The organism is Streptomyces sp. NBC_00568 (assembly GCF_026341855.1).
GTDB lineage: Bacteria > Actinomycetota > Actinomycetes > Streptomycetales > Streptomycetaceae > Streptomyces.
The window spans coordinates 5005998-5063414 of sequence record NZ_JAPENW010000001.1; the positions used below are offsets into that span (position 1 = coordinate 5005998).

Genomic DNA, 57417 nt, shown 5'->3' on the forward strand with positions numbered 1-57417 from the left:
GTCGCCTTGTGCGGGGCGTTGTCCAGGCCGGTGACGGTCAGGACGGCGCCGTTCAGGGCGGCCGGCGCGGAAGCCGTCTTCGACGGCGCCCGGTAAGTCTTCTTGCCCTTGGCGTAGTTGTGCAGCTGCGTGCCGAACGCCTTCTCGGCGGCGGCCACGTCGCCGGTCACGGAGACGTAGTGCTGCGTCGTCCCGGTGACCGTCAGACCCGCCGACTTCAGCCACGAGGTCACGGCCGTGACCTGGGCCTTGGTGGCGCCGAAACGTGCCTGCGCCTTCTTGGCGCTCAGGTACTTCCCGTACGAAGCCGAGTGCGGGTCGGAGACGGAGCTGGCGTACGCGGCCAGTCCCTTGGCGTCCCGTCCGGCGAGGTACACCCGGGCCGAGACCTGGGAGCTGTCGGACGCCGCTCCCTTGTCCGCCTTGGCCGTCGCCCACGCGGGCCTGGTGCCCGCGAGGGTGTCCCGGCTCGGGCCGTCCGCGGCGTGGGCCGCGGGTATGCCGAGCGCCAGCGCGCCGGCGAGCAGAGGCAGTGTCGCCGCCATGCTCACTCCGGCGCGCGCGGTGGCGCGGTTGGATCTCATAGAACCCCCTGCGATGCGGTTCGTCGCATGTAGTGGTTGGTCGGTGATCCACGCGAGACCTCGCGCCCCACCAGGGCGGGAGGAATGGATCACCGATGGGGGCCACTCTTTCGATGAACCGTTCATGCCAGGGGAATGAACAAGCCAAGGAAAGCCCAAGTGGCCGCGATTGGCGGCTGTTTGGGGTGATTTGGAGCGGGTTCTTGACCACAATCGAGGGTTTTCCCTCTATCTCGTCCCGAGCTCTGTAAAGAGGTGCCCGTCCGCTGTAAGCGGATCGAGTCCTGGAGCGGGGAACAGCGCTCAACACCCGTGTCTCGTGGCGGCGTCGGCGCCGGCACGACGTCGGTGACCGGCTACGACCGGGCGGCCGTGCCCGCCCGCACCCAGCTCTTCATCGGCTGCCTGAACCGGGCCCAGCTCGCCGTCACCCAGGGACGGCCCGGCTCGGTGGAGCGGCTCGTACCGACCGGCGTCCACCTGACATGCGGTACGGACTGGCGCGGCTGACCACACGGCGGCGCAGGGGGCGGGGGTGAACGGTCCGGGCGGTGCCCCGACCGTTCCACGCATCCGGCCGCCGCGCCCCCGGCACACGCTAGTCGCGCGCCTTCGCGCCCCGTTCCTTCAGCATGTCGGCCATCAGCCTGATCTCCGACTGCTGCGCGTCGACCATGCCCTGCGCGAGCCGCTTCTCCACGCCGACGGTGCACTGGGCGACACAGCCCTCGGCCATGTGGATGCCGCCCTTGTGGTGGGCGGTCATCAGCTGGAGGTAGAAGACCTCGGCCTGCTTCCCGTCGAGCGTGCCGAGCCGCTTCATCTCGCTGTTGGTGGCCATGCCCGGCATCAGCGCGCCGTCCTTGCCGGAGGCGATGTCCCCCATGCCCATCCAGGTCATCGGCGCGTCCGAGGACACCTTCGGCAGCTCCCACAGGTCGAGCCAGCCGAGCAGCATGCCGCGCTGATTGGCCTGCGTCTGCGCGATGTCGTACGCGAGACGCCGTACCTCCACGTCCTTGGTGCGGTCCCGCACGATGTACGACATCTCGACGGCCTGCTGGTGGTGGACCGCCATGTCCCGCGCGAATCCCGCGTCCGCCGAGTCGGCGGCGGGCGCCCGCGTCCCGGAGTCGTCGCCGTCGGCGACCGCGTAGGTGATCGCCCCGGCCGCGACGAGCACGGTCGCCGCGGCGCCCGCGATCCAGCCGACCTGCCTCACTGGGCCAGACCGTTGGTGCAGGCCGCGCCCGGTTCGGGCGTCTGCTTGCCCTGCACGAACTGCGAGAGGAACGCGTCGACGTTCTTGTCGCTCGCGCCGGTCACCGCGCGCTGCTTGCCCCAGGCGCTCAGCATGATCGGGTCCTTCTGGTCCTCGACCGGGCTCATCAGCGTGTACGGGGTCTTCTTGACCTTCGCCGCGAGCGCCTTCACATCGGCTTCGGGCGCCTTGCTGTTGTACGTGACCCAGACCGCGCCGTGCTCCAGCGAGTGCACGGCGTTCATGTTGTCGACCGCCTTGGCGTAGACGTCGCCGTTGCAGTTCATCCAGACCTGGTTGTGGTCACCGCCGACCGGCGGCTCCATCGGGTAGCTCACGGTCTTCGTGACGTGGTTGCGCGCCAGGCTGCCCTTCCAGGTCTTCACACCGTCGGTGCCCGTGACGAAGTGCCCCGACGTCGCCTTCGAGTCGCTCGCCGTGTCCTTCTTGTCCGACTGGGACTTGACGAGCACGACTCCACCGGCGACGAGACCGGCGACGACGACCGTGCTCGCCGCTATCACGAGGATTCGGTTGCGCCGCTCACGATTGCGCTCGGCGCGGCGCAACTCTTCGATGCGCGCCTGGCGCGAGGCGGTGCTGGTGTTCTTGGCGGAACCCATGGTGAGTCCTTATGAGGATGGGACGGTCGGGTTCGCCGATCGTAATCGGGAAGGGAGGGGCGTCGGCAGGGAGGGCACGGGATTGGCCGAAGAAAGGGCGGACCGGGAGGGGAGCGGGGGAGCGGGCGCGCCGTGATGGCCGTGATGGCGGAGGGGCGCGGGACGGGGGGCGGAGGAAAATTTGAACCGAAGATGCGCATTACCTACGCTGTCGGGCATGCGGTTGTTGCGATCCACCGACCTGGCCCTGCGCGTCCTGATGCGACTGGCCGTCGTCGGCGACTCGACGCCCACCACGCGCGAGGTCGCGGCCGACATGCACGTCCCCTACACGCACGCCGCCAAGGTCGTCGCGGAGCTCCAGCACCTCGGGCTGCTCGATGCCCGGCGCGGCAGGGGCGGCGGTCTCACGCTCACCGAGAAGGGGCGCGGCGCGTCCGTCGGCGCGATCGTGCGTGTCTTCGAGGGGGACGGCGAGGTCGTCGAGTGCGAGGGGGACACGCCGTGCCCGCTCGTCTCCGCGTGCCGGCTGCGGGGTGCCCTGCGGCGGGCCCAGGAGGCCTTCTACGTCTCACTGGACCCGCTGACCATCGCCGACGTGGTCGCCGAGCCGACGGGGCCCCTGCTGCTCGGCATCAGCCGGAGGCCGTAGCCTCGGCCCGGTGGCCCGGTGGCCCGGTGGCCCGGTGGCCCGGTGGCCCGGTGGCCCGGTGGCCCGGTGGCCCGGTGGCCCGGTGGCCGGTGGCCCAGTGCCCTGCCCCGGCCGCTCTCGCGCTTCGGCCGTTTCCCGCGACCTGGCCGTTTCCGCCACCCGGCCGTTTCCTGTGACCTGGCCGTTCCCGCCACCCGGCGGCCCCCGCCGGCCCCCGCCGGGCTCCGCCTCCGTGCCCGGCCGGGCTCAGGGCCTGGCCGGGTTCCGTGCTCTGCCGTACCGGTCTCCGACGACCTGCGGGGGTGTTGCCGGCCCCCGCATCCGCGGCTGGATCCGCCGGATAGGGACAGCCGGATCGGGACGGGTGGACAGCCCCTAGTCCTGGGCCAGCCAGAGGTCCGGACCGAAGACCTCGTAGTGGATGTCGGCGGCGGGCATGCCCTTCCCGAGGAGCTGGGTCCGTACCGCGCGCATGAAGGGCAGCGGACCGCACAGGTAGGCCCGCGTGCCCGGCCGCACCGTCACTCCGGAGAGGTCGACCAGGCCGGTCCGGTCGGCGGGGTGGCCCGGCTCCGGGTGCTCGTACCAGAAGTGGGTCTCCGCGTCGGCGAGTTTGCCCGCGAACGCCTCGTGGTCGGCGCGCAGCGCGTGCTCGGCGGGGGAGCGGTCGGCGTGCACGACGGTGACGGGGGCCTTGTGGCCGGTGACCCCCAGCTGCTCCAGCATGGCGATCATCGGGGTGACGCCGATGCCCGCGGAGGCGAGGAGCACGGGGGCGTCCGTGTCGTCGAGGACCAGATCGCCGTACGGCGCGGAGACCTCGAGGACGCTGCCCTCGCGGACGTGCGCGTGCAGATGGTTGGAGACCTCGCCCTCGGGGCTCGTCGCGCCGCCGCGGTTCTCCTCCGCGCGCACCCGCTTGACGCTGATCTGGCGCACCGGTGAACCGGGCGCGCTGGAGAGGCTGTACTGACGTATCTGGCGGGCGCCGTCCGGGAGCCGGACGCCGACCGAGACGTACTGGCCCGCCCGGAAGTCCGGCAGGGTGCCGCCGTCGGCCGGACGGATCCGGAAGGTGGCGACGTCGGCGGTCTCCTCGACGCGCTCGGTGACCACCCAGGGGCGCAGGGCCCCGTCGTCCGCCTGCTCGTCGTACAGGCGCTTCTCGATGGCGATCAGGGCGTTCGCCATGAGCCAGTAGACCTCGTCCCAGGCGGCGGCGACCTCCGCGGTGACCGCGTCGCCCAGCACCTCGACGATGGCGGCGAAGAGGTGCTCGTGCACGACCTTGTACTGATCGGGCGCGACGCCCAGGGAGGCGTGCTTGTGCGCGATGCGGTTCAGCATCGCGTCGGGCCGCTCGTCGGGGTGCTCGACCAGGTAGGTGGCGAAGGCGGCGATGGATCCCGCCAGGGCCTGACGCTGGGTGCCGGCGGCCTGGTTGCCGCGGTTGAACAGGTCACGGAGCAGCTCGGGGTGGGCGGTGAACAGCCCGGCGTAGAAGCGCTCGGTGATCTCGCCGATGGCGGCGCCGACGACGGGGAGTGTGGCGCGCACGGTTGAGGCGGACGGTTCGGACAGCATCAGGACTCCTCAAAGCCAGGGCGGACGCGGTGGGTTGCGGCCCCCTTGTACGCACGGCACAGTAGTAAAACTTGCATCTGAGATGCAAATTAAAGCCCGTAGGGCGAGAGAGTGAGGGGCGGCTATTACGGGGGCGCGCGTGAGCAGGCAGTATGTGCAGGAGAGCAGGACACCTGCCGTACGCGAGGCGTTCAGACCGAGGTCGCCCGGCCGATCAAGGTCCGCAACGCGCATGAAATGGTGTTGTGGTGGGATGCTCAGGTGCGCCGATCGTCTTCGAGGCGTGGGAGCAGGCGGCCTGACCAGCAAGGATGGGTGGAAGCGGAAGATGGACAAGCAGCAGGAGTTCGTGCTCCGGACGCTGGAGGAGCGTGACATCCGGTTCGTACGTCTGTGGTTCACGGACGTACTCGGCTTCCTCAAGTCGGTGGCCGTGGCCCCGGCAGAGCTGGAACAGGCCTTCGACGAGGGCATCGGCTTCGACGGCTCGGCCATCGAGGGCTTCGCCCGCGTATACGAGTCGGACATGATCGCCAAGCCGGACCCGTCGACCTTCCAGGTGCTGCCCTGGCGCGCCGAGGCCCCCGGCACGGCCCGTATGTTCTGCGACATCCTCATGCCGGACGGCTCGCCGTCCTTCGCGGACCCGCGCTATGTCCTCAAGCGCGCCCTCGCCAAGACCTCGGACCTGGGCTTCACCTTCTACACCCACCCCGAGATCGAGTTCTTCCTGCTGAAGGACCGCCCGCTGGACGGCTCGCGACCCACCCCCGCCGACAACTCCGGCTACTTCGACCACACCCCGCAGAACGTCGGCCAGGACTTCCGGCGCCAGGCCATCACGATGCTGGAGTCGATGGGCATCTCGGTCGAGTTCAGCCACCACGAGGGCGCCCCCGGCCAGCAGGAGATCGACCTGCGCTACGCCGACGCGCTCTCCACGGCCGACAACATCATGACCTTCCGGCTGATCATGAAGCAGGTCGCGCTGGAGCAGGGCGTGCAGGCCACCTTCATGCCGAAGCCGTTCTCGGAGTACCCGGGCAGCGGTATGCACACACACCTGTCCCTCTTCGAGGGCGACCGCAACGCGTTCTACGAGTCCGGCTCGGAGTACCAGCTCTCCAAGGTCGGCCGCTCCTTCATCGCCGGCCTCCTGAAGCACGCCGCGGAGATCTCCGCCGTCACCAACCAGTGGGTCAACTCCTACAAGCGCATCTGGGGCGGCTCGGAGCGCACCGCGGGCGCCGGCGGCGAGGCCCCCTCGTACATCTGCTGGGGCCACAACAACCGCTCCGCCCTCGTCCGTGTGCCGATGTACAAGCCCGGCAAGACCGGCTCGGCGCGGGTCGAGGTCCGCTCGATCGACTCGGGCGCGAACCCCTACCTGGCGTACGCGCTGCTCCTGGCCGCGGGCCTGAAGGGCATCGAGGAGGGCTACGAGCTCCCGCCGGGCGCCGACGACGACGTCTGGGCCCTCTCCGACGCCGAACGCCGCGCCATGGGCATCGAGCCCCTCCCGCAGAACCTCGGCGAGGCGCTGGCCCTCATGCAGCGCAGCGAACTCGTCGCCGAGACCCTCGGCGAGCACGTCTTCGACTTCTTCCTCCGCAACAAGAAGTCGGAATGGGAGGAGTACCGCTCCGAGGTCACCGCCTTCGAGCTGCGGAAGAACCTGCCGGTGCTGTAGGGGCAGGTCAGAGCGGTTTCTACTGTCTTTGGAGAGAGGGCCCACGGTCGACGACCGTGGGCCCTCTCGGCAGTGCGGCTACGGCTGGGCCGTCTGTGGGCCGTCGGGCGCTGAACCGGTGCGCTGGAACACGGAGTCCACTGCCTTGCGGCTGCGGCCCTCGCTGCTGGGCAGCAGGTGCGTGTACACCCGGAGCGTGAAGCCGGGGTCGGTATGCCCCAGGTACGTACTCAGCGCCTTGATGTTCTCGCCCGCGTCCAGGAGCACGGACGCGTAGAAGTGCCTCAGGGCGTGCATGCCGTGCTCGCGGGCGGACTGGTGACGTTCGCCCGGCACGGGCTTAGGAATAACTCCGGCCGCCACGAGTGCTGGCTTCCAGAAGTGCGTGTTGAAGTCCGTACGGCGCAAGGCGCCACGGCCGTCGGGACGTACGAACAGGAGCTGCTTGGTGACTGGGCGGCCGTCAGGACGCTGCCACGGCAACGTCACCGCTACGGGCGGGTGAGCGGCCATGTGTTCCTTGAGAGCGCGTGCGACAGAGTCGGCGAGCGGCACGTCGCGTTCCTTCTCCCGCTTCGGAGGAGCGAACACGAGTTTTCCGGCGGACACCTTCACCTGGTAGGCGACGTGCAGCCAGCCACTAACGAACTTGATCTCATCGGCCGGTAGCCCGAAGATCTCGCCCTGTCGCAGACCGCAGCCGGCCCCCAGGTCGACGATGGCACGGTGCTGCGCCGGGAGGGCGGTGCGCACGGCGAACGTGCGTTCGGTAGTCCACGGGACTACACGGCGATTGCTCGGCCCAGGGGCGCGGACCGTGCTGGACTTGCATGGGTTCCGGTGCAAGTGGTCGTCCTCAACCGCCGCGGCAAAGACTCCAGAGACGCTCGCAAAGATCACGCGCCGATAGCTGGACGCGGGAATCGCCCGCTCTAACTCCGCCAGCCAGTCGCGGATGTGCTCCGGCTTGAACGTGCCAAGGGGACGAGATCCCAGGTAGGGGATGGCGTGGCGCCGGATCTGGACGCCGACCGGTTCCCTCGTGGTGGGGTCCGTTGTCTGCGACTGAAGCCACTTCTCCGCGTACTGACGGAACGTGATGCGCCCGGCCTTGGGGTCGATGTAGCGGCCGCCGTCCATGTCGGCCTTTGTCTTCGTCAGCCACTGCTCAGCCCTGCGCTTCTGCCCATCGGGGAAGCTCTGCGACCTCTCAGTGCCATCGGGGCCGATGTAGCGGGCCCGATAGCGGAGGCCGGTGCCGTGGCGGTCGGACTTCGTGCGGATGCTCTTGCCGTCGGCATCGTTCTCGGTCTTGAACCAACGGTCCTGGATGTGGCCGGCCATGTGGTGTCTGTGTCTCCTCATGCAGAGGGAGGGCCACCCGACGTGGCCCTCCCAGGGACAGCGATGGGGGTCTACGCCGCGTCAGCCTCGGCGCGCTGCTGCTGAACGACGAAGGCCTGAACGTCGGCGGGGTCGTAGCGCAGGTGCTTGCCGATGCGGAAGCCGACCGGTCCGGTCCGCTTCTTGCGCCACTGGTAGACGGTTTCGAGGGGGACGCCGAAGATCTCGGCGATGTCGCCCGGGGTGAGGTACCGATCGGGCAAGCCGCCGCGAATGGCGGCGCGGGGGTCGGGGTGAGCGGAACGGGCTCGGCTCATGGGGTGTCCTCAGAAGTTGAGTCACGTTGGCTTCGGGGCTTCGGACTCCGTGTGTGTCCGAGGTTCGGATTTCTGCGTCACCGCGTCATCAGCGTCACTTGCGGCTCTGACCTGCGGGTTTGGTTGACGCGGCGGATCGGCCCTGCGTCACCGGTGCGTCATCGGCTGCGTCATCGGGTGACGCAGGTGACGCAGGATGACGCAGAGCTGGCCGTCTGCGTCATCGCTGTTGGTGCAGGTCAGCGGCCGTTTTTCGGCCCGGGTGACGCAGGTGACGCAGCGTCTTCCTACTTAGGACAAAGAAGGGGCGCCCTGTAGTACTTGGGTACGCCTTACAGAGCGATGAGGGAGCCGCTGCGCGGCGCGACCTTGGGGCGGCGTTCCGCCGAACAGCAAGAGGAGCACGTGCTCTTCTTGCTGTTCGCTTGAGCGAGCGGGGTCGCGGGTCAGAACGCCCGCGTCTGCTCGTGCGGAGGCAGGGTCAGGGCGGCCGTGCGGGTCATTTCGAGATAGCGGCCCGCCTTGGTGCGGCCCGATTCGATGAGCACGCCCCGGGCCGCCAAGGTGGGCTGGAGGCGCTTGAGACGGTCGGAGAGGACTTTGCCGGTCGTCGGCCACCCCTTGGGCAGGGGACGGCACTCGTCCGCGCTATAGACGCTGCTGAGGCAGGACAGCCACTCGGTGGACGTCATCTGCTGCGCGCCGCCCGGCTCGATGGTCTCGGCGTGCCTGAGGACGGTCTGCGCGAGGAGATCGCCCTCGATCACGTCGTCGTTCAGGTCGTCCAGACTCGCCCGGTACGAGGGCAGCGCCCCGAGACCGGTTGCCGCGTCGAACTGCGCACACAGGTGGGCGAAGTCCGCCATCCGCAGGTCGGTTGGAGTCTCCGCCTGCACGGCGCGCACCTTGACCGTGAGGTCTAGGAGCGAGCCGAGGACCACGGGCAGCACTTCCGCGTAGTCCGCCCACAGTTCGGCCTCGGTGCGCCTGATCCGGGGCCGTTCGAGGCGGAGCGGCAGGAGCCGTTCGGCGAGGTCGGGTCGGATGACGCCGACGTCGATGCCGGTCAGGAGCAGGGGCCGGCGGTAGCCGACGCGGAACACGTCCCCGTCGGTGAACAGGGCGCGCTTCACGCTCTCGGCGCCGGTCACGATGCAGCACATCGCGTCCGACAGGTCTGGCGTCATGTGGGAGAGGTTGTCGAGCGCGGTGACCCATCCAGCCGCCACCGCCGCGATCAGGTTCTCCTCATCCTTCGGCGCCCGGCGCAGGTCACCGCTCATGCCCTCGATGATCCGCACGAGCATCCGGCCACCCGTTGACTTCCCCGCGCCCTGCGGCCCGGTGAGGAACGGCGCAGGTACGGGCACGGACGGACCGAGGCAGCCGATCAGCCAGGCGATGGCCAGGCATTCGGTTTCCGCGGTGGCGAAGTTGCACAGCCGCATGAGCAGGTCGATTCCCTTGCCGTCGGTGTCCTTGGCCGGCAGCGGCAGTTCCCCGGTGAGCTGGGTCCGCCGCCAGCACACCTCGCGCGGGTCGGGAGTCAGGATGTCCCAACCCGACGGGTGGATACGGACGGACTGCCCGTCGTCGCGGCCCAGGTCCAGCCACGTCGCCCCGTCGAACCCGGGGGCCACGCGGATGTGCACGGGCTGCACGTCCTCGGTCAGCGCGAGCGCTTCAATCAAGTCCAACGCCTCCTTGAGCGCGGACCCGTTGAAGACGCCGATGCCGTCCTTGAACAGGCCGACCATGAGTTCCTGCCTGTGGCTGCCGGTGGTGCCCTGCGAGCGGATCGGACGGGCCACCGGGTGGCCCATCTTCTGCGCGTACACGGTCCCGTCAGCGGTGCGGAAGTACCGGAAGTGCTCCTGCGCGTAGTCCGCGATGACCTCGCGGCCGGGAGTCTTGTCGTCCTCAGACATGGCTCAGTCCCAACGTGGTCAGGGCGTTGGTCCACGCCTCGGTGCAGTGCCGGGCCGATTCGCCCTTGGCCTGAGCTGCGGTGAACAGGCGCGCCGTGTGCGCCTCGGTGAGACAGCCGCACCGACCGTGCGTGGACAGCACCGCAAGAAACGTCCGGTAGACGGTCGCGTGCACCGCCTCACGGGTCTCCGTGATGCGCTGCTCCGCCATGGCAATGCCGCGGTCCAGGTAGGTCAGCGTCCGGTGCGGGCACTCCCCGCCACCGACCGGTGCGGGCACCGTGAGGGACGCCGGATGGACCGGGATCGGCTCCTTCATGGTCAGGGCGCGCACGGTATCCGGCAGGGCCGCGATGGTGCCGGTGCCAGGACCGAGCCATCGGGCGTAGGCCATGGTCGACTTGATGTCCATGCCAGGCTGTACGCCGTTGGCGCCCTGCATGGCGCCCCGGTAGATCCAGTGCTCCCCACGGGTCGTCGGCACGGTTCGGGTGACGGGCAGGCTCGTCCGGGCCCACGCGATGGCCTCGGCGTTGTCGAGGTCCACGACGGTGAGGCCCGCGCCGCCGGGGTGGTAGGCCACGCCCGCGGCTTCCCGCCACGCCCGTGCCCATGGTGTCGAGTTGATGACGCCGGGGTCGGTGGTGGCGGCGGCCCAGCCGTGGCACGGCGCGGGGCAGGTACAGGGGCCGGGGGTTTTCATGTTTGGCCGGCCACCGCAGGCGTTCTTGGCGCAGGCCGGGCAGTTCCCGAACGGCACCTTGCCCTCGCGCAGCGGCAGGGCGGGCACGCCGTGAGCGGCGAGCTTCAGTGCCGTCTCCAGATGGTTGATGGTGGCAGTCATGCCGCGGTCCTCCCCTCGATGGTGAGGAACTGTTCGGCGATCCACTGGCCGTAGGCCGGAGGTACGGCTTTGCGGGCTTCGAGGTTGGTCATCCAGGTGCAGCCCATGGCGTCCGCGTAGGCGCGCTCGCCCTTGTGCTCGAAGGGGAGCAGGTCTTTGCGGTGCCAGCACGGCGCGACCAGGTCCCCGCCCCCGCCCCAGGAGGTCTCGAAGACGCGGTGACGGCGGACGGAGAGGCCGAACGCGGTGCCGCACAGCAGGTAGTCCGGTCGCAGCAGGCCCGCGGCCGCGGTCTCGGGAACGTTCTCGATGACCCACGGTCGGCCGGTGGCCTGCATGACCTGGCGGCCGGGGCCGATCAGGTCCGGATGGCTCTCCGGGTTGCCGCGCCATTTGGTGACGGTGGCGTAGCGCTCGCAGGGCCAGGAGCCGTGGACCAGGTCGTACCCCTGACCGTGGTCGGCGCAGTAGTCCAGGCCGTCGGCCTGGATGAACGGGAACGGGTAGTTCGGCATGGGCGCGATGTCCACGCCGACGACGTCGAACCCGGCGAGGTAGTAGCCCATGGACAGACCGCCCGCACCCGAGCACAGGTCGAGCAGACGCAGACCGTTCGGGCGCCGCAGGGGCAGGACGCGGGCGTTCACGCGGCCACCCCCAGGACCGGGGCGAGGGAGGTCAGGGCGGCCTGTCCGATGTGCTCGGCGTAGGCGGGCGGGATGCACTCGCGGATGCCATCGCGGTTCATCCACGGCACCCCGAGCACGTCGCGGGCGAGGGGGACTCCGGAGAAGTTGCCGACGAACTGGCCGTAGTGGCCGGGCGGGACGGGGCGGCCCATCTTCGCCTGCGGCACCGCATGCACGGCATGGGCGGGCTGTTCGAGGGTGAAGCCGCCGCCGGTCTCGAAGAACCGGTGCCGGTAGTTGGCCAGTCCGAACATCGTCGCGCACAGCATCACCGGGGCGTTCAGTTTCCGGACCGCGCCCCGGACGTTCTCCAGCACCCACGGCCGTCCGGTCGCTTCCAGGGCGGCGCGGGTCGGGGCGATCAGGTCGGGGTGGGTGTTGCCCTGGATGCGCTGGCATTCGCTGTCGTGCTGGCACGGCGGTGAGCCGTGGATGAAGTCGAACTCCGCGCCGTGCGCCAGGACGTAGGCGATGGCGTCCGCCTGGATGAACCGGAACGGGTAACGCGGCTGAGGGGCGATGTCGACGCCGGTCACGTCGAAGCCGGCGTCTGCGTAGCCTTTGGAGGCTCCGCCCTGGCAGCAGAACAGGTCGAGCAGGCGTGGGTGTAAGCCGTGTGCTCGCCGGATGTCAGTGGGTTGCGTCATGCTGGGTTGTCTCCGGTTCGGTATCAGCGGGCTGGTGGACGCAGGGCAGCCGCGGTCTTTGGCGAGAGGGCGGCTGCCCTGGCATGTGGGCTCGGGAGGGGCGCTGTGACGACTGCTTGGCTGGTGCTGGCCGTGGGTGACAACCGGCAGCACGGCGGGAACGACGGCTACGACGACAACCCGCGGTACCACTACAGCTGGGACAGCACGGTGCCCAACCACGCGCAGCTTGCGGTGGGGGATGTGATCGCGCTGTGGGACAAGAAAGAGCTGATCGGCGTTTCGGTGATCCACGGGATCGACACGGGAACCGCTGAGAAGTTGGTCTACTTCTGCCCGGCTTGCGGCCGCGCTGACTTCAAGCGTCGCTCGCGTCTGACACCGGCATGCCGCTGCAATCAGTGCGGGGCACTGTTCGACACCCCCGGTGAGAAGACGAAGACCGTGACGACCTACCGCTCACGGCACGGCATCAGCTGGATCAACGGCCGGGGCCTGCTGACCGGCGCGGAACTCCGGGCCATGTGTGACTCGCCCGGCTCGCAGCTGAGCATGCGGCCCGCGCGTTGGGAGATGCTGCGCGATGCGCTCCTCGAAATGGCGGGCGAGGAACTGCCGTTGGAGCTGGAGAACGAGGCTCAGGCACCCATCCCCGGAGGCCACAAGGTCGCCAAAGTACGAGTGCGGGTGGGCCAGAGCGCGTTCCGCAGCCGCCTCCTGCGCGAACAGGGCGACCTGTGCGCGGTGACCGGCGCTGCACCTGAAGCTGTTCTTGAGGCAGCTCACCTGTACAGCTTCGCTGAGTCTGGCGAACACCACGACTACGGAGGCTTGCTGCTCAGGCGGGACATCCACAGGCTCTTCGATCTCGGCCAGATCGCAGTAGACCCCGGCTCCGGCCTGGTCGACATAGCCCCAGCTCTTCGCAGATTCCCGCTCTATGGCCAGCTGCACGGCCAGCCCTTGGCCGTACAGCTGAGGCCGGAGCACCGGATCTGGCTTGAGGCCCACTGGCTCAGCAAGCGCACCGCCAGGTAGTGGAGTTAGCCGTGGAAGTGGTTGCGCTTGATCACGGCCTTGCGGATGTTGACCGTGGTCCCGCTCTTAGGGCTGCTCGCGCCGAAGATCTGTACGGCGATCCAGCCGCCGAAGATGACGGCGGCGAGGGTGATCAGTTGGGTGATGAGCGCGGTGAGTGCGGCGATGAACGTCGTCAGCAGCAGCAGACCGCCGCACACCGCGACGAACCCGACTCCGCCGAGGGCGATGTTCACCGCCGTGCGGGAGACGGTCGGCTTGGCCGCGACGGGTTCGGGGTGTACGGGGTTGATCGCATAGCCGGTGACGACCCGGCCGTCGGGAAGCACGATGCTCGCCACCGCCGGAACACTGCCCGGCTGCACCGGTATGAGTGGCGTCGGGGCCGCGACGGCCGGGGCGAGCGGAACGGGCTGGTGGACTTCCACAGCGGTCGCGGGGTGGCTGTGGGTGGGGTGTTCGGGGTACATGCGGAATCCCTTCCGGTGCTCGGGCAGGGAGGCGGAGCCACTCCCCTTGCGGGGTGACTGTGGAGGGGGTTTTCGGGGTCTGACCTGGGGTGCCTCCCTAACTCCCTGAGCGATCATTTGTGCAGCTCAGGGCCAGGGAGGCGGGTCAGGGAGGCGGTCAGGGAGTTCTCCCTGCCTCCCTGACTAGGGAGGGGTCGGTTCCCTGTCATACGTCGACGGAAGCGGAACCATCGCTATCTCGGTCGGCGAGGGCTCGGATGACGCGGTCGCGGCTGACGACCATGACCCCGTCGGACTTGTGGGGCTCCGCGCCGGCGGCGTCCAGCACGCGCTTGAGGTCCAGGAACGACCAGCCGCCGTAGGCGTCCTCGTTCAGCGTGGCGAGCCGCTTGAGCACATCCTTCGTGCGCACCCGCGATGCATCCCCGACCACCTTGGCGATGTCCGCGAGCGGGTCCCGCTGCTCACCGCGGTCGATGACGGTGAGGGTGGTGACTCCGTCGCGCAGGGCCTTGGCGCGGTCGATGATGGCTTCGGCGGCGGCGTCATCGACGTAGTGCGTGCGGACCGTGATGGACGACTGTCCCTTGGGGATGTCGATGCCGGACGAGGCGACCACGAGGGTTCCCTGATCCAGGCCCGGACGGAGCAGGTTCGGCGCGGCGCCGCCGTCAACGGCCTTGTCACCCAGCGCCATGCGGGCCTGTGACTCGGTACCCAGCGCGAGCGAGGCGCGGGTGTGGGCGCCCTCGCGGACCAGCTTGGGCAGGTTCTGATCGGTCGGGTCCTGGGTGCCCTGCCACATCAGGACGTTGACGGCGCGGCCCTGGTTGTGGATCTTCCGGACGGCCATGAAGTACCGGGAGGTGGCCTTGGAGCCGCCGTAGAAACGGCCGTCCTCGTCCTTGAGCGGGCACATGAACGCGACCTGCGCCTCATCGACCAGCACGATCAGGGCGGGGAACTGCGTTCCGGGCGGGGCCATCAGACGGCGGTTCATCTCAGCGACGGCACCTTCGACCATCTCGGTCACCTGGATCACGTGCTCATCCGTCGGGCCCTGGATCAGGGTGGTGGCAAGACCGTAGAACATGGCCCAGTCGCCCACGCCCTTGAGGTCACCCATGACGAACTGCACCGACTTGTCCAGGGCGAGCCACAGCGCCAGGGAACGCAGAGCGACGGTCTTGCCCTGGTTCGACAGGCCCGTGATCAACAGGTGCCGCTGGTACAGCGACAGGGCGGCGGCATCACCACGCAGGTCCTGACCCCACGGGGCGCGGCCCTTGGCGTAGTCGGCGGTCATCGTTTCGTCGGTGACCAGTGGAGAGGGGCCGATCGGCTCGTCCAGTGCCCCGGAGTCGGCGACCCACAGACGGACCGTGCGGGCGGCCTGCGGGATGGTGATGAACACCTCGTGTTCGTGCCGGGTCAGGTTCTCCGCGAGCTTCCGCCGGCGGTTCTGCACCTCGATCGTCGATACCCCGGAGGGGAGGGTGACGTCGACCTCGACGCCGCATCCGGCGATCCGGATCGGTCCGAGCATCGAGGCGCCGGCGTCCCCCATCTCTTTGATGGCGTTGCGCAGGGCGGGTACTCCTAGGTCGCGCAGAGCCTTGACCACGATCGACGGGGTGATGGGCTCGCCCTCGCTGTTGCGGACGTTGTCGGGCAGGGCCCATGCCGGTGCGGCGTGCTGCTTGCTGCCGATCGCCCACAGGGCGAGCAAGGCGAGGAACGGCCCGACCGTGAGCGCGGGACCCCACACCACCTGGACGATGGTTATGAGCAGGTTGATGAAGTCGATCGTGGCCATTAACGGGGTAACGACCTGCGTGACGTCCTTCGTCGCGATCGCCATCACGATCCCGAGGGCGACCAGCGACCCGACACCCATGCCAGCGCTCACGGCCACGCCCTTGGCCGCGTCTACGGGCGAGTGGAGTAGGTCCATGCGGCGGCGGTGGCGGGCCTCGCGGAAGTGCTGCCCGCGCTCCTCCCACTCCGAAGCCATCTCGTGATTCCCGACGGCTTCGGCGGCGCGGAACATCCGCTCGTACCGGGAGGCGGTCCGCCCGTCCCACGTCCGCCTCGCCGCAATCTTTGCCCCGCCGGCGACGTACAGGGTGTGCCGGGCGACGGCGCGAGCGGTGGTCTTGGTCGTCTCGTGCGTGACCGCTGTGTGGATGGCGCGTCCGGAGCGGATCCACAGTGGGACGGGTGCGGCGGGGGCCGGTTCGGGGACCACGGCCAGCGTGGTCACGGTGGCCGACTCGGGAGCTGTTTCGGTGTTCTTGTGCAGGTGAACGACGTTGTCACTCATGGTTCAGGACACTCCTGACTGCCCCGTGTCCGGGGTGAGGGTGAAAGGGGGAGGGCTGTGCGGGGGGAGTGGCGGCGCGGGTCGCGTCACCACCAGCCGGAGGACTTCTTGGCGGCCTTGGCCTTCGCCGCTTCCGTCACGAGTCGCTGCCGTTCAACCTGCAACGCGGTGATCTCAGCGATGAGCCGTGTTTCGGCGGAGGTGGAGACGGAGTCGATCCGGCTGTCGGCGCGGCTGGTGCTCTTGCCGCGCATGACCCGGTAGGAGCCGCCGGCGAGCGCGGCGAGCATCTGGCGCCGCTCCGATCCGGTCAGCGGCCACAGCTCGCCCTTACGGACGGCATCGAGCTTGCGGTTCGTCTCGCGGATCGCCTGGTCAAGGCGGCGGGTGTTGGGCTTGGACATGGTCGATCCCTCCGGTCAGACGCGCGGGGCGAGGATGAGATGAATGTCAGCGAGCTGGACGACCGAGCCCTGCGCTCGCAGCCATGCGGCGACTTCGCGGGTGACGCGGTCCCAGCAGAAGGAGGTGGGGACGGTGACGGTTCCGTGAGCGAACGCCCGGCTCCCGCCCGGCATGGTCACGTGGGCGTACCACGCGTAGCCGATGGTGTTCGGAGCAAGGTTGGTGCTGGTCACAGCGGAACTCCAAAGGAAGTTGGGAGAGATCAAGCGGCGCGTTCGTCGAGCAGGGTGTCCCGCAGCGTGCGGGCGTTCGCCGGTGACGTGCGGACCGTGCGGCGGATGCCTTCCGCCGTGATCTGCGCGTCCGGCCAATCGGCTGTCGCGGTGCGGGCCTCATCGAGCAGTTGAGCCGCCGTCCGGCGCGGCTGTGCCGATCGGGCGGCGTCGGGAACGCGTCCCGTCGCCCGGCGCGGTCGGGTCGACTCAGCGGCCACCGGACGGCGCTCGATCGCCGCGACCGGAGCAGGCGCTGGGACCGGGATCGGCTTGGCCAGTTGGGTCGACTTCAGGAAGTCGACGGTCACCGGATCGGGCATCATCAGCGGCACCACGGGGGCGGGTGCCGGGGTCGATACCGCGAGGTCAGCCGTAGACCGATTCCTTACTGTCTCGGTGGTTTTCTCCATATTCGCCTCCGGCTCGGGAATCGAGTCGGGGCGGTGGTGGAGAACCTTGGCGACCAGGTCGGAACCGAAGTAGATCGACCCGACCGGAAGCGACGTCGCGAGCAGGACCAGGGCCCAGTTCGCGGGGTCCCAGTCGGCGAGGCGAGTCCAGTCGAGTTGCGCGTCATGCAGCTTCGGCACGAGGCCGTGCACGTAGTTGAGGACCAGCGAGGCGAGCGTGTAGGTGCCCAGGACCCGCAGCGCGAACGTCCGGTCCCTGCCCGCGAGGACGAGCGTGGCGACCAGTGCCAGGGCCATCAGGCCGTCGACCACGAACGGGTAGAGCGTCGCGGCCGTGTTGTCCGCACCGACCGCGTTCGCGATGTCCCGCAACGCGTTCCACGAGACCCGGAACGCCATGGCGACCACGGCGACCAGGGCCAGCACGAGAGTGGCCCTGCCTTTGCGGTGAAGGTTCATGCCACGCCGCCCGTCGCGCTCGCCCCGGCTCGGTTGGCCTGGTCGCGTTCGGTGGCCAGCACCCGGCGGTAGGCCCGGCGGATGCGGCGCACGTCCAGCTCGGTGGGCGTGCGGTCGAGGGTGGTGATCTGTGCGTCGAGCAGGTCGACGTCCGCGAGGATCGCGGGCATCTCCAGGTCGATCGCGTCCAGCTCCGCACTCGTCGGCTCCATGAAGTCGGCGAACGCGGTAACAACGTCCTGAACAGTGACGATGGGACTCATTGGGTCGTGTTCCTCTCACAGGTGGAACGGCCCGAACAGCGGCCCCGGTGTTCCAGCACCGGGGCCGCGCGCCGTTGAAGTCGGTAGCTCCGGCTTCCCTCAGCGCTGCTCGGACAAGACGAGCAGTGGAGGCAACCGGCCGCAGATGCCCTGCGGAAGGATCGAATGGCGCTGTACTCGCACTCGGGGCAGAACCCGTGTACGCCGCCCTCTTGGTCGTGGAGGTGGGGCGGTCTTCCTCAGGCGCACTGTTGAGTTCTCAAGGAACGACCAGCAGGGGGCCTCCGTTGGGAGAGCTATCCCGAACCGACCAGGCATCGAAGCAGCCCAAAGAAGGCCCTTCCGGGCCGCTGTCCTAGGACTGCGACCGGCCTGAGATGAGGATGCACCGCAGTCCCAGGACTGTCAACAGTCCTAGGACTGTGCTTCACTGGACACGTCGAGAGGAGTTCTGCAGTGGCACCGAAGTGGCGGGAACTGGCGGACAAGCTCGCCGAGCAGATCAAGAGCGGTGAGTACGCTCCGGGCGTCCAGTTGCCCCAGATCAGGGACCTTGTGGCGGCCGGCGAGGGCTCAAAGGACACTGTCCACAAGGCCTACAAGGCGCTCGAAGTGCAGGGACTAGTGACCTCTTCACGAGGCCACGGCACCGTGGTGCGGCAGCAGACGCCTCTCAAGCGGCTCGGTATCGCGCGGTACGACAAGGCAAAGTGGCGCGACGGTGACGAGGTGGCGTTCATCGCCGACCGCGTGGCATCCGGCCGCGCATACCGCCGCAACGAGCAGACACAGAGAGTCAGCCGTGTGCCGGCGCCGCCACTCGTGGCGGAGGCGCACGGTCTGCATGAGGGGGCAGAGGTCTATGCGCGGGCGAGGCTCGTAAAAGAGGGCTCGCAGCCGACGCACACCCTGACCAGCTACTACAGGCCCGAACACGTCGAGGGCACACGAATTGTGGACCCAACTCCGGGGCCCGCCGGCCGTGGCGGTGGCTTCCGTGTCCTCTATGACGCCGGGTACGAGATCGACCACATGAAGGAGGACCTGTTCGCGCGGGTCCCTACGGACGAGGAATCCCAGCTCTTGCAGCTCTCGCCGGGGGAGTGGGTAGTCGAGTTGCACCGCACCACCTACACCGCCGACGGAACCGTGGTGGAGTTCGCGATCGGTGTACACGCAGCCACACGGTTCTCGTGGTCCTACGACTTCAAGGTGCCCGACTCGGCGAAGACGGAAGGCGAGCGCAAGTGATTTCGACGCAGGCATGGGCCGATGCACAACTGCTCTGGGACTTCCAACAGATGGGCCACGAACCGCACCCCTGCTCGGTGGCAATCGGCCTCGGTAGCCATGACCTGGGCGTGGCTGACACCACGGCCGATCTGTTCCTCAAGGGCATGGCACCGGTCATCGTCTTCACAGGAGCGACCAGTCGTACTACCCGTGAGCGGATGCCTCGAGGCGAGGCCGAACACTACCGGGATCGGGCTGTGGAGCTGGGCGTCCCTGCGGACGCCATCATCATCGAGCCGAAGGCTCGAAACACGGGTGAGAACATCCGTTTCTCCAGGGCTCTGCTTGAGGCGGGGCGTGTCTCCGTGTCCTCAGTTCTCCTGGTCAGCAAGCCGTATGAGGAGCGGCGGGCGTACGCGACTGCCCGGAAGCTTTGGCCGGAGGTCGAGTGGGTGAGCGCTTCGACCCCCATGTCCCTCGCCGAGTACGTGGATTCGATCCAGGATGCGAGGCTCGTCATCGACATGTTGGTTGGAGCCCAACAGCGGCTCGTCGTGTATCCCCAACAAGGATTCATGATCGAGCAACAGGTTCCTCGTGAGGTATCGGTGGCGTACGAGCGGTTGCGGAGCGAGGGGTTCACGAGCCGGCTCGTTTCCGAAGCGGTGCGATAGAGCTTCTTTGCACCATCAACGCGGATCGCTCTGCTTCCGTCCTCGGCTGGGCTTGCGCGCCTGTCTGCCCCCGTTGCAGCGGTCAAGAGGCAAGCGAAGAACCACGAAGCGCCCTTCACTGCAACTATGGGCCCGTAGGCTTTGGGCCATGGTGAGTGTGCCCTGGCAGGACATTGCAAGAACTCCGACGGTATCCGAAGCTCTAGTAACCATGCTGGTACTGCGGCTGCGGCCGCGCGCCCAGGAAGTCGACGGGACCGGCGGAGATGGCGGTCGGGACCTCTATGAGTACACCGAATCCGGCGAACTAATTCACTACGAGGCTAAGTCGTTCACGGGGCGGATGACATCGAGCCGAAGGGAACAAGTCCGCCGTTCTCTAGTCTCTACTGCCCGATACCAGCCTGATCAGTGGGATCTCCTCGTACCAATCAGCCCGAACCCGGCTGAAATGAGATGGTTTGAGGGATTGCGTGACGAATTCCCCTTCGTTCGTAACTGGCGTGGACTGAATTGGCTTAATCAGCACTTCGCTGAGCATGCAGATTTGGTCAGATATGCACTACAGGAGTCCGGGGATTACATTCTGGACCGCATCGCAGAAGCCCGGGCTGAGCGTGACCTGCTGATCGGCGGGATTCCCGATTTGATCGACCGGTATCGCGCCTTGCAGGTTCGGGCGCAGGAGATCTCTCCTAATTATGCAATTAGTGCTTCTCTTGATTTGAATGGCGGGACCGCCATTCACTTGTCGCCGACGGGCAATGAGCCAGATAGCCGCTCGACAATCCGGTTCACTGGAAAATTTGCGTTCCAGCAAAGCGATCCAGAAGAACGGCGCCGTCTCAAACGATTTGAAGACGCTTTGCGCTACGGCGGCGAGGTGGAACTCTCCGGTGGAAATGTTCAAGGGGTGACAATTGATGCCCCTTCGGAGCTAGGTATTAGCGGCTCCTTTGTCCCCGAGGCCGTGCGTATTGAGGCAAATCGGGAAACGCTGACTCCCCCGCTCCGAGCCCAACTCGTTGTACGTGCCGCCTCCGGGATTCCCACTGCTTCGTTGCCTCTGCAGTTCATTGAGCGGACAACTGGCACCGATGGTGGAACTCTGCTCGGTGGCGACGTCACTGCGTTCATGCACGTGAAAATGCGTTACGACAACCGCAATAGGTCATGGCGGCAGACACTTTCTTTCACGCCACCCGAAGAGGCGCTCCCGCAGGCCCTGGTCCCGGTTCTTAGGCTGATCAGTCGTGCCCGAGCTGGCTCAATGATGGAAGTGGCATTCCAAGGTCCCTCGTCAACCCGGCTGAGCGCCCCGATCTCGCAAGGCATGACGCCTGGCGGCTGGGATGTCGATGAAGCGGAGAGATGGGCCGACGCTTACGAGGCTCTAGCCATCCTTCAGACGATGACCGGACAATTCTTCCCAGCACCAGCAGATTTCACCATGCGGGACGGAAACGATGCCCGAGAGGCTGTCTCCTTGCTGCGTGGTGAGAAGGTGAGTCTTGCGGCGAGCACCGTGTCTATCGGAGTAGTCCGGGAAGAGGCTTTTGAATTGCTTACGACAAGTGACACATTTGCCTTGGCGGCTACCTATGAGGGCATGCTATTGAGCTTCGGCGAGTATCAGGTGGATCTTGGGCCATGCATTGAAACGCTCGTGGTTGATAAGGTACTGAACTTGCGAGACGCCAAACGTGAATTTGTTAATACAGGCCACGCCACTGTGCGCATGCGCGTATCCAAATCCGCTCCAGCGCAACGCTACCTAGGTACTCAATTGCCGGGGGCGGACTCTGCTTAGCCTAGAGTAAATGTGCCGGCCGCGATAAGGTCTAGTAGACGGCGATGCAAGAGACTTACAATGTCCTCACTCGATGCCAGCGCAGTCAAGTCCGCAGTGGTTACGAGTAGCATTCGTGTGCGTTCGACCAGAGCCAGCGCGGCGGACTGGTAGGCTGCGGTTTTCTCGTAAGGGCTCCCTGTTACCCCGTTTGCTGCAACCAAAATTCCTAGCGTGCAACCGCGATGGCGAATTTTAGCTGCAAATTCATTTACAGTAGCTGAATCAACTCGCATACTCCAGTTCTTGCATTCAACGAGGAAGATTTCTGGCAGGGCCCTCAAGCCATTGTTCTCCCGAAAGTTCATCACGGAGATGTCCACTTCCTCAGATGTGAACCTGTTGAGGCTGTTGCGCTGCACGTCACAACCTGGCACTGCGGCGAAGATGTGTTCAAGGGCGTCTTCGAAGGCCTTACCGCGAACATGTGTCGAATTTGTAGAATTTCCAGCACGTTCGAGATGCGACTTAAGTATCGAGCTGTCAAAATTAGGCACGATAAGGCACCCCGTGCACCACTGCATTTCGCATGGAGACAAGGAGGCTACTCAGCGGTTGGGTACTGAGAGCGTCCACCAGTTCATGCGCCGAGATGGTAACTACGCGGGGGTCGGATGGAATGGATCCGCGACGCTCCCCTTGCTCTTCTTCCAGTGAATGATAAATAAGCAGACCGAACGGTACCTGGCTTGTGCTAAGTCGAGCCGAGAAGTTCTCTACGGCCCGCGTGAGACCGTGTCGCGGAGCGCTTATCCACATTTTCAATTGAACTAGCACTGGACCGCCGAGGATGGGGCTAGCTTCATCGGCCCAGATCGCAGCATCGTAACCCATATCGCCGGTCGCACGAAGCTCTGAAACTTCCGCCGCACGTGAATCCAATACCTCAAGTATAAGATTTTGGAAGTGTTCACCCGTGCTAATCTTTTTCAGGCGCAAATGAGCCAAAGTGGCCGAATCGCGCGAAAGTGCGGGGAGGTCTGATGTCGCCGTGTGAGCTTCCGTTTTTCGCCGCAAAGTTCGAAGGAACTGTTTGAGGTGGAGCTCCAGAGCCTCCTCATTTCGGAGGTCTGCTTCAATCAGAGTTACGCCGGCAAGCACAAGTGGTGCCCGCCGGGGCGGCTCCAAGACCAAGAAGACCGGAGTGCGGCGGCCGAGGGCGACACCGATGTCCACCAATACGGCTGCCTCAGCGTCGCGATTGTCCCCCTTACCAAGGACAGCACACACGAAATCAACCGGCGGCTCGGGTGTCTGGGTGAGCCAGTCGACAGGCAGTTGGCTGGCCTTAAGGATGTCGGCCCCCAGACGACGCATCACACGCTTCAAGCCCTCACTGGGAAGGTCAAGGTCAGCAGTCAGCAGGCAACGCATGTGCCTACCGTAGCGACGGTGTTGCCCTTCGCACGGCCGCTTCAGTGAATCGCGTGCACGGTTGATTGCCTGTGTCGCAGCAGCTCTGTTCCTCTACCGCAGCGGTATGAGCTGGTGCTCCGGGGAACCGCAGTGGAAACGGGCGCACCCAAGCTGATTGCGTGACAGGATCGGCGCGGAATCTTGGGCTCAGCCAACGCGGCCTCGTACGGCGCTAGCAGAGCACCCAAGGGAGCCGGAGAGGACCAGCAGAGTCGTGGGTCGCCCCCAAGGTGCCTCGCTCGCAGGACTCTTGGACCTCGGCGACGGCGCTGCGGGTCGACGCTCACAAGTTTCCTGAGTCCAGTGCCTGATGAGGTGCGCGTCGCTTGCGAGTCTGCCCACCCTGGCCGCGCTCTAGTTGGGAGGGAGACAGCGTCTCGGAGGCGCCGTTCAACTCTGGCGGTGTCCAGAGTGGCAGCCCACCCTGGGCCGTCTCTGGGCCGTCAAAGGCCAGCCGGCAACGACAAGCGACGGCCACGAACGACCCCGGCTTCCGCAGTTCAGGGGCGGTCGAGTTCGGAGCGCGGCAGGTAGCCAGCGCTGCACGTCAATTCCTCCGCAACAAGAAGTCGGAGTGGGAGGAGTACCGCTTCGAGGTCACCGCCTTCGAGCTGCGGAAGAATCTGCCGGTGCTGTAGGCGCAGGTGGGAGCGGGTTTCCCGTGAGAACGGCGCGTGGCCGACGGTCGGTGACCGTCGGCCCTGCGGTGTCTTCGGGGGCCGGGCCCGGAGGGAATGGGCGGCCGGGAGGTCCGCGGCGGCGCCGGTGGTCGTGGGGCTGGCTCGTGCCGTGCTCTGCCGTCAACTCCGCCTCTTGTGCGGCCTGTTGGCCGGGGAAGTGGGCCGGTGATGAAGACTGTGGGTATGGAGTTCTTCTGTTATCACCGTGACCGGCCCGGCTCCTTGGAACTGCGCGACGAGCTGCTGGAGGAGCACTGGTCCTACATGGACGGGTACGCGGCGGAGATGATCGCCCGCGGTCCGACCCTCGACGGTGACCGGGACGCGCCCACCGGCAGCGTGCACATCGTCGACCTGCCGGATCCCGCGGCCGCCCACGCGTTCGCCTTCGGTGAGCCCGGCTACCAGGCGGGCGTGTACCGCGACGTGCTGGTGCGCCGGTGGCGCAACACGCTGGGGCGCACCATGTGGGAGTTTCCCGGCGGCCGTACCGGTGGCAACCGGTACCTGGTGCTCGGCCTCGGCGCCGGGCGGGCCGCCGACCTCGACGTGCCGCCGGAGCGGGAAGGGCTGATCGCCTACGGGCCGCTGCTGTCGGACGACGGTTCCGCCTGGCTGGGTACGGCGGCGCTGGTGCGGGCGCCGGACCCGGACGCGGCCCGCGCCGTCCTCACCCCCGACCGGTACGCCGACATCGAGGTCCACGACTGGCAGTTCGGCGGGCGGCCGTCATGAAGCGAGGCGGCGGCTGACCCGGGTGGGGCCCGCGGTGGCCGCGCTGCGGCGCGCTGGAGGTGACTCACTGGCGCACGTACGCGGGAGACACCGCCGCGGTGCTGATGCGCCGCGGCTTTCCCGTGCCGTCGGACGGGACCGTGTACAGGTCGGCTCCGTAGTCGCCGGGGAGGGCGTAGACGAGGGTGTGGTCGTCGCGCCAGACCGCCTGGTCGTCGACACTGCGGGGCTCGGCCAGCGGGGTTTCGCGCCCGGTGCGCAGGTCGAGGACGTACAGGTGCCAAGGGGCGTCCTGGGGAAGGCCCTGGACGCGCTTCTTGAACGCGACGCGGGTGCCGTCGGGGGAGAGGGAAGGGCATTCGACGTTCGTGCGCAGGGTGGTGACGGTGCGGGTGCGCAGGTCGCCGCGGACCAGGTGGGTGGTGCCGTGCGTGGCCATCGTGGCGTAGAAGGTGCGGTCGTCGTCCGCGAAGGTCACGCCCCAGAAGTTGACGTCGGCCGCGTGGTAGGTCCTGCCGTCCTTCACCACGCGGTACGCCTCCAGGGACGGTGTCAGCCTCCCCGTGCGGGTGTCGACGACGGCCGCCCGGGTCGAGAAGTTCGTGCCCGCGTAGGAGTCGCCGCCCACGAACGCCGTCCAGGCCGCGTACCGGCCGCTGGGCGAGACACGGGCGCGGGACGGGATGCCGGGCACGTCGTAGCGGGCCGTCACGCGCAGACCGGCGTCGAGGATCACCGCCCGGTAGGTGTCCCGGACCGTGCCGTGCACCGCCTGAAGGCACACTCCGGTGCCCGAAGCGGCGTAGAAGCGCAGGCACTTGACCTTGGACGCCGTGCGCGGGCCCGACGGGTCGGACGCCGGGACGGCCGTCAGCTCGTCGCGGTGCGGGCCCCACGCCATGTTCCGGAACACCAGCCGCCGGGCGTCGGTCAGGGAGACCCGCCCCGCGGTGATCCGCGGGCCGCCGGGGCGGGCCTCGTTCCTGCGCTCGGCGCGGGCCGAGGCGTGCAGCACGGAGGCCGTCGCGACGCCCGCCAGGACGACCAGGGCGCAGACCAGGACCAGGATGCGGGTTCGCAGCGTCATACGGGGCCTTCTGCCGAGGGGGTGCGGTGGGCGGGGCGCAGGCTCAGGGCGAACAGGGCGCACAGGGCGAGGGCCACGGCCGACGCGGTGAGCGCCGTGCGGTCGCCCCACGCCGTCCACGCCGCGCCGAAGCCGAGCGAGCAGACGAACCGGGCCAGCGCCTGCCCCGTCTGGACCAGCGCGAGCCCGGACGAGCGCAGCTCCTTGGGCACGCTGTCGGAGGCCGCGGCCATGAGCACGCCGTCCGTCGCCGCGTAGAAACCGCCGTGCAGGAGCAGGACGGCGTACGGCAGCGCCGCACCGTGCCAGGACGTGAGCAGCAGGGCGTACGCGAGGAGCAGGGCGCCGTGGCCGGCCAGGAACACCCCCCACCGGCCGGCCCGGTCCGCGAGGCGCCCGAGCGGGACGGCCAGCAGCAGGAACGCGGCGGCCGTGCCGAGGGGCAGCAGCGCGAACCAGCGGTCCGGCACCCCGAGCCTGCGCTGGAGCAGTAGGAACACGAACGAGTCGCTGACCGTGGCGAGGCCGAGCAGGGTCGCGCAGAGCGCGATGCGGCGCAGTTCCGGTCGGCGCAGGAGAGCGAGGGCGGCGCGCAGGGTGGGGCGCGGTGCGGTCGGGGCGGCGCCTTCGGCTGTCGTACGCGGGCTCCGGGAGCTCTGGGGGCTCCGGGAGCTCTGGGGGCTCCGGGGGCCCTGGGGGCTCCGGGGGCCCTGGGGGCCGTGGGAATCCCGGGGGGCCTGGGAGTCCTGGGGACCCTGGGAGTCCTGGGAATCCTGAGGGCCGTGCGGGTCCTCGGGGTCCGTGCTCCGCGGTCCGGATTCCCGGGTGTCCCCGGCCGTCGCGCGGAAGCCGACCGCACCCCAGGACCGCGCACGGTCGGGGGTGTCCCCGGCCGTCGCGCGGGAGCCGGCCGCACCCCCGGACCGCGTACGGGCGCCGACTGCGCCCGGTTCCTGTGCCGCACCCGTGGACCGCGCACCCGCACCCCCCGGCACGAACAGCACCAGGACCAGGACGCCGGCCACGGCCACGCAGAAGCTGACCATGAACACCGCGTCGTAGCCGTCGACGGTGGCCCGGAGGATCAGGAAGGCGGCCAGCGGGCCCAGCAGGGCGCCCGCCGTGTCCATCGCGCGATGGACGCCGAAGGCGCGGCCGCGGGTCTCCGGGGTGCTGGACAGGGAGATGAGGGCGTCGCGCGGGGCGGTGCGCAGGCCCTTGCCGGTGCGGTCGGCCGCGAGGACCAGGCCGATGGGGGTCAGGGTCTGCGCCACCAGGAGCAGGGGTTTGCAGGCCGCCGAGAGGGCGTATCCGGCGCCCGCCACCCACTTGTGGCGGCCGCCGCCCCGGTCGGCGAGATGCCCCCCGGCCAGGCGGACCAGGGCCGAGAAGCCGTTGTAGATCCCGTCGAGGAGCCCGAAGCCGAGGGGCGACAGGCCGAGGCCCGCCACCAGGTACAGGGGCAGGACCGCCGTCACCATCTCCGAGGAGACGTCGGTGATCAGGCTGACCGTGCCGAGTGCCAGCACCGTGGGCGCGACCGCGTTACGGCGCCGCCCGGCGCGGGGCCGGGCGGCGCGGGGCCGGGCGGCGCTTTCCGCGGACGCCGCCGGAGTCTCCGGTGTACCGGCGCGGCTGTCCGCTACGTACATGTCAGGACGTCCAGATGCCCGTGATGTCCTTGGCGGAGGCCGCGTTGCCCGCGTGCGGGAGGCCGTGCATGTCCTCCAGCGTGCGCAGCAGGTCGTAGTGGTTGTAGGTGGTGGTGGAGGAGGAACCCGCGGTCACCTGCTGGCCGTAGAGCACGGTCGGGATCTTGTTGCCGCTGAGCCGGTTGTCCTCGTCGAAGGTGACGACGAGCAGGCTGTTGTGGGTCTTGGCCCAGGTGGCGTACGCGCTCAGGTTGTTCTTCAGCCAGGTGTCGCCGGTGGACACCGAGCAGTCGTGCATGTCGCTGCACAGGTTCGGGACGACGAAGGAGACCTGCGGAAGCGTCGTGTAGTCCGTCGGGAACTGGGCGAACGTCCTGGCACTGGACGTCGGAACGTTGCTGAAGCCGAACCAGGGGTTGTGCTTGCGCGCGTATTTTCCGCTGCTGCACGTGGTCGACCCCTGGCTGGGCAGGGTCTCGTTGTAGCTGCCCCACGTCCTGCCCGCGGCGATCAGCTCGGAGGCGAGGTTCGGGGCGGACGAGAAGCCGGGCGTGTAGCAGCTGTCGTCGGTGATGCCCTGGGTGGAGCCGGAGAACAGGGCGAAGTAGTTGGGCTGGCTCGGGTGCGTCTCGGCGTACGACTGGGAGAGGTTGGCCCCGCCGGTCTTGAGCGAGTTGATGTACGGCGCGCCGGAGGAGCCGATCACCTGGCTGTACGCGTGGTTCTCGAAGACCACGACCACGACGTGGTCCGGGGTCGGGACCGCGGCCGCGGCGCGGGCGGGGGACGAACCGGCGAACCCGGTCCAGAGCCCGGCCGCGGCCGCGGTGAAGGCGAGGGCGGATGCCACGACGGCACGACTGCGGCGGTACACGTTTCTGCCGGACACTTCAGACCTCCGGTGGGGGGAGAGGCGACGGTGGCGGTGCGGACAGAGCATGCACACGCCAAGATTCCCTCTCCTCACGTCCCCCAACCGGAGGGATGAAGAGCGGATGAACTACTGCCGCTGGGCTGCCAGCTCGCTCAGCAGCCGGTGCAGCGGCTCCGTCGCCCGCCGCCGGTACTCCTGGATCGCCCAGCCGTTCCCGTCCGGGTCCTTGAAGTACATGAACGTGGCACCGTCACGCGGCGCGAACTCCACCGGCTCGCTGACGTCGAGCCCCCGCGCCGTGAGCTCCTCGTACGCCGCCTTGGCGTCCGTGACGCACAGCTGCATCCCGTGGTACGTCCCCGGCCGCGGCGTCCCCGTCGGGACCTCGAGCCCGTCGACGAGCGCGATCGAACACCCGGACCCCGGCGGCGTCAGCTGCACGATCCGCACCCCCTCCATCACCTCCCCGTCCAGGTCGACATGGAAGCCGACCTTGTCCCGGTAGAACTCCTTGGCCCGGTCCACGTCGGAGACCGGCAGCAGGATCACTTCGAGGGTCATGTCCATGGCTTGACTCCCTTGTCGTACGGCTCATGGCTCAGTCCACAGAAGCCCAGACCGGCGCGGGGCGCCACCCTGGGGACCGGGGTTAGGCTCGCTTCGCACGACCTTGATCCGATGGTCCGTGGAATCCGATCCGACAGGAGGCCGGGATGACGGCGCCGGGGCGCAGAAGCAGTACCTTCACGCGGCTGCTGCGACACGGCTTCACCGATCCGTCGGCGGCCGAGCGGCTCCTGGAGGGGCCCGAACTGGCGCCCGTGCGGTCCGACCCGGTCCTGCTGGACGCGCTGGGCGCCACCGCCGACCCGGACCTCGCGCTCCTCGGACTTGTCCGGCTCGTCGAGGCGCAGGACGGGCATCCCGCGCAGCGGGAGCTCCTCGACACACTGATCGCGGCCAAACCGCTGCGGGACCGGCTGCTGGGCGTGCTCGGCGCCTCCGCCGCGCTCGCCGACCACCTCGCCCGGCACCCGCACGACTGGCAGGCCCTCGTCACCTACGAGGCACAGGACCTGCATCCCGGTGTCCAGGAGTTCGAACGGGGGCTGGCGGACGCGACGGACCTCGTCTCGCTGCGCGTCGCCTACCGCCGCTGCATGCTCTCCATCGCCGCGCGCGACGTGTGCGGCACCACCGACCTCGCCCAGACCGCCGCCGAACTCGCCGACCTCGCCACCGCGACCCTGCGCGCCGCGCTCGACATCGCCAGGGCCGCCGCGCCCGACGACGCCGCGCTGTGCCGGCTCGCGGTCATCGCGATGGGCAAGTGCGGCGGACACGAGCTCAATTACGTGTCCGACGTCGACGTGATCTTCGTCGGGGAGGGCGTCGAGGGGGCCGACGAGCAGAAGGCCGTGCAGGCGGCCACCCGGCTCGCCTCGCACATGATGCGGATCTGCTCCGAGACGACCGTCGAGGGCAGCATCTGGCCGGTCGACGCCAATCTCCGCCCCGAGGGCCGCAACGGTCCCCTGGTACGCACGCTCAGCAGTCATCTCGCCTACTACCAGCGGTGGGCCAAGACCTGGGAGTTCCAGGCGCTGCTGAAGGCCCGCCCCGTCGCCGGTGACCTGGAGCTGGGCGAGAAGTACGTGGCCACGCTCTCCCCGCTGGTGTGGCAGGCCGCCGAGCGGGAGAACTTCGTCGCCGACGTGCAGAAGATGCGGCGCCGCGTCGTCGAGAACATCCCGGTCGCCGAGATCGAGCGGGAGCTGAAGCTCGCTCCGGGAGGGCTCCGGGACGTCGAATTCGCCGTACAGCTCCTGCAGTTGGTGCACGGCAGGGCCGACACGTCCTTGCGCAGCGGTACGACACTGGATGCCCTGAAGGCGCTCGCGGCGGGCGGATACGTGGGACGCGCCGACGCCGTACAGCTGGACGACGCCTACCGCTTCCTGCGGACGATGGAACACCGCATCCAGCTCTTCCGGTTGCGGCGCACGCATCTGGTGCCGGAGGACGAGGCCGATCTGCGGCGGATCGGGCGGTCGCTCGGGCTGCGTGCCGACCCGGTCAAGGAACTGAACCGGGAGTGGAAGCGGCACGCGGCCATGGTGCGGCGGCTGCACGAGAAGCTGTTCTACCGGCCGCTGCTCGACGCCGTGGCCCAACTGGCTCCGGTCGAGGCCCGGTTGAGCCCGGACGCGGCCCGGGAGCGGCTCATCGCCCTCGGGTACGCCGATCCGGCCGCCGCGCTGCGCCACCTGGAGGCGCTGGCCTCCGGGGTCAGCCGCAAGGCCGCGATCCAACGGACCCTGCTCCCGGTGCTGTTGGGGTGGTTCGCGGACTCCGCCGACCCCGACGCCGGCCTGCTCAACTTCCGCAAGGTGTCGGACGCGCTCGGCAAGACCCCCTGGTATCTGCGCCTGCTGAGGGACGAGGGTGCCGCCGCCGAGAACCTCGCGCGGGTGCTCTCGGCGGGGCGGCTGGCCCCGGACCTGCTGATGCGGGCGCCGGAGGCGGTGGCGCTGCTGGGCGACGGGGAGGGCGGCGGCCTCGAACCGCGTGACCGTGCCCATCTGGAGCAGGAGATCCTCGCCGCGGTGCGGCGGGCCGACGGCGGCGAGCAGGCGGTGACCGCCGCGCGCGGCGTGCGGCGGCGGGAGCTGTTCCGCACCGCCGCGACGGACATCATCGCCTCGTACGGAACGGAGGAGACGCCGGCCGTCGCCGATCAGGGAGCGCTGGTCGACCTGGTCGGCGGCGCGGTGTCCGATCTGACCGCCGCGACGCTGGCGGGCACGCTGCGGGCCGTGGTGCGGGACGGCTGGGGGGACACGCTCCCCACGCGGTTCTCGGTGATCGGGATGGGCCGCTTCGGGGGCCATGAGCTCGGCTACGGCTCCGACGCGGACGTGCTCTTCGTGCACGAGCCGCGGGAGGGCGTGGCCGAACAGGAGGCGTCGCGGGCCGCGAACGCCGTGGTGTCCGAGATGCGGCGGCTGCTCCAGCTGCCCAGCGCGGACCCGCCGCTGCTGATCGACGCGGATCTGCGGCCCGAGGGGAAGTCCGGGCCGCTGGTCCGGAGCCTGAACTCGTACGAGGCGTACTACCGGCGCTGGTCGCTGGTGTGGGAGTCGCAGGCGCTGCTGCGCGCGGAGGTCGTGGCGGGGGACGCGGACCTCGGGAGCCGCTTCATCGAGCTGGTCGATCCGCTGCGGTATCCGGCGGAGGGGCTGGGCGAGGAGGCCGTGCGGGAGATCCGGCGGCTGAAGGCCCGGATGGAGACGGAGCGGCTGCCGCGCGGCGCCGACCCCACGCTGCACACCAAGCTCGGGCGCGGCGGTCTCTCCGACGTGGAGTGGACGGTTCAACTGATCCAGCTCCAGCACGGCTGGGTCGAGCCGGGCCTGCGGACGACCCGGACGCGGGAGGCGCTGGCCGCCGCCTGCGCGGCGGATCTGCTGTCCGCGGAGTACGCGTCGACGCTGGACGAGGCATGGGTCCTGGCCACCCGTGTCCGGAACGCCGTCATGCTCGTGCGGGGCCGGGCCGGGGACACCTTCCCCTCGGACGGCCGCGAGCTCGCCGCCGTGGGCCGCTACCTGGGGTACGACCCGGGGCACGTCGGGGACATGCTCGACGACTACCGGCGGACCACCCGGCGGGCCCGGGCCGTGGTGGACGAGCTGTTCTACGGAGCCTGAGGGACCCCCGGACGGTCACGGAACGTGACGGCGGGCGGCGGTCAGGCCCTCAACGGCAGGGCCGGCGCCCCGCGCGTCCCCGGTACCCACTGCGGCAGGGAGTACGGCAGCGCCCCGTACCACAGGCGAGCCACCAGGAAGCCGAAAGCGAGGCAGAGCAGGCCGCCCACCGCGTCCAGCCAGAAGTGGTTCGCGGTGGCGACGATGACCAGCAGAGTGGCCGCCGGATAGAGCATGCCGAGGATGCGGGCCCACGGGGCCGAGGCCAGCGCGAAGACGGTCAGGCCGCACCACAGGGACCAGCCGATGTGCATGGACGGCATCGCGGCGTACTGGTTGGACATGTGTTTCAGGTCGCCGGAGGCCATCGAGCCCCAGGTCTGGTGGACCATGACCGTGTCGACGAAGGTGCCGCCGGTCATCAGGCGGGGTGGCGCGAGCGGGAAGAAGTAGTAGCCCACGAGGGCCACCGCCGTGGTCGCGAACAGGACAAGACGGGCCGCCGCGTAGCGGCCCGGATGACAGCGGTACAGCCAGACAAGAACACTCAGCGTGACCACGAAGTGCAGCGTCGCGTAGTAGTAGTTCATGCCGATGATCAACCATGTCACCGAGTTCACGGTGTGGTTGACCGACTCCTCGACGGCGACGCCGAGGTGGTGTTCCACCTGCCAGATCCAGTCCGCGTTGCGCAGCGCTTCGCGTCGCTGCTCCGGAACGGCGTTCCGGATCAGCGAATACGTCCAGTAGCTCACGGCGATGAGCAGGATCTCGAACCAGAGGCGGGGGCGACGCGGGGCCCGCATACGACGCAGGAGTTTGTTCCCCGCCTTCTCCTCCGCGACGGGCTGTGGAGTGGCCTGCTCCCGGCCTTCCAGTGTCGTCACGGTCGTCTCACCCATAGGCACAGAGTCTGCCAGAAAAGCGTTCCCCCACCGATCATCCCTTGGTCGGGTCCTGGTCGCACGTTCTACGCCCGGGGGAGGCGGAATGCCCTCCGGGCGTCCTCCCTAGGGACGATTCCGGTCCCCAGGGGCAGAAGCGGTCGAACCGCGCACCACCAGTTCCGGCATGAACACGAATTCGCTGTGCGGCGCGGGCGTCCCGCCGATCTCCTCCAGCAACGTGCGCACCGCGGCCTGTCCCATCGCGGGCACCGGCTTGCGGATCGTCGTGAGCGGCGGGTCGGTGAAGGCGATCAGCGGCGAATCGTCGAATCCGACGACCGAGATGTCCTTGGGGACCTCCAGGCCGCGCTGGCGTGCCGCCCGTATCGCGCCGAGCGCCATCATGTCGCTGGCGCACACGATCGCCGTGCAGCCGCGGTCCATCAGGGCGCTCGCTGCGGCCTGGCCACCCTCCAGCGTGTACAGCGAGTGCTGGACCAGTCGCTCCTCGACATCGGCGGGGCTCAGGTTCAGCTGCTCCTGCATGGTGCGCACGAAGCCCTCGATCTTGCGCTGCACCGGCACGAACCGCTTGGGGCCGAGGGCGAGTCCGATGCTGGTGTGCCCGAGCGAGGCGAGGTGGGTGACCGCGAGGGCCATCGCCGCGCGGTCGTCCGGCGAGATGAACGGCGCCTGCACCTTGGGTGAAAAGCCGTCGACCAGGACGAACGGGACACCTTGACCGCGCAGTTGCTCGTACCGCTGCATGTCGGCGGAGGTGTCGGCGTGCAGGCCGGAGACGAAGATGATGCCGGCGACCCCGCGGTCGACCAGCATCTCGGTCAGCTCGTCCTCGGTGGAGCCGCCCGGGGTCTGGGTCGCGAGGACGGGGGTGTAGCCCTGGCGCGTCAGGGCCTGCCCGATGACCTGCGCGAGGGCAGGGAATATCGGGTTCTCCAGCTCGGGGGTTATGAGGCCCACCAGGCCCTCGCTGCGCTGCCGCAGGCGCACCGGGCGCTCGTAGCCCAGTACGTCGAGCGCGGCCAGGACGGACTGGCGGGTGGTCGCGGCGACGCCCGGCTTCCCGTTCAGGACGCGGCTGACAGTCGCCTCACTGACCCCCGCCTGGGCTGCGATGTCGGCAAGCCGTGTGGTCACAGGATTGGACTGTACCGGTCGCATCTCACCCTGCCCACCAACCAGACGCCGTGTGCGGGCGGTTGATCGGCCCGCTCCGGGCTGCTGCGTCATCGCGCTCCCTCGTGTTCTGGTCGGCTCGGCGTCCCGTGCGTGCGCCGCGGGAAAGGGGTGGCTCCTGCAAGGCGCTGAAGGGCGATGATCCCCCGTACCGGACAGCGATGGCAAGAGCTTGCAGAGTCTTGCACAGAGGCCCACATGTCTGCTGAGCGGCGGGATACCAGGGTTTCGAGGTGGACGCCATGAGGTCACGGCGGAGTAACTCTCGGCAGCTCTTGCACTTTTTTGCTGCAAGGTCTTTCGCACCGCTTACATGGCTGTTACGTTCACGTCGCCCGGCGGACGCAACGGCGCAGTCGGCAAGTCGGCAAGGGGATCGGGCGGGACCGATTCCCCACCTACTCGGGCTTTCACCCTCAAGGAGATCTCATGCGGCGTGGCATAGCGGCCACCGCGCTGGTGGCGTCCTTCGCCCTCGCGGCGACGGCCTGCGGCGGCAGTGACAGCAGCGACGGCAAGTCTGCCGGTCCCACTACCATCACCTGGTGGGACACTTCGAACGCCACCAATGAGGCGCCGACGTACAAGGCTCTGGCCAAGGAATTCGAGAAGGCCAACCCCAGCATCAAGGTCAAGTACGTCAACGTCCCCTTCGACCAGGCGCAGAACAAGTTCGACACGGCGGCCGGTTCCAAGGGCGCCCCGGACATCCTGCGTTCCGAGGTCGGCTGGACCCCGGCCTTCGCGAAGAAGGGCTACTTCCTGCCGCTCGACGGCACCGCCGCCCTCGCGGACCAGGCGAAGTTCCAGCCCAACCTGATCGAGCAGGCGAAGTTCGACGGCAAGACGTACGGTGTGCCGTTCGTCACCGACACCCTCGCGCTCGTCTACAACAAGGCGCTGTACAAGAAGGCCGGCATCACCGAGGCCCCGAAGACCTGGGCCGACCTGAAGACCGCCGCCGCGACGATCAAGAAGAAGACGGGCGTCGACGGCTACTGGGGCTCGACCCAGGCCTACTACGCGCAGTCCTTCCTCTACGGCGAGGGCACCAACACGGTCGACGCCGAGGCCAAGAAGATCACGGTGAACTCGCCCGAGGCCAAGAAGGCGTTCGGCACCTGGCAGGGTCTGTTCTCCGGCAAGGGCCTGCACAAGGCGGACACCACCGCCGACGCGTACGCCCACATCCAGGACGCCTTCGTCAACGGCAAGGTCGCCTCGATCATCCAGGGCCCGTGGGAGATCACCAACTTCTACAAGGGCTCGGCGTTCTCGGACAAGGCGAACCTCGGTATCGCGACCGTCCCGGCCGGCTCCACCGGCAAGGCGGGCGCCCCGACCGGCGGCCACAACCTCTCCGTGTACGCGGGTTCGGACAAGGCCCACCAGGAGGCCTCGCTGAAGTTCGTGAAGTTCATGACCTCCGCGAAGTCGCAGTCGACGATCGCGCTCAAGAACTCCACGCTGCCGACGCGTGACGACGCCTACACCGCCGAGGTCAAGGCCGACCCGGGCATCGCCGGCTACCAGGGCGTCCTCCCCGCCGCCCAGCCGCGCCCGGCGCTTCCCGAGTACGGCTCGCTGTGGGGCCCGCTCGACACCGAGCTGCCGAAGATCGCTGGTGGCAAGGTGTCCCTGGACAAGGGCCTGAGCAACGCCGAACTGGCGATCGCCAAGCTGGTCCCGGACTTCAGCAAGTAGGCCCGTGTGGCCGCCGGATCCTTCCCCGGCCCGACTCCGGTCGGGCCGGGGGGACCCCCAGGACAATCGGGGAACGGATCCGGCGGCCACCGGCTGTGTGCGCCCAACTCCTGATCTTGCAGAAGGTGTCGAACCATGACAGTCGCCATCGACCGAGCGACCGGCAAGCGCCGCGGTGACCGAGCACCGCGTCCCGGCCGGATGCAGCGTCTGAAGCACTCGTACCAGAAGTACTGGTATGCGTACGCGATGATCGCCCCGGTCGTCGTCGTACTCGGCGGATTGGTGCTCTATCCCCTGGTGCGGGGCCTCTATCTGACGTTCACGGACGCCAACAGCCTCAACTCGGCCCGCACGATCGGCGTCAACCACATCGACGCCACCTACAAGTTCATCGGCCTGGACAACTACAAGGACATCCTGTGGGGTCCGACGTCGTACGACCGCTTCTGGTCGCACTTCATCTGGACCATCGCCTGGACCGTCCTGTGTGTCGTCCTGCACTACTGCATCGGCCTGGGTCTCGCGCTGCTGCTCAACCAGAAGCTGCGCGGCCGGACGTTCTACCGGCTGATCCTGGTGCTGCCGTGGGCCGTGCCGACCTTCGTCACCGTCTTCGGCTGGCGTTTCATGCTCGCCGACGGCGGCATCATCAACTCCATGCTCGACGCGGTGCACCTGCCGGCGCCCGCGTGGCTGGAGGACACCTTCTGGCAGCGGTTCGCCGCGATCATGGTCAACACCTGGTGCGGCGTGCCGTTCATGATGGTCTCGCTGCTCGGCGGACTCCAGTCCATCGACGCCACGCTGTACGAGGCCGCCGAGATGGACGGCGCGAACGCCTGGCAGCAGTTCCGCTACGTGACCCTGCCGGGTCTCAGGTCGGTCAGCTCCACTGTCGTGCTGCTCGGCATCATCTGGACGTTCAACCAGTTCGCGGTGATCTTCCTGCTGTTCGGCAACACCGCGCCGGACGCGCAGATCCTCGTCACCTGGGCCTACTACCTCGGCTTCGGACAGCAGCCGCGCGACTTCGCGCAGTCGGCTGCCTACGGCATGCTGCTGCTGGCCATCCTGATCGTCTTCACCTCCTTCTACCGCCGCTGGCTGAACCGCAATGACCAGCAGCTCGCGATCTGAGGCAGGAGTCTCCATGAGCACCACCACACTTCAGACGCCTCCGGCCGAGCAGACCTCCGGGAACGAGGAGGCACCGCGGCCGGCGCGCAAGCGCGGTCACCGCGGCCTCGTCGGCTCGCTCGTCTCCCACGGCATCCTGATCGCCGCGAGCCTGGTCGCGCTGTTCCCGATCGCCTGGCTCGTCTACCTGTCCCTCGGACCGGACAAGGACGACTATCTGCACCCCGAACGCATCTGGGACACGATGACGTTCGACAACTACTCCTTCGTGCTCCAGCACACGAACTTCTTCGAGTGGATGAAGAGTTCGCTCATCGTGTCGCTGGGCACCACGGTCGTCGGCGTGATGGTCGCGGCCACCACCGGCTACGCGGTCTCGCGCATGCGTTTCCCCGGCTACAAGAAGTTCATGTGGGTCCTGCTGGTCACCCAGATGTTCCCGATCGCCGTGCTCATCGTGCCGATGTACCAGATCCTCTCGGACCTGCAGCTCATCGACTCCTACCTCGGCCTGATCCTCGTCTACTGCTCGACGGCTGTGCCCTACAGCGCCTGGCTGCTCAAGGGCTACTTCGACACCATTCCGTTCGAGATCGACGAGGCCGGCCGGGTCGACGGGCTGAGCCCCTTCGGCACCTTCTTCCGGCTGATCCTGCCGCTCGCCAAGCCGGGTCTCGCGGTGGCGGCGTTCTACAATTTCATCACCGCGTTCGGTGAGGTCGCCTTCGCCTCGACGTTCATGCTGGACGACTCGAAGTACACCTTCGCCGTCGGACTGCAGAGCTTCGTCAGCGAGCACGACGCGCAGCGCAACCTGATGGCCGCGACGGCCGTCCTGGTCGCGATACCCGTCTCCGCCTTCTTCTACCTCGTGCAGAAGAACCTGGTGACCGGACTCACCGCGGGCGGAACGAAGGGCTGATCCGCCCAGGAGATCCCTGTTCGCCCAAGACTCCCGCGCGCTCGACGCGCGCGGGTGGCGGCCGCGGTGCCCATCCGACCCCGCCGGTACCGCGGCCGCCTCATCCCCCCGCCCCGACGCCTCTCGCCCCGTGCTCAGGGCTTCGCGTGAGCAGGGGGTCGCCCCCACAGCCGTTTCCTCCCCGCACCCGACCGCGTTCGGGTGGGAGGACCCCCATCGCATCAAGGACGCCATGAGCCAGCACTCCGCCGACCAGGCCCCGAACTCCGGTCTCGCCACCGTCGCCGCGCACCGCGACTGGTGGCGCGACGCGGTGATCTACCAGGTCTATCCGCGCAGCTTCGCCGACAGCAACGGCGACGGCATGGGCGACCTGGAGGGCGTACGCTCCCGACTTCCGTACCTGCGCGACCTCGGCGTGGACGCCGTGTGGCTCAGCCCCTTCTACGCCTCGCCGCAGGCCGACGCCGGCTACGACGTGGCGGACTACCGGGCCGTCGACCCCATGTTCGGCAACCTGCTGGACGCCGACGCGCTGATCCGCGACGCCCACGGTCTCGGCCTGCGGATCATCGTCGACCTGGTGCCCAACCACTCGTCCGACCAGCACGAGTGGTTCAAGCGCGCCCTGCGCGAGGGCCCCGGCTCCGACCTGCGCGACCGCTACCACTTCCGGCCCGGCAAGGGCGAGAACGGCGAACTGCCGCCCAACGACTGGGAGTCCATCTTCGGCGGCCCGGCCTGGACCCGGGTCACCGAGCCGGACGGCACCCCGGGCGAGTGGTACCTGCACCTCTTCGCGCCCGAGCAGCCCGACTTCAACTGGGAACACCCCGCCGTGGGCGACGAGTTCCGCTCGATCCTGCGGTTCTGGCTGGACATGGGCGTCGACGGCTTCCGTATCGACGTCGCGCACGGCATGGTCAAGGCGGAGGGCCTGCCCGACCTCGGCGACCACGACCAGCTGAAACTGCTGGGCAACGATGTCATGCCGTTCTTCGACCAGGACGGCGTGCACGAGATCTACCGGCAGTGGCGCACGATCCTCGACGAGTACTCCGGCGAGCGCATCTTCGTCGCCGAGGCGTGGACGCCCACCATCGAGCGCACCGCCAACTACGTGCGCCCCGACGAGCTGCACCAGGCCTTCAACTTCCAGTACCTGGGCACCCATTGGGACGCGGCCGAGCTGCGCTCCGTGATCGACCGCACGCTCGACGCGATGCGGCCGGTCGGTGCCCCCTCCACCTGGGTACTGTCCAACCACGACGTGACCCGGCACGCCACCCGCTTCGCCAACGAGGCCGGCCTCGGCACCCAGATCCGCACCGCGGGCGACCGGGCGCTGGGTCTGCGCCGGGCCCGCGCGGCGAGCCTGCTGATGCTGGCCCTGCCCGGCTCGGCCTACGTCTACCAGGGCGAGGAGCTCGGCCTGCCGGACGTCGTCGACCTGCCGGACGAGGCGCGCCAGGACCCCGCCTTCTTCCGGGGCGCCGGACAGGACGGCTTCCGCGACGGCTGCCGGGTGCCGATCCCGTGGACCCGCACCGGCTCCTCGTACGGCTTCGGCGACGGGGGCAGCTGGCTGCCGCAGCCCGCCGAGTGGGCCGAGCTGAGCATCGAGGCGCAGACCGGCACGGAGGGCTCCACCCTGGAGCTGTACCGCGCCGCGCTCGCCGTCCGGCGTGAGCGCTCCGACCTCGGCGCGGGCGACACCGTCAGCTGGCTCGAGGCACCGGAGGGCGTCCTCGCCTTCCGGCGCGGTGAGTTCGTCTGCACCGCGAACACCGGGAGCGAGGCCGTTTCGGTCCCCGCGTACGGCCGGGTGCTCGTCGCGAGCGGCGAGGTGACCCTGTCGCAGGACGGCGAGGCGAAGCTGCCCGCCGACACGACCGTGTGGTGGGCGGTCTGATCCACGCGTGAGCGGTGCTCCGGTCCTGACCACCGGAGCACCGCTCGTCCGATGGGTGTCCTGACCCATGCGTGAGCGGTGCTCCGGACCTGACGGCCGGAGCACCGCTTTCGTGTGTGGCCCCCTGCTTCCCGGGTCGCTCACGCCGTACCCGGCGCCCGAGCCGGTGGTGCGGGCGCGGCCGGCCCACGGCCCCGGACTCCCGGTGACGTTCCCCGAGGAGTCCTTCTTGGCGTACTCGTGCGCGATGGTGCCGTTCGCCGGTACCGAGACGTCCCTCCTCCGGACCGGACAGCCGGACGAGGACACCTTCACCGCGTTCGCCGGTTCCAGGCGCCCGGCGCGGGACCGAGCCGACCATGTACTCCCGCCGCCGGTGACCGCGGCCGAGGCGGCACCGCCGTCGATCACGTCCGGACAGGTGCCGTCCGCGAGACCGGTCGTATACGTGCAGGTGCCGGCGCCCGAGCCGTTGTGCTCGGTGTCGTGGTCGGTGACGAGTGTGTCGGAGTCCGCCTCGGTGACCGGCCCCCGACTGCTCCCGAAACTCGACAGGTTGGCGATGTCATCCTGGAACTGCGATCACATCACCGTTGGGGGCACCGGTGTCGGGCGCGGCCGCCTGCTGGGCCGGCGACGCGGTCAGATCGCCGAGGGCCGGCGCGACGGTGACCAGCGGCCGGGGGACCCTTCTTCGTCGTATGGCCATCGGGATGCGGCTCCTCTCCGGATCCGGTCGGCGCGGCCGCGGGGCGCGGGACCGACCCGTGTGGAGCGTGGGACCGCCGAAGGGGGCGCGTCAATAAGGGAGTTGGAAGTTCTTACGACATCTTGCTGAAACTTGATTGCAAGCGGTACGTTCCGATCCCCCCACCCGCACGACGAAGTGCAGGAGTACACACACATGGCAAGGAAAACGCTTGCGGCCTCGTTCGCCCTCGCGGCGGGCCTGGCGGTCTCGGTGACCGTTCCCCCCGGTACGGCGGCGGCCTCGCCGCCGGGCACCAAGGACGTCACCGCCGTCATGTTCGAGTGGAAATTCGACTCGGTCGCCAAGGAATGCACCAACACACTGGGCCCCGCCGGATACGGCTACGTCCAGGTGTCCCCGCCCGCCGAGCACATACAGGGCTCGCAGTGGTGGACCTCGTACCAGCCCGTGAGCTACAGGATCGCCGGCCGGCTCGGCGACGCCACCGCCTTCAAGAACATGGTCAGCACCTGCCACACGGCCGGTGTGAAGGTCGTGGCGGACACGGTCATCAACCACATGGCGGCCGGTTCCGGCACCGGCACGGGCGGCTCTTCGTACACGAAGTACAACTACCCGGGCCTCTACTCGTCCGCCGACATGGACAACTGCACGTCCTCCATCAGCGACTACACCAACCGGTCCAACGTCCAGAACTGTGAACTCGTCGGTCTCGCCGACCTGGACACCGGCGAGGACTACGTCCGCTCGGCCATCGCCGGATACATGAACACCCTGCTCGGCTACGGCGTCGACGGCTTCCGGATCGACGCGGCCAAGCACATGCCGGCCGCAGACCTCGCCAACATCAAGTCCCGGCTGAGCAATCCGTCCGTCTACTGGAAGCAGGAGGCCATCTACGGCGCGGGCGAGGCCGTCCAGCCCACCGAGTACACCGGCAGCGGCGACGTCCAGGAGTTCCGCTACGCCTACGACCTCAAGCGCGTCTTCAACAACGAGAACCTCGCCTACCTGAAGAACTACGGCGAGGGCTGGGGCTACATGAGCAGCTCGGTTTCGGCCGTCTTCGTCGACAACCACGACACCGAGCGCAACGGCTCGACGCTCAACTACAAGGACGGGGCGAACTACACCCTCGCCAACGTCTTCATGCTCGCCTACCCCTATGGCGCGCCCGACATCAACTCCGGCTACGAGTGGTCCGACTCGGACGCCGGACCGCCCAACGGCGGTACCGTCAATGCCTGTTGGCAGGACGGCTGGAAGTGCCAGCACGCCTGGCCGGAGATCAAGTCGATGGTCGCCTTCCGCAACACCACCCGCGGACAGTCCCTCACCAACTGGTGGGACAACGGCGGCGACGCCATCGCCTTCGGCCGCGGCAGCAAGGGCTTCGTGGCGATCAACCACGAGACCTCCTCGCTCAGCCGGACGTACAGCACCTCGCTCGCCGCGGGCACGTACTGCAACGTCCAGAACAACACGAGCATCACGGTGAACAGTTCGGGCCAGTTCACGGCGACGCTGGGTGCCAACACGGCCCTCGCGATCTACGCGGGCAAGTCCAGCTGCTGAAACCTCTTTCTGCACGTTGCAAGACTCTTGCTGTAAACCTTGCGTGAGCGATACGGTCACGCGGGCGTTCGGCATCGTGGCCGAAACGCTGCGCGGGGTCGGACCCGAGTACGCCGTAATCGCTAGGAGTTCACAACTGTGGACCTGATACCGAGAGGGCCGGCGCGCCGCACAGGCCGCCCCAGGCTGCGCGCAGCCGTCCTCGCCGCCGCATTGGCCGTATCGCTTGCGCAACCCCTCGTGGCGCGGGCCCAGACCCCGCCCGCACCGCCGTCGGACGCGAAGCTCGCCGCCGAGCCATCGCGACACGACGCCACCCGTGACCAGTTCTACTTCGTGATGCCGGATCGTTTCGCCAACGGCGACACGTCCAACGACGAGGGCGGACTGACCGGTTCCCGGCTGTCGACCGGCTACGACCCCACCGACAAGGGCTTCTACCAGGGCGGCGACCTCAAGGGTCTGACCAAGCGGCTCGACTACATCAAGGGCCTCGGCACCACCGCCATCTGGATGGCGCCGATCTTCAAGAACCAGCCCGTCCAGGGCACCGGCAAGGACGCCTCGGCCGGCTACCACGGCTACTGGATCACCGACTTCACCCGGGTCGACCCGCACTTCGGCACCAACAAGGACCTGGAGACCCTGATCTCCAAGGCCCACGCCAAGGGCATGAAGGTCTTCTTCGACGTCATCACCAACCACACGGCCGATGTCGTCGACTACGAGGAGAAGTCCTACAACTACCTCTCCAAGGGTGCCTTCCCGTACCTGACCAAGGACGGGAAGCCGTTCGACGACGCGGACTACGCGGACGGCCGCCACGGGTTCCCGTCGGTGGACGCCGACTCCTTCCCCCGTACGCCGACGGTGCCCGCCGCGAAGAAGAACGCCAAGGTGCCGTCGTGGCTCAACGACACGACGATGTACACCAACCGCGGTGACTCCACCTACGCCGGCGAGTCCACCACGTACGGCGACTTCTCCGGCCTCGACGACCTGTGGACCGAGCGTCCCGAAGTGGTCAGCGGCATGGAGAAGATCTACGAGAAGTGGGTCCGGGACTTCGGCATCGACGGCTTCCGGATCGACACCGTGAAGCACGTGAACATGGAGTTCTGGACGCAGTGGGCGACCGCCCTCGACGCGTACGCCGCCAAGCACGGGCGCAAGAACTTCTTCATGTTCGGCGAGGTCTACTCCGCCGACACGTCGATCACCTCGCCGTACGTCACCCAGGGCCGCCTCGACGCCACCCTCGACTTCCCCTTCCAGGACGCGGCCCGCTCGTACGCCTCGCAGGGCGGCGGCGCGCAGAAGCTGGCCTCCGTCTTCGGCGACGACTACAAGTACACGACCGACAAGGCCAACGCCTACGAGCAGGTCACCTTCCTCGGCAACCACGACATGGGCCGCATCGGGTACTTCCTGAACCAGGACAACCCCAAGGCGACTGACGCCGAACTGCTGAAGAAGGACGAGCTCGCCAACGAGCTGATGTTCCTCAGCCGCGGCAACCCCGTCGTCTACTACGGCGACGAGCAGGGCTTCACCGGCTCCGGCGGTGACAAGGACGCCCGCCAGACGATGTTCGCCTCCAAGGTCGCCGACTACCTCGACGACGACGAGATCGGCACCTCCCGCACGCACGCGAGCGACGCCTACGACACGAGCGCACCGCTCTACAAGCGGATCAGCGCTCTCTCCAAGCTCCGCAAGGACAACCCCGCCCTCACGGACGGGGTCCAGACCGAGCGGTACGCCGCGGACGGCGCCGGGGTGTACGCCTTCTCCCGTACGGACGCGAAGACCGGCACCGAGTACGTCGTCGCCGTGAACAACGCCGACGAGGCGAAGAAGGCGACGTTCGCGACGGGCTCGGCGAACATGAACTTCCGCGCCGTGTACGGGACCTCGGACCCGGTGAAGAGCGACGCGGACAAGAAGGTCACGGTCACCGTGCCGGCCGGTTCGGCGATCGTCCTCAAGGCCGCGGGCCGGCTCGCCGCCCCCGCCTCCAAGCCGACGCTGACGCTGAAGGCCCCGGCCGCGGGCGCCACCGGCACCGTCGAGCTCTCCGGGGACGTCGACGGCGGACAGCTGAACCGTGTGGTCTTCGCCGCCCAGGTCGGCAACGGCACCTGGCGCACGCTCGGCTCCGCCGACCACGCCCCCTACAAGGTCACCCAGGTCATCGGCGAGGACGTGCCCGCCGGAACCGCCCTGCGCTACAAGGCCGTCGTGATCGACTCGGCCGGACGCACGGCGAGCGCGACGGCCGCCTCGACCACGGGCACCCCGCCCGCCGAGGAGATCCCGGCGGCCTCCTCGCGCGACTACGCGGTCGTCCACTACAAGCGCACCGACGGCGACTACACCGACTGGCGCCTGTACGCCTGGGGCGACATCGCCGACGGCGAGTCCACGACCTGGCCGGCCGGCCACGACTTCATCGGCCGGGACGCCTACGGCGCCTTCGCCTACGTGAAGCTGAAGCCCGGCGCCTCCGGCGTGGGTTTCCTGGTCATCGACAAGGACGGCAACAAGGACGTCTCCGCCGACCGCACCATCGACGTCACCAAGACGGGCGAGGTCTGGCTCGAGCAGGGCAAGGAAGCCGTCCTCACCGAGCGGCCCGACCTGCCCGCCCAGGACAAGACCAAGGCGGTCCTCCACTACCACCGCGCCGACGGCGACTACACCGGCTGGGGTCTGCACACCTGGACCGGGGCCGCGACGCCCACGGACTGGACGAAGCCCCTGGAGCCGGTACGGACCGACGCCTACGGCGCCGTCTACGAGGTGCCGCTCGCCGAGGGTGCCACCAGCCTCAGCTACATCCTCCACAAGGGCGACGACAAGGACCTGCCCACCGACCAGTCGCTGGACCTCACGGCCAACGGCCACGAGGTGTGGCTGCTGAACGGCCAGGAGAAGTACCTGCTGCCGCAGCCCGCGGGCAGCGCGGCCGCCCTCGACCTGACCACCTCCAAGGCGGTCTGGATCGACCGGAACACGGTCGCCTGGAACGGCTCCGAGGCTGCCGTGTCCACCCAGCTCCTCTCCTCCCGCGACGGCTCCATCGCCGTCAAGGACGGCGCGCTGACCAGCGACGACGAGCGCTGGCTGCGACTGAACAAGACCACCCTCACCGACGCCCAGAAGGCGAGGTTCCCGCACCTGAAGGCGTACACCGCCTGGTCCGTCGACCCGCGCGACCGTGACCGGGTGCGCCCGGCGCTCGGCGGCCAGCTCGTCGCCTCGCAACGGGCCGCGAACGGCGCCGTGCTGGCGGCGACCGGCGTTCAGATCGCCGGCGCCCTCGACGATCTGTACGACGCGAAGAGCGCGCGGCTCGGGCCGGTGTTCCGCGACGGCGTTCCCACCCTCTCGGTGTGGGCCCCGACCGCGCAGTCGGTCAGCCTCGACCTCGACGGCTCCACCGTCGCCATGAAGCGCGGCAGTGCCACCGGTGTCTGGTCCGTCACCGGCAAGCGGTCCTGGGCGAACAAGCCCTACCGCTACGTCGTGAAGGTATGGGCGCCGACCGTCCGGAAGGTCGTCACCAACAAGGTCACCGACCCGTACTCGGTGGCCCTGACCACCGACTCCAAGCGCAGCCTGGTCGTCGACCTGGACGCCAAGTCCCTCGCCCCGTCCGGCTGGTCCTCGCTGAAGAAGCCCAAGGCCGTGCCGCTGAAGGACGCGCAGATCCAGGAACTGCACATCCGCGACTTCTCGGTGGCGGACAAGACCGTCCCCGCGAAGGACAAGGGCACCTACCGCGCCTTCACCGACAGGAGCAGCGACGGCTCGAAGCACCTGAGGAAGCTGGCCGCGTCCGGCACCTCGTACGTGCACCTGCTGCCCGCGTTCGACATCGCCACCATCCCCGAGCGGAAGGCGGACCAGCAGACCACCGACTGCGATCTCGCCTCCTACGCCGCCGACTCCGAGAAGCAGCAGGAGTGCGTGGCGAAGACCGCCGCCAAGGACGCCTACAACTGGGGCTACGACCCGTACCACTACACGGTCCCCGAGGGTTCCTACGCCACGGACCCCGACGGCACCCGGCGCACGGTCGAGTTCCGCGACATGGTCAAGTCCCTGAACGAGGACGGCCTGCGGGTCGTCATGGACGTGGTCTACAACCACACCGCCGCGAGCGGCCAGGCCGACACCAGCGTCCTCGACCGGATCGTCCCCGGCTACTACCAGCGGCTCCTCGCCGACGGCAGCGTCGCCAACTCCACCTGCTGCGCCAACACGGCCACCGAGAACGCCATGATGGGCAAGCTGGTCGTCGACTCGATCGTCACCTGGGCCAAGGAGTACAAGGTCGACGGCTTCCGCTTCGACCTCATGGGACACCACCCCAAGGCCAACATCCTCGCGGTCAGGAAGGCCCTCGACGCGCTCACCCTCGCGAAGGACGGCGTCGACGGCAAGAAGATCATCCTGTACGGCGAGGGCTGGAACTTCGGCGAAGTCGCCGACGACGCCCGGTTCGTCCAGGCCACCCAGAAGAACATGGCAGGGACCGGGATCGCGACCTTCTCCGACCGGGCCCGTGACGCCGTCCGCGGTGGCGGTCCCTTCGACTCCGACCCCGGCATCCAGGGCTTCGCCTCGGGCCTGTACACCGACCCCAACTCCTCGACCGGCAACGGCACTCCGGCCGAGCAGAAGGCCCGGCTGCTGCACTACCAGGACCTCATCAAGGTCGGCCTGACCGGCAACCTGGCCGGGTTCCGCTTCACCGACTCCGCGGGCAAGGAGGTCAAGGGCTCCGAGGTCGACTACAACGGTCAGCCGGCCGGCTACGCGGACGCTCCCGGCGACGCGCTCGCCTACGCCGACGCGCACGACAACGAGTCGCTCTACGACGCGCTGACGTTCAAGCTGCCCGCGACGACCGGCGCGGCGGACCGGGCCCGGATGCAGGTCCTGGCGATGGCGACGGCCACCCTCTCGCAGGGACCGTCCCTCTCCCAGGCCGGCTCCGACCTGCTGCGCTCCAAGTCCCTGGACCGCAACTCCTTCGACAGCGGTGACTGGTTCAACGCCATCCACTGGAACTGCCAGGACGGCAACGGATTCGGGCGCGGGCTGCCGCCGGCCACCGACAACGCCTCCAAGTGGCCCTACGCCAAACCGCTGTTGACCTCCGTCAAGGTGGGCTGCGGCCAGATCGACAGCGCCTCGGCCGCGTACCAGGACCTGCAGCGGATCCGTACGGGCGAGAACGTCTTCTCGCTCTCCACGGCCGGCCAGGTGCAGTCGCAGCTCTCCTTCCCGCTGTCCGGGAAGGACGAGACCCCCGGGGTGATCACGGCGCGCCTCGGCGACCTCGTGATCGTCTTCAACGCGACCCCCGAGAAGCAGGAGCAGGCCGTCGGCTCCCTGGCCGGGAAGGCGTACGCGCTGCACCCGGTGCAGGCGTCGGGCGCGGACTCTATCGTCAAGTCCTCGTCCTACGCGGAGAAAACGGGCACCTTCGCTGTTCCGGGTCGAACAGTGGCGGTTTTCACCCGAACCCCGTGACAGCGGGCTAGCTTGGTGAGGGCGGAACCGGACACCCGGACCAGATCCGGTGGCCGGAGCCGCCCTCACCGACACCCGTGCCCCGAGAGACTGTTCCCATGAACGGTGACGACACGACGGCCACCGGCGCCACGACGGACGCCGCGTCCACCGTGCTGGTCGTCGACGACACGGCGACGGGCCGCTACGCGCTCGGCGCCGTGCTCAGCCGCGCCGGGCACAGCGTCATTCCGGTGGCCAGCGCCGCCGAGGCGCTCCTCGAACTCGACGTACGACTGCGGGCGGGCGTCCTGCCCGACGTGGCCCTGGTGGACGTGGGGCTGCCGGACATGAACGGCTTCGAGCTGTGCCGCAGGCTCAAGTCACGGCCGCGGACGGCCGCCCTGCCCGTCGTGCACTTCTCCGCCGTCACGGACGGGCCCGCCTACCGCTGCCTGGGCCTGGACGCCGGTGGTGACGCCTACCTCTCGGTCCCCGCCGAACCCCGGGAGATCCAGGCCGTCGTGGGCGCCGCGGTGCGCGGCGCCAGGATGCGAGCCGACGCCGAGACGCTCGTACGACGTCTGACGCTGCTGTCCGAGACGATCGCCGCCGTCCAGACCGCGCGCTGCCCGGCGGAACTCGCCGACGCCGCCGCCGAGGGGACCGCCCGGCTCACCGGCACCCCGGCCGCCGTGTTCGTGCTCGCCGAGGACGGCGAGCTGTACCGGGGACTGTCCCGGAGCAGGGCGCGGGCGGCGCTGCCGGACTCCGGCGCGCACGAGGCCGTGGCCCGGCTGATCGGCTCCGCCATGGCCGGACGCGGCGGGGTGCGCGGCATCGTCGTACCCGCCCCCCTGTGGCCGGCCGGCTTCCTCCGGCCCGGCGTGGCCGAGGACGCCCGGCTCGTCCTCGCCCGCACCCCCGACGGCACGACACCGGTGTGCCTCGCCACGCCCGCGCACACCGGTCGCGACCGGGCGCCGGAGACCGGCAGGCTGGTGGCCCGGCTCGCCCAGGCCACCGCCCTGGCCGCCGAGCCGCTGCTCAGGTACCAGGTCGAGCGCCATGTCGCACTGACCCTGCAACACAGCTTCCTGCCGCAGGAGTTGCCCGCGATGGCGGGCGTCGACGTCGTCGTGCGCTATGTCCCCGCCTCCCGGCAGGCCGAGATCGGCGGCGACTTCTACGCGGCGCTGCCCACCTCCCGCGGCGTGCTGACCGCCGTCGGCGACGTCGTCGGGCACTCCCTCGAGGCGGCCACCGTGATGGTCGAGATCCGGCACGCCCTGCGCGCCTACTGCGTCGAGGACCCCGACCCCGGCGTACTGGCCGGGCGGCTCGACCGGATGCTCCAGCGGTACCACCCCGATGTCACCGCCACCGTCTGCCTGGTGCTGGTCGACCCGGTGAGCGGGCGGGCCAGGATCGCCAACGCCGGGCACATACCGCCGCTCCTCGTCGGCGACGACGCCACCGCCGAGTACGTCGAGGCCCGGGGCCCGCTGCTCGGCCTCGGCCTGGACCGCCCGCCGCCCACCGAGGCCGTCCTGATGCCCACCGACCGGCTCCTCATGGTCACCGACGGCCTCATCGAGACCCGCGGCACCGACCTGGAGGTCTCCATGGAGCAGCTGCGCCGCGCCGCGTCCGCCGCCCCGCGGGGGACCGCGGCGCTCTGCGACGCCCTCCTCGACTGCTTCGGCCGGGGCAGGGAGGACGACATCGCGCTGCTGGCGATGCGGCTAGGGTGATCGGGACCGTCCCTGGAACCAGGAGTGCTCATGCCGCAGATCACCGTCGACTACTCCGCGCCGCTCGAAGACGCCTTCGACCGGCCCGGGTTCGCCCTGGCGCTGCACGCGGAGGTGGTCCGGACGGTCGCCGCGAAGATCGGCGGGTGCAAGACGCAGTTCCGCCGGACCGAGGACACCGTCGTCGGCGCGGACGCCGGCGGGCACGCCGTCGTCCATGTCACCCTCGGTCTGCTCGCCGGGCGGACCGAGGAGGCCAAGGCGAAACTGACCGAGGCCGCGCTGGAGCTGCTGAAGACGTATGTGAAGCCGGCCGAGGGCCTGGAGCTGCACGCCTCGGCCGAGGTACGCGACCTCGACGCGTCGTACCGCAAGTTCGAGGCGTAGTCCCCAGGCCGGAGAACGGAGTCTCCGGGCGAGCCCGGCCCGTAAGGGCTCCCGCGCCCCTTCCTAGGGCGCGGGCGGCGAGGCCAGCGCGAGCAGCCGGACGACGAGGTCGCTGAACGGCCCGTCGCCCGGCTCGTTCCTGAGCCCCTTGCGCAGCAGTTCGGCGACTTCCCCGTCGTAGGCGGCGCTGACCGCGGCCAGGGCCGCGAAGTCGTGCACGAGCTGGACCTCCAGCTCGCCCCGCGGAATCCGCCGGCCGTCCAGCCAGATCAGCGCGGTCGACTCGACGAGCGAGATCCAGGAGCGGATCACCAGCTCCAGCCGCGCGGGCGGGTTCTCGACGTCCAGGTGCGACAGGATCTGGAGGTACGCGGCCTGCCGTACGGCGTCGACGAGGGCGTTGGTGGTGGACGAGCCGACGGCCGGGCCGCCCCGCATCAACGCGGCGAAACCGGGCCCGTGGTCGTCCACGAAGTCGAAGAACCGGCGCATCACCCGCAGCAGCCGTGCCCCCAGCGGCCCTTCGCGGGACTCCACGAACCGGCCCGCGAGATCGTCGGCGGCGCGCTGCAACGCCGCCTCGTACAGGCTGAGTTTGCCCGGAAAGTAGTGGTACACGAGCGGTCGCGAGATGCCGGCGGTCGAGGCTATCTCGTCGATGGAGACCTCGTCGGGCGAGCGTCGGCTGAACAGTTCGAGGGCGACGCCGATCAACTGCTGCCGTCGCTCCTCGACACCCATCCTGCGGCGTACCCCGGTTGTCATGCGAACACCTTACCGATCGGATCCGGACCGGAACGGGCCGGTCCGGGCCGGGGACGTTCACATGTCCAGCACGATTCTCCCACCCCGCGTACGCGAGACACAGATCAGCATCGAGTCGTCACGCTCCGCGTCCGTCAGCAGCTCGTCCCGGTGCTCGATCTCCCCCTCCAGGACCCGCTGTTGGCAGGTCCCGCAGAATCCCTGCTCACAGGAGTAGAGCGTGTCGGGCAGTTCCGCGCGGACCGCGGCGAGGACCGACGAGTCGGCGGACACGGTCACCGTGCGTCCGCTGCGCCGCAGTTCGACCTCGAAGGCGGTGTCGCCCTCGCCGGACGCCCGGGCCGTGAACCGCTCCAGGTGCAGCGTGCAGCCCTCCGGAATCCGCGCCTCGACCGCCGCCGTCAGCCCGTCCGGACCGCAGCAGTAGACCACCGCTCCCCGGGGGAGGTCCGCGAACAGCGCGTCCAGGTCCGGCCGCCCGTCCTCGTCCTCCGCGACGACGGTGACCTTCGTACGGTCCAGCTTCTCGATCTCCTCCAGGAACGGCATCGAGGCGCGCGTCCGGCCGCCGTACAGCAGCCGCCAGTCCGCGCCCTCCCGCATGCTTCGCAGCATCGGCAGGACCGGGGTGATCCCGATCCCGCCCACGACGAAGAGGTACGCCGGAGCGTCCACGAGCGGGAAGCGATTGCGCGGTCCGCGCACCTCGACCTCCATGCCCTCCCGGAGCCGTTCGTGCACCTCGCGCGATCCGCCCCGCCCGTCCTCGACCAGCCGGGTCGCGACCGTGTACGAGGAGGTGTCCTCCGGGTCACCGCACAGCGAGTACTGCCGGACGAGTCCCGACGGCAGCACCAGATCGAGATGGGCCCCCGGCTCCCAGGGCGGCAGGTCCGCTCCCTCCAGGCGCAGTTGGACGACGCCGTCGGCGACCCGCTCGTGCCGGGCGACCAGCAGCCGCAGGGCCCGCGAGCGGGGCCGGCCGGAGACCGGGTTCTCCAGGGCGGGCAGCGGCCACAGCGGTGACGCCCCGATCCGGCGGCGCAGCGCACGCCGGACGATCAGCGCCGCACCCGCGACGGCCACGACGGTCCGCACCCTGGGCATCACGCGGCACCAGCACCCTTCTCGGCGACCGAGGCCGCCGTCGCGGCCGGTGAGGAGGCCAGATACGCGACCGCCTGTTCGGTGGAGCCCTCCTGGGAGGGGTGATACGTGCGGCTGAGATAGCGGGGGATGGACTTGAGCATGTCCCCGGTGGACGGCAGCACGCCCCGTTTCCCGCCGGCGTAGAAGTCCTTGAAGCTCGCCCGGCCGTTCGCCAGGGTCGGGTCGTTCTCCATGAAGAACCGGGCACCGCGCTGCCACAGGAAGACGAGCGCGGTGAACGCGGTCGCCCAGGTCCGCGCGCGCCGCCGGTAGCTGCCGTCGACGTGCAGGAACAGCTCGAACGCCACCGAGCGGTGCTCGACCTCCTCCGCGCCGTGCCAGCGCAGCAGGTCCAGCATGGTCGGATCGGCGCCCCGCCGGTCCAGCTCCTCGGCGTTGAGGACCCAGTCGCCGAGGAACGCGGTGTAGTGCTCGATCGCCGCGATCAGGGCGACCCGCTCCAGCAGCCACCACTTCCGCGCCCTGCCCGGGGGCAGCGTCCGGTCGCCGAGCAGCTTCTCGAAGAGCCAGTCGACCTGTGCGGTGTACGGCGTCGGGTCGAGCCCCAGCTCCTTGAGATGCGGCAGCACCTCGTCGTGCGCCTGCGAGTGCATCGCCTCCTGCCCGATGAACCCGATGACGTCCGCGCGCAGCCGCTCGTCGCGGATGAGGGGGAGTACCTGCTGGTACACGTGCACGAACCAGCGCTCGCCGGCCGGCAGCAGCAGATGCAGCACGTTGATGGTGTGCGTGGCGAACGGATCGTCCGGCACCCAGTGCAGCGGCGTGTCCTCCCAGGAGAACGACACCTTCCGCGCCTTGAGCGCCGTCCACTCGGACTCGACCGGCAGGGGCAGCCGGGCCTGCGTGTTAGACATGGCGTCAATGTACTGACGGGTAGGCGCACGGAGAACCCCCGTGCGCCCACTTATTTACATCCGTGTCAGCAATCCGGCGTGACGGTGGCGGCCGGTCAGGGACGTGACGGCGGCGGCCGGGTGCAGGTGTAGGGAGGGGTGCCGGGCTCAGCGCAGCCCCGAGATGCCCCGGCCGTCCTCCAGGGTCCCCTTCAGCTCGGCCTGCGCCCCCTGCTTCGTCCGTACGGCGAGCTGGGAACCCTCCGCCGACCCGCGCACCCCGCCCGTCGCGTCGACCGACGCCGTGTCCTTGCTGCCGGCCGCGAGGAGGTACCAGGCCCCCGCCCCCGACTTCCACAGCACACCGGCCAGTACGTGCGGGTCGCGGGAGCCGCACGCCGGGGAGTTCTCGGCCTTCGCGGCGACCGCCCCGTACGTCCCGCCCGAGGTGCGGAACTGGGCCAGTACCCGGGTGCCGCCGCCCCGCCAGGTGTCGGCACGGGTGCACACCCACTCCGCCGACCCGCTCGCGTCGGGCAGCGGCTGCCGCGCGTACTGCCAGGCGTTCACGGACCGCACGCCCCCCGAGCGCACGGAGGCGAGGGAGCACGCGAACGGCGCCCACCCCCGCAGGTCCTGGGCGCCCGACACCTCCCGGGGCGCGGCGGGCCGGCCCGAGGTGAGGTGGGCCGGGGTCAGCTCGCCGAGGTCGGTCAGCAGATGCGTGCCGGAACCGTCCTTGATCTGGAGCACGTTCCACGAGGTGCACGCGCCGGTCCGCGGCGGACCGGCCAGCGGGGAGGTGGCGCCGTCCGCGGACAGGGTGAGGTCCATCGCCCCGGTGGAGGGCTTCAGCAGGTCACGCTCGGCGGCCCGCTTCACCCAGGGGGCCGTCAGGTAGCGGACGTTGCCGTCGGCCCGGCCCAGCACCACCGCGCTCGCCTCGGCCCCGCTCGCCCCGTCGACCCGCGCGAAGTCGAGGGCCGCGCCGCCGGTGCCGTCCCGCGGCTCGGCGTAGCGCGCGACGCGCAGACCGTCGTAGAGGAGCACCACCCGCGCCTGGTCGACCTCGCCCGCGTACAGCAGCTGGGGCGGGCCGGGCGGGGCGCCGGAGGGTGTGCCGGGCGTCGCCGAGACCTGCACGGACTCGCCGGGCCTGGCCCAGACGGCGAGCGCGCGGCGCAGCAGCGCGGTGTCGTCGACGAGATCGCCGCGGGCCGGCCACACGGAGAAGTCGGTGCGCGCGGAGGACTCCCAGGCCGCCGCCGCGACCCGCTCCAGCCTGGCGGGGTCGAGGGCGGCCTCGGCGGCCGGGTTCTGCGCGTAGGAGGGAGCCGCGGCGCCGTCCGGGCCCCAGCCGTCGCCCGGCAGTCCGAGCAGCGCGCCGCAGACGGCCACGGCGGCGGTGGCGGCGAGGGCGGCCTTCATGTGCTGCCTGCGCCGCATCAGGTCGGTGGGCCGGGCGTGCAGGGAGCAGGGGTCGAACTCGGGGGAGCCGAGCAGCGCGTCCCGCGGCTCGATGCCCGCGGCCTCCTTCAGCGCCGCGGCCGGGTCCGCGACGCCCGCCGCGGCCAGCATCCTGCGCAGGTTCGCGTCGGACAGCTTCTCCAGGCCGCGCAGCACGTACGCGGCACGGGCCGGCCCCGACAGCGCGGACAGCCGCTGGTCCAGGGCCAGTTCCTCGGCGCCGCCCGAGCGCGGGAAGAGCCGCAGACCCCACACATGGGGGAGGAGGGGCGGCAGCTGGGACCGCTTGGGCCACGCCCGCCGCTTCAGCGGCAGCCCCGCCTCCAGTGCCGTACGCACCACCCGCAGGCGTACGAAGGCATAGCCCGGGTCGCCGTCGCGGCCACCACCGCTCTGCTGCGCCGGAATGACCGAGGCGTCGCCCGAAGCGCGGCCGCGCGGCAGCGCGCGCTGGGTGAGGGCGTGCGCGGTCAGTACCCGGCGGTTGCGGCCGAGGCTCGGCGGAAGCACCAGATAGGCCAGCCGGACCAGCCGCGGGTAGTGCTCGACGAGCGCGGCCTCGGCCTGCTCGACGTCGACGACCGCTCCGGAGGAGGCTGCGGGGCGCGGGGCTACATCCTGTGACTGCACGTTCAGCAGAACGAGCGAATCGGTGGATGGTCACCGAGCCCCTAGTCCTGCGAGTCCTCGGGCTCCACGAGAAGGCGCGCGTAGTTCGCCATCGACCGCTGGTAGCGCGGCAGATGGGGGGCCAGCGCACCGATCACCAGGGACAGGCCCTCGCGTTCGCGGCCGAGGTCGGCGAGGCAGAGCGCCAGACAGGCCCGCACCGCGTCGTCCAACTCGTCGGAGGGGCCGATCAGTTCGGGGGTGAGGAGCTTGACGCCCTCGTCCGCCTGTCCGATGTTCCGCAGCGAACTGGAGAGCTGGATCTTCGCGCGCCGGCCGTTGTATCCGCTCAGGCCGCGGGCCAGCGCCTCCCGGTACAGCGGTACGGCGTTGTCGGAGTGACCCGTCGAGTCCCAGGCGCAGGCCTGCTCGAAGGGGCCGAGGGGGCTGTCCGCGGGCAGCTCGGCCACCAGGGTGTCGATCACCGCCCGGAAGTCCGCCGCCCGCTCTTCCTCGTAGTCGTCGAAGGTGGCCCAGGCCGCCGCCGTACGCTCTTCCCAGTCTTCGTTCACGGGTGACACCCTCGCACAGCTGTACCCCTGGCGGTATCGGGTTCACCACCAGGGACGGCGGCCGATTGAGCACGGGGCCGCCGGGAGCCGTATCGAAGGCAGAGCCCTCGCCGGGGCTCTCCTCGGCGTGAACGCCGACAGGTACCGGAGGAACGTATGAGGTTGACACGCGAGAAGCTTCTGGCCGGAGCGGCCGTGGCCGCCCTGCTGGCACTGACCGGCTGCGGCGGCGGCTCGGACGACAAGGGCACGGGAGCGAAGGAGACCGTCCCGGCCACGGCGACCGGCAGCCTGGAGGACCTGGCGGCCGAGGTGAAGTGCCGGCCGGACATCCAGACCGACGCGGACGAGATCCGCCAGGGCGTCTGCAAGATCAGCGCCGGCAAGTTCATCCTGGCTACCTTCGCCACGGACCGCGGCCAGCGCGAGTGGCTCAACGGGGCCAAGGACTACGGCGGGTCGTATCTCGTCGGCGCCAAGTGGGTCGCCGTCGGGGACCAGAAGATGGTCACGACGCTGCGCGGTCAGCTCGGCGGGACCTTGGAGGAGGGGGTCTCGCACCACTCGGGAGGAAGTGGTGGTGGGGGAACCGAGACCGAGCACTCCGGTCACCACAGCGGCTGACCGCGCAGGACTTGGGGAGAAAAGAGAGCCGGTGGCGGGAGATCCCGCCACCGGCTCTCTCATGGGGGCTACTTACAACGCTGACCGTTGTTGATGCAGGTGACCATCTTGTTCATCAGCTTGTCGTCGAAGACGTTGATGAAGTCGTCATGGTCGGTCGAGGGCTTGTGCAGCTGCTCGGGGAAACCGTCCACCGCGTAGGCGTTCTTGATCTGCCCGTTGGTGAGGGTCGGGGCCCGGAAGCCGTAGACCAGCCGCATCGTCAGCTGCGGGATGGCCTTGAAGCCGTTCGCGCAGTTGCCCTGGGCGTCGGCGAAGGCCACGTGGGTGCGGTGGTTCGCGCTGTCGGCGTTCACCCCGTCCCAGCAGCTCTGGAAGGCGAAGGTGCGGACCACGGTGCTGCCCCGCGGGCAGATCGGGTACTGCGCCGTCAGCTGCACCTTGTTCTCGAAGCCGGTGCAGCTCCAGTGGGCGTTGGCGTTCGCGAGACCGTTGGTCGTGGTCTTCGCGTCACCGGTGATGATGCGCAGGAACTTCGGCATCGCGACGACCTTGCTCTTCGCGTTGCCGACGAACTTGATCTGCGCCTGCTTCACCTGCTGGATCTGGCCGACGTTGAGTTCCTTGCCGCCGCCGTCGTTGTTCTGGTCGAAGTCCTGCGTACCGTTCTGGATACGCACGACCGGCCAGTAGTACGACGACTTGTCGCCCTGGTTGGCACAGGAGGTCTGGGCCGCAGCGAACGTGTCGTTGTTGGCGAAGGCGTCGTTCGACTGGTTGCCGACGTAGTCGTGCAGGTGGTGCGCGCCGTTGGTGACACCGGGCGCCACGATCACGTTGTCGGTGTTGAACTTCTTGTTCGCGTTGACACCGCAGGAGCTCGAGAACGTACCGGACGAACCGCCGTTCTGAGTACGGGCCTTGCGAGCCACATTCGGCTGGACCTTCGTGATGTCCACGAAGTCGGCCGCCACCGGACCGTTTCCGGCCTGGCCGCCGTTGCCCGCCTGGGCGCCGCCGGCCGGAGCGCTGGCACTGGCACTCGCGCCGGCACCGGCGCCTGCGTTGGCACCCGCACCTGCGTTGGCACCCGCACCCGCACTCGCCGACGGACTGGCCGCGGCGCCGCCGTTGTTCTGGCCACCGGCGTTCGTCTGGTCCGCGGGCGCACCGGTGCAGGTGGAGAGACCGTCGAGCCAGCCCGGAGCCTTTCCGCCGACCCGGTTGATCTCCAGCTTGATCCGGTCGATGATCACCGACCGGTTGTTCTTCAGCGGATTGAGGATGGAGTTCTGAACGAAACTCGCGTCCCTCGTCTGCGCGTCCCGGGTGGTGGCCAGTCGCTGGTAGGCGGCGGTGATCTGCTGGTCGAGCGTGGCCAGTTCTCCGTCGACCTCACCCCGCGCCTGCTTCGGAACGTTGGTCAGTTTCTGACCGACATCCGGACAGGTGATCGTCGCGACCTGCGCGCCGGCGGCCTTGGTGGTGTTGGTAGACGAGTTCTTCTCGTGTGCCGAGGCGTAGAAATTCGCCCAGACCAGCCCACCCCCGCCGATCGCGAGCGCAGCCGACGCGGCAATGGCACGAACGGCCAGCGGCGAACGGCGTTTTCGTATGTTGCGTCCCATGGAACTCCTCTGACTTCCTTGCGGGGCAGCGAGGCGCCCGACAGGAGTGAAGCGGCTCCATTCCATACGCACGAGGCGTGTGAGGCGTTCAGGAGCCTCCAGAAAAACTTAGAAGTTCGTGAGACCAATTCGGGCACAATGGGCTCAGAAGCCCGCGAATTCACGAGAGTTGATCTGCTCATTCAGGTTTGACGGCGCTTTTTGACTGAAATTCAGTGAGCCGCCTCGCTCCGAATGGGCGCGCATCGCGAGGACGCTTCGGTGACCGTCGTCCGAGACCTCCGCCTTGGCGAAGACGGTGGAGATTCGCCGGATGA

Annotated in this window: 49 protein-coding genes (1 of these 49 cut by a window edge); 18 read left to right on the forward strand and 31 right to left on the reverse strand. The window is 69.1% G+C overall.

What is annotated here, in order from left to right:
- Window positions 1-584: the start of a protease pro-enzyme activation domain-containing protein gene (locus OOK38_RS21690; protein ID WP_266848691.1), read on the reverse strand. Its footprint begins 1357 nt before the window's first position; 584 of the gene's 1941 nt are visible here — the first part of the coding sequence; the start codon lies at window positions 582-584; its stop codon lies off the left edge, out of view.
- Window positions 585-839: 255 nt separating this feature from the next.
- Here OOK38_RS21690 and OOK38_RS21695 point away from each other — a divergent pair, with 255 nt between their 5' ends.
- Window positions 840-1094 carry a hypothetical protein gene (locus tag OOK38_RS21695; RefSeq protein WP_266758063.1) on the forward strand — a complete coding sequence of 85 codons (255 nt, stop codon included), beginning with the start codon at window positions 840-842 and terminating at the stop codon, window positions 1092-1094.
- 88 nt (window positions 1095-1182) lie between these two features.
- Here OOK38_RS21695 and OOK38_RS21700 read toward each other — a convergent pair whose 3' ends face one another.
- Both OOK38_RS21700 and OOK38_RS21705 read right to left on the reverse strand, forming a co-directional pair.
- On the reverse strand, window positions 1183-1806 hold the full coding sequence (locus OOK38_RS21700) for a DUF305 domain-containing protein (RefSeq protein ID WP_266848693.1): 624 nt from the start codon (window positions 1804-1806) through the stop codon (window positions 1183-1185).
- Complete coding sequence (locus tag OOK38_RS21705; RefSeq protein WP_266848694.1) at window positions 1803-2468, reverse strand: DUF3105 domain-containing protein; 666 nt, start codon at window positions 2466-2468, stop codon at window positions 1803-1805. Before OOK38_RS21705 ends, OOK38_RS21700 begins: the two co-directional genes overlap by 4 nt.
- A gap of 217 nt (window positions 2469-2685) precedes the next feature.
- Between OOK38_RS21705 and OOK38_RS21710 the strand changes: the two genes are divergently transcribed.
- Window positions 2686-3120 carry an Rrf2 family transcriptional regulator gene (locus OOK38_RS21710; protein ID WP_266848696.1) on the forward strand — a complete coding sequence of 145 codons (435 nt, stop codon included), beginning with the start codon at window positions 2686-2688 and terminating at the stop codon, window positions 3118-3120.
- A 375-nt stretch (window positions 3121-3495) separates the two neighbouring features.
- Here the strand turns inward: OOK38_RS21710 and OOK38_RS21715 are convergent, their stop codons facing one another.
- On the reverse strand, window positions 3496-4704 hold the full coding sequence (locus OOK38_RS21715) for a globin domain-containing protein (RefSeq protein ID WP_266848698.1): 1209 nt from the start codon (window positions 4702-4704) through the stop codon (window positions 3496-3498).
- Window positions 4705-5032: 328 nt separating this feature from the next.
- Between OOK38_RS21715 and glnA the strand changes: the two genes are divergently transcribed.
- The gene (gene glnA, locus OOK38_RS21720) at window positions 5033-6394 is read left to right on the forward strand and encodes a type I glutamate--ammonia ligase (RefSeq protein WP_266758054.1); all 1362 of its coding nucleotides are present in this window, start codon (window positions 5033-5035) and stop codon (window positions 6392-6394) included.
- 78 nt (window positions 6395-6472) lie between these two features.
- Here glnA and OOK38_RS21725 read toward each other — a convergent pair whose 3' ends face one another.
- The 6 genes from OOK38_RS21725 to OOK38_RS21750 all read right to left on the reverse strand — a co-directional run bounded on the left by OOK38_RS21725 (window position 6473) and on the right by OOK38_RS21750 (window position 12163).
- Window positions 6473-7738, reverse strand: a complete 1266-nt coding sequence (locus tag OOK38_RS21725; RefSeq protein ID WP_266758052.1) for a site-specific integrase — start codon at window positions 7736-7738, stop codon at window positions 6473-6475.
- Between the two features lie 71 nt (window positions 7739-7809).
- A complete protein-coding gene (locus OOK38_RS21730) occupies window positions 7810-8055 on the reverse strand; it encodes a helix-turn-helix domain-containing protein (RefSeq protein WP_266758050.1) in 246 nt (81 codons plus the stop codon).
- Window positions 8056-8501: 446 nt separating this feature from the next.
- Complete coding sequence (locus OOK38_RS21735; RefSeq protein WP_266758048.1) at window positions 8502-9983, reverse strand: ATP-binding protein; 1482 nt, start codon at window positions 9981-9983, stop codon at window positions 8502-8504.
- On the reverse strand, window positions 9976-10827 hold the full coding sequence (locus tag OOK38_RS21740; RefSeq protein WP_266758046.1) for a bifunctional DNA primase/polymerase: 852 nt from the start codon (window positions 10825-10827) through the stop codon (window positions 9976-9978). Before OOK38_RS21740 ends, OOK38_RS21735 begins: the two co-directional genes overlap by 8 nt.
- The gene (locus OOK38_RS21745) at window positions 10824-11474 is read right to left on the reverse strand and encodes a DNA cytosine methyltransferase (RefSeq protein WP_266758044.1); all 651 of its coding nucleotides are present in this window, start codon (window positions 11472-11474) and stop codon (window positions 10824-10826) included. The genes OOK38_RS21740 and OOK38_RS21745 overlap by 4 nt, the downstream gene beginning before the upstream one ends.
- A complete protein-coding gene (locus tag OOK38_RS21750) occupies window positions 11471-12163 on the reverse strand; it encodes an SAM-dependent methyltransferase (RefSeq protein ID WP_266758042.1) in 693 nt (230 codons plus the stop codon). Before OOK38_RS21750 ends, OOK38_RS21745 begins: the two co-directional genes overlap by 4 nt.
- A 105-nt stretch (window positions 12164-12268) precedes the next feature.
- On the opposite strand from OOK38_RS21750, the gene OOK38_RS21755 reads away from it, so the two are divergent.
- Window positions 12269-13201, forward strand: a complete 933-nt coding sequence (locus OOK38_RS21755; protein ID WP_266758040.1) for an HNH endonuclease signature motif containing protein — start codon at window positions 12269-12271, stop codon at window positions 13199-13201.
- A 5-nt stretch (window positions 13202-13206) separates the two neighbouring features.
- Here the strand turns inward: OOK38_RS21755 and OOK38_RS21760 are convergent, their stop codons facing one another.
- The 6 genes from OOK38_RS21760 to OOK38_RS21785 all read right to left on the reverse strand — a co-directional run bounded on the left by OOK38_RS21760 (window position 13207) and on the right by OOK38_RS21785 (window position 17806).
- On the reverse strand, window positions 13207-13671 hold the full coding sequence (locus tag OOK38_RS21760; protein WP_266758038.1) for a hypothetical protein: 465 nt from the start codon (window positions 13669-13671) through the stop codon (window positions 13207-13209).
- A 205-nt stretch (window positions 13672-13876) separates the two neighbouring features.
- A complete protein-coding gene (locus OOK38_RS21765; RefSeq protein WP_266758036.1) occupies window positions 13877-15994 on the reverse strand; it encodes an FtsK/SpoIIIE domain-containing protein in 2118 nt (705 codons plus the stop codon).
- 86 nt (window positions 15995-16080) lie between these two features.
- Complete coding sequence (locus tag OOK38_RS21770; protein ID WP_266758013.1) at window positions 16081-16398, reverse strand: hypothetical protein; 318 nt, start codon at window positions 16396-16398, stop codon at window positions 16081-16083.
- Between the two features lie 15 nt (window positions 16399-16413).
- The gene (locus OOK38_RS21775) at window positions 16414-16632 is read right to left on the reverse strand and encodes a hypothetical protein (protein WP_266758011.1); all 219 of its coding nucleotides are present in this window, start codon (window positions 16630-16632) and stop codon (window positions 16414-16416) included.
- Between the two features lie 29 nt (window positions 16633-16661).
- Window positions 16662-17543, reverse strand: a complete 882-nt coding sequence (locus tag OOK38_RS21780; protein WP_266758009.1) for a DUF2637 domain-containing protein — start codon at window positions 17541-17543, stop codon at window positions 16662-16664.
- On the reverse strand, window positions 17540-17806 hold the full coding sequence (locus tag OOK38_RS21785; RefSeq protein ID WP_266758006.1) for a DUF6284 family protein: 267 nt from the start codon (window positions 17804-17806) through the stop codon (window positions 17540-17542). The genes OOK38_RS21780 and OOK38_RS21785 overlap by 4 nt, the downstream gene beginning before the upstream one ends.
- A gap of 456 nt (window positions 17807-18262) precedes the next feature.
- On the opposite strand from OOK38_RS21785, the gene OOK38_RS21790 reads away from it, so the two are divergent.
- The 3 genes from OOK38_RS21790 (at window position 18263) to OOK38_RS21800 (ending at window position 21523) form a co-directional block, all read left to right on the forward strand.
- A complete protein-coding gene (locus OOK38_RS21790) occupies window positions 18263-19057 on the forward strand; it encodes a GntR family transcriptional regulator (RefSeq protein ID WP_266758004.1) in 795 nt (264 codons plus the stop codon).
- Window positions 19054-19713 carry a YdcF family protein gene (locus tag OOK38_RS21795; protein ID WP_266758002.1) on the forward strand — a complete coding sequence of 220 codons (660 nt, stop codon included), beginning with the start codon at window positions 19054-19056 and terminating at the stop codon, window positions 19711-19713. Before OOK38_RS21790 ends, OOK38_RS21795 begins: the two co-directional genes overlap by 4 nt.
- A 148-nt stretch (window positions 19714-19861) precedes the next feature.
- Window positions 19862-21523, forward strand: coding sequence for a hypothetical protein (locus tag OOK38_RS21800; RefSeq protein WP_266758000.1), 1662 nt, complete (start codon window positions 19862-19864; stop codon window positions 21521-21523).
- Here the strand turns inward: OOK38_RS21800 and OOK38_RS21805 are convergent.
- Window positions 21520-22059, reverse strand: a complete 540-nt coding sequence (locus tag OOK38_RS21805) for a restriction endonuclease (RefSeq protein WP_266757998.1) — start codon at window positions 22057-22059, stop codon at window positions 21520-21522. The two genes, OOK38_RS21800 and OOK38_RS21805, sit on opposite strands and share 4 nt — an antisense overlap.
- The gene (locus OOK38_RS21810) at window positions 22052-22936 is read right to left on the reverse strand and encodes a hypothetical protein (RefSeq protein WP_266757996.1); all 885 of its coding nucleotides are present in this window, start codon (window positions 22934-22936) and stop codon (window positions 22052-22054) included. Before OOK38_RS21810 ends, OOK38_RS21805 begins: the two co-directional genes overlap by 8 nt.
- Before the next feature lie 905 nt (window positions 22937-23841).
- Between OOK38_RS21810 and OOK38_RS21815 the strand changes: the two genes are divergently transcribed.
- Window positions 23842-24393 carry a YciI family protein gene (locus tag OOK38_RS21815; protein ID WP_266765648.1) on the forward strand — a complete coding sequence of 184 codons (552 nt, stop codon included), beginning with the start codon at window positions 23842-23844 and terminating at the stop codon, window positions 24391-24393.
- Window positions 24394-24457: 64 nt separating this feature from the next.
- Here OOK38_RS21815 and OOK38_RS21820 read toward each other — a convergent pair whose 3' ends face one another.
- From OOK38_RS21820 to OOK38_RS21835, 4 genes are all read right to left on the reverse strand, one after another.
- Window positions 24458-25480 carry a TolB-like translocation protein gene (locus OOK38_RS21820; protein ID WP_266757995.1) on the reverse strand — a complete coding sequence of 341 codons (1023 nt, stop codon included), beginning with the start codon at window positions 25478-25480 and terminating at the stop codon, window positions 24458-24460.
- Window positions 25477-27132 carry an MFS transporter gene (locus tag OOK38_RS21825; RefSeq protein WP_266848699.1) on the reverse strand — a complete coding sequence of 552 codons (1656 nt, stop codon included), beginning with the start codon at window positions 27130-27132 and terminating at the stop codon, window positions 25477-25479. Before OOK38_RS21825 ends, OOK38_RS21820 begins: the two co-directional genes overlap by 4 nt.
- 1 nt (window position 27133) lies before the next feature.
- The gene (locus OOK38_RS21830; RefSeq protein WP_266757991.1) at window positions 27134-28021 is read right to left on the reverse strand and encodes an alkaline phosphatase family protein; all 888 of its coding nucleotides are present in this window, start codon (window positions 28019-28021) and stop codon (window positions 27134-27136) included.
- Between the two features lie 111 nt (window positions 28022-28132).
- On the reverse strand, window positions 28133-28573 hold the full coding sequence (locus OOK38_RS21835) for a VOC family protein (protein WP_266757989.1): 441 nt from the start codon (window positions 28571-28573) through the stop codon (window positions 28133-28135).
- A 146-nt stretch (window positions 28574-28719) separates the two neighbouring features.
- Between OOK38_RS21835 and OOK38_RS21840 the strand changes: the two genes are divergently transcribed.
- Window positions 28720-31716: a bifunctional [glutamine synthetase] adenylyltransferase/[glutamine synthetase]-adenylyl-L-tyrosine phosphorylase gene (locus tag OOK38_RS21840; protein ID WP_266757987.1), complete on the forward strand. Its 2997-nt coding sequence runs from the start codon at window positions 28720-28722 to the stop codon at window positions 31714-31716.
- Window positions 31717-31757: 41 nt separating this feature from the next.
- Here the strand turns inward: OOK38_RS21840 and OOK38_RS21845 are convergent, their stop codons facing one another.
- Together OOK38_RS21845 and OOK38_RS21850 are read right to left on the reverse strand one after the other, a co-directional pair.
- Window positions 31758-32618: a phosphatase PAP2 family protein gene (locus OOK38_RS21845; protein ID WP_266757985.1), complete on the reverse strand. Its 861-nt coding sequence runs from the start codon at window positions 32616-32618 to the stop codon at window positions 31758-31760.
- Window positions 32619-32726: 108 nt separating this feature from the next.
- Window positions 32727-33761 (reverse strand): LacI family DNA-binding transcriptional regulator, encoded by a 1035-nt coding sequence (locus OOK38_RS21850; protein ID WP_266757983.1) that lies wholly within the window; start codon window positions 33759-33761, stop codon window positions 32727-32729.
- A 468-nt stretch (window positions 33762-34229) separates the two neighbouring features.
- Here OOK38_RS21850 and OOK38_RS21855 point away from each other — a divergent pair, with 468 nt between their 5' ends.
- From OOK38_RS21855 to OOK38_RS21870, 4 genes are all read left to right on the forward strand, one after another.
- Window positions 34230-35504 carry an extracellular solute-binding protein gene (locus OOK38_RS21855; protein WP_266757981.1) on the forward strand — a complete coding sequence of 425 codons (1275 nt, stop codon included), beginning with the start codon at window positions 34230-34232 and terminating at the stop codon, window positions 35502-35504.
- Between the two features lie 135 nt (window positions 35505-35639).
- Complete coding sequence (locus OOK38_RS21860; protein ID WP_266757979.1) at window positions 35640-36644, forward strand: carbohydrate ABC transporter permease; 1005 nt, start codon at window positions 35640-35642, stop codon at window positions 36642-36644.
- Window positions 36645-36657: 13 nt separating this feature from the next.
- Window positions 36658-37566 (forward strand): sugar ABC transporter permease, encoded by a 909-nt coding sequence (locus tag OOK38_RS21865; RefSeq protein WP_266757977.1) that lies wholly within the window; start codon window positions 36658-36660, stop codon window positions 37564-37566.
- Window positions 37567-37798: 232 nt separating this feature from the next.
- Entirely contained in the window at window positions 37799-39478 is a 1680-nt protein-coding gene (locus OOK38_RS21870) for a glycoside hydrolase family 13 protein (protein ID WP_266757975.1), read from the forward strand.
- 565 nt (window positions 39479-40043) lie between these two features.
- Here the strand turns inward: OOK38_RS21870 and OOK38_RS21875 are convergent.
- Complete coding sequence (locus tag OOK38_RS21875) at window positions 40044-40187, reverse strand: hypothetical protein (protein ID WP_266757973.1); 144 nt, start codon at window positions 40185-40187, stop codon at window positions 40044-40046.
- Between the two features lie 195 nt (window positions 40188-40382).
- Between OOK38_RS21875 and OOK38_RS21880 the strand changes: the two genes are divergently transcribed.
- From OOK38_RS21880 to OOK38_RS21895, 4 genes are all read left to right on the forward strand, one after another.
- Window positions 40383-41765 (forward strand): alpha-amylase family protein, encoded by a 1383-nt coding sequence (locus OOK38_RS21880; protein WP_266757971.1) that lies wholly within the window; start codon window positions 40383-40385, stop codon window positions 41763-41765.
- Between the two features lie 144 nt (window positions 41766-41909).
- Complete coding sequence (gene pulA / locus OOK38_RS21885) at window positions 41910-47309, forward strand: pullulanase-type alpha-1,6-glucosidase (protein ID WP_266849370.1); 5400 nt, start codon at window positions 41910-41912, stop codon at window positions 47307-47309.
- Between the two features lie 98 nt (window positions 47310-47407).
- The gene (locus OOK38_RS21890; protein WP_266848701.1) at window positions 47408-49042 is read left to right on the forward strand and encodes a fused response regulator/phosphatase; all 1635 of its coding nucleotides are present in this window, start codon (window positions 47408-47410) and stop codon (window positions 49040-49042) included.
- A gap of 30 nt (window positions 49043-49072) precedes the next feature.
- Window positions 49073-49429, forward strand: a complete 357-nt coding sequence (locus OOK38_RS21895) for a 5-carboxymethyl-2-hydroxymuconate Delta-isomerase (protein WP_266757968.1) — start codon at window positions 49073-49075, stop codon at window positions 49427-49429.
- A gap of 63 nt (window positions 49430-49492) precedes the next feature.
- On the opposite strand, the gene OOK38_RS21900 is transcribed toward OOK38_RS21895, so the two are convergent.
- The 5 genes from OOK38_RS21900 to OOK38_RS21920 form a co-directional block, all read right to left on the reverse strand.
- Complete coding sequence (locus tag OOK38_RS21900; RefSeq protein WP_266757966.1) at window positions 49493-50194, reverse strand: TetR/AcrR family transcriptional regulator; 702 nt, start codon at window positions 50192-50194, stop codon at window positions 49493-49495.
- Between the two features lie 57 nt (window positions 50195-50251).
- Window positions 50252-51301, reverse strand: coding sequence for a PDR/VanB family oxidoreductase (locus OOK38_RS21905; protein WP_266848703.1), 1050 nt, complete (start codon window positions 51299-51301; stop codon window positions 50252-50254).
- Entirely contained in the window at window positions 51301-52221 is a 921-nt protein-coding gene (locus tag OOK38_RS21910) for a metal-dependent hydrolase (protein ID WP_266848704.1), read from the reverse strand. Before OOK38_RS21910 ends, OOK38_RS21905 begins: the two co-directional genes overlap by 1 nt.
- A gap of 147 nt (window positions 52222-52368) precedes the next feature.
- Window positions 52369-54297, reverse strand: a complete 1929-nt coding sequence (locus OOK38_RS21915) for a hypothetical protein (RefSeq protein WP_266848706.1) — start codon at window positions 54295-54297, stop codon at window positions 52369-52371.
- A 41-nt stretch (window positions 54298-54338) separates the two neighbouring features.
- Window positions 54339-54848, reverse strand: coding sequence for a tetratricopeptide repeat protein (locus tag OOK38_RS21920; RefSeq protein WP_266757959.1), 510 nt, complete (start codon window positions 54846-54848; stop codon window positions 54339-54341).
- 156 nt (window positions 54849-55004) lie between these two features.
- Between OOK38_RS21920 and OOK38_RS21925 the strand changes: the two genes are divergently transcribed.
- A complete protein-coding gene (locus OOK38_RS21925) occupies window positions 55005-55472 on the forward strand; it encodes a hypothetical protein (RefSeq protein WP_266848708.1) in 468 nt (155 codons plus the stop codon).
- Between the two features lie 68 nt (window positions 55473-55540).
- Here OOK38_RS21925 and OOK38_RS21930 read toward each other — a convergent pair whose 3' ends face one another.
- On the reverse strand, window positions 55541-57100 hold the full coding sequence (locus tag OOK38_RS21930) for a DUF1996 domain-containing protein (protein WP_266848709.1): 1560 nt from the start codon (window positions 57098-57100) through the stop codon (window positions 55541-55543).
- Window positions 57101-57417 lie beyond the last annotated feature (317 nt).

Bases quoted from the DNA above. Each gene is read 5' to 3' on its own strand.
- OOK38_RS21705 (WP_266848694.1), bottom strand. From the start codon at position 2,468: ATGGGTTCCGCCAAGAACACCAGCACCGCCTCGCGCCAGGCGCGCATC.
- OOK38_RS21710 (WP_266848696.1), top strand. From the start codon at position 2,686: ATGCGGTTGTTGCGATCCACCGACCTGGCCCTGCGCGTCCTGATGCGA.
- OOK38_RS21715 (WP_266848698.1), bottom strand. From the start codon at position 4,704: ATGCTGTCCGAACCGTCCGCCTCAACCGTGCGCGCCACACTCCCCGTC.
- glnA (WP_266758054.1), top strand. From the start codon at position 5,033: ATGGACAAGCAGCAGGAGTTCGTGCTCCGGACGCTGGAGGAGCGTGAC.
- OOK38_RS21725 (WP_266758052.1), bottom strand. From the start codon at position 7,738: ATGGCCGGCCACATCCAGGACCGTTGGTTCAAGACCGAGAACGATGCC.
- OOK38_RS21730 (WP_266758050.1), bottom strand. From the start codon at position 8,055: ATGAGCCGAGCCCGTTCCGCTCACCCCGACCCCCGCGCCGCCATTCGC.
- OOK38_RS21735 (WP_266758048.1), bottom strand. From the start codon at position 9,983: ATGTCTGAGGACGACAAGACTCCCGGCCGCGAGGTCATCGCGGACTAC.
- OOK38_RS21740 (WP_266758046.1), bottom strand. From the start codon at position 10,827: ATGACTGCCACCATCAACCATCTGGAGACGGCACTGAAGCTCGCCGCT.
- OOK38_RS21750 (WP_266758042.1), bottom strand. From the start codon at position 12,163: ATGACGCAACCCACTGACATCCGGCGAGCACACGGCTTACACCCACGC.
- OOK38_RS21760 (WP_266758038.1), bottom strand. From the start codon at position 13,671: ATGTACCCCGAACACCCCACCCACAGCCACCCCGCGACCGCTGTGGAA.
- OOK38_RS21765 (WP_266758036.1), bottom strand. From the start codon at position 15,994: ATGAGTGACAACGTCGTTCACCTGCACAAGAACACCGAAACAGCTCCC.
- OOK38_RS21770 (WP_266758013.1), bottom strand. From the start codon at position 16,398: ATGTCCAAGCCCAACACCCGCCGCCTTGACCAGGCGATCCGCGAGACG.
- OOK38_RS21780 (WP_266758009.1), bottom strand. From the start codon at position 17,543: ATGAACCTTCACCGCAAAGGCAGGGCCACTCTCGTGCTGGCCCTGGTC.
- OOK38_RS21785 (WP_266758006.1), bottom strand. From the start codon at position 17,806: ATGAGTCCCATCGTCACTGTTCAGGACGTTGTTACCGCGTTCGCCGAC.
- OOK38_RS21800 (WP_266758000.1), top strand. From the start codon at position 19,862: ATGGTGAGTGTGCCCTGGCAGGACATTGCAAGAACTCCGACGGTATCC.
- OOK38_RS21810 (WP_266757996.1), bottom strand. From the start codon at position 22,936: ATGCGTTGCCTGCTGACTGCTGACCTTGACCTTCCCAGTGAGGGCTTG.
- OOK38_RS21815 (WP_266765648.1), top strand. From the start codon at position 23,842: ATGGAGTTCTTCTGTTATCACCGTGACCGGCCCGGCTCCTTGGAACTG.
- OOK38_RS21820 (WP_266757995.1), bottom strand. From the start codon at position 25,480: ATGACGCTGCGAACCCGCATCCTGGTCCTGGTCTGCGCCCTGGTCGTC.
- OOK38_RS21825 (WP_266848699.1), bottom strand. From the start codon at position 27,132: ATGTACGTAGCGGACAGCCGCGCCGGTACACCGGAGACTCCGGCGGCG.
- OOK38_RS21835 (WP_266757989.1), bottom strand. From the start codon at position 28,573: ATGGACATGACCCTCGAAGTGATCCTGCTGCCGGTCTCCGACGTGGAC.
- OOK38_RS21840 (WP_266757987.1), top strand. From the start codon at position 28,720: ATGACGGCGCCGGGGCGCAGAAGCAGTACCTTCACGCGGCTGCTGCGA.
- OOK38_RS21845 (WP_266757985.1), bottom strand. From the start codon at position 32,618: ATGGGTGAGACGACCGTGACGACACTGGAAGGCCGGGAGCAGGCCACT.
- OOK38_RS21855 (WP_266757981.1), top strand. From the start codon at position 34,230: ATGCGGCGTGGCATAGCGGCCACCGCGCTGGTGGCGTCCTTCGCCCTC.
- OOK38_RS21860 (WP_266757979.1), top strand. From the start codon at position 35,640: ATGACAGTCGCCATCGACCGAGCGACCGGCAAGCGCCGCGGTGACCGA.
- OOK38_RS21865 (WP_266757977.1), top strand. From the start codon at position 36,658: ATGAGCACCACCACACTTCAGACGCCTCCGGCCGAGCAGACCTCCGGG.
- OOK38_RS21870 (WP_266757975.1), top strand. From the start codon at position 37,799: ATGAGCCAGCACTCCGCCGACCAGGCCCCGAACTCCGGTCTCGCCACC.
- OOK38_RS21875 (WP_266757973.1), bottom strand. From the start codon at position 40,187: ATGGCCATACGACGAAGAAGGGTCCCCCGGCCGCTGGTCACCGTCGCG.
- OOK38_RS21880 (WP_266757971.1), top strand. From the start codon at position 40,383: ATGGCAAGGAAAACGCTTGCGGCCTCGTTCGCCCTCGCGGCGGGCCTG.
- OOK38_RS21890 (WP_266848701.1), top strand. From the start codon at position 47,408: ATGAACGGTGACGACACGACGGCCACCGGCGCCACGACGGACGCCGCG.
- OOK38_RS21895 (WP_266757968.1), top strand. From the start codon at position 49,073: ATGCCGCAGATCACCGTCGACTACTCCGCGCCGCTCGAAGACGCCTTC.
- OOK38_RS21900 (WP_266757966.1), bottom strand. From the start codon at position 50,194: ATGACAACCGGGGTACGCCGCAGGATGGGTGTCGAGGAGCGACGGCAG.
- OOK38_RS21905 (WP_266848703.1), bottom strand. From the start codon at position 51,301: ATGCCCAGGGTGCGGACCGTCGTGGCCGTCGCGGGTGCGGCGCTGATC.
- OOK38_RS21910 (WP_266848704.1), bottom strand. From the start codon at position 52,221: ATGTCTAACACGCAGGCCCGGCTGCCCCTGCCGGTCGAGTCCGAGTGG.
- OOK38_RS21925 (WP_266848708.1), top strand. From the start codon at position 55,005: ATGAGGTTGACACGCGAGAAGCTTCTGGCCGGAGCGGCCGTGGCCGCC.
- OOK38_RS21930 (WP_266848709.1), bottom strand. From the start codon at position 57,100: ATGGGACGCAACATACGAAAACGCCGTTCGCCGCTGGCCGTTCGTGCC.